Origin of the sequence: Lysinibacillus sphaericus OT4b.31 (genome assembly GCF_000392615.1) — a bacterium.
Lineage (GTDB): Bacteria > Bacillota > Bacilli > Bacillales_A > Planococcaceae > Lysinibacillus > Lysinibacillus sphaericus_B.
The window spans coordinates 1-57671 of sequence record NZ_KB933411.1; the positions used below are offsets into that span (position 1 = coordinate 1).

General features: G+C 36.6%; 60 protein-coding genes and 5 pseudogenes (1 of these 65 running past the window's edge). 15 read left to right on the forward strand and 50 right to left on the reverse strand.

The genetic code is table 11. From position 1 onward, the window contains the following. Positions 1-209 (reverse strand): annotated as a pseudogene (locus H131_RS21320) (CsxC family protein); the annotation flags it as partial. Positions 210-491: 282 nt separating this feature from the next. Then, positions 492-788, reverse strand: coding sequence for a hypothetical protein (locus H131_RS21325; protein ID WP_010861210.1), 297 nt, complete (start codon positions 786-788; stop codon positions 492-494). A gap of 787 nt (positions 789-1575) precedes the next feature. Here H131_RS21325 and H131_RS21330 point away from each other — a divergent pair. Next, a complete protein-coding gene (locus H131_RS21330; protein WP_010861211.1) occupies positions 1576-1917 on the forward strand; it encodes a hypothetical protein in 342 nt (113 codons plus the stop codon). A gap of 824 nt (positions 1918-2741) precedes the next feature. Here H131_RS21330 and H131_RS21335 read toward each other — a convergent pair. The 9 genes from H131_RS21335 to H131_RS21375 form a co-directional block, all read right to left on the reverse strand. Continuing rightward, positions 2742-3479, reverse strand: a complete 738-nt coding sequence (locus H131_RS21335; RefSeq protein WP_010861212.1) for a 16S rRNA (uracil(1498)-N(3))-methyltransferase — start codon at positions 3477-3479, stop codon at positions 2742-2744. 76 nt (positions 3480-3555) lie between these two features. After that, the gene (gene prmA, locus H131_RS21340) at positions 3556-4497 is read right to left on the reverse strand and encodes a 50S ribosomal protein L11 methyltransferase (RefSeq protein WP_010861213.1); all 942 of its coding nucleotides are present in this window, start codon (positions 4495-4497) and stop codon (positions 3556-3558) included. Between the two features lie 21 nt (positions 4498-4518). Continuing rightward, positions 4519-5631: a molecular chaperone DnaJ gene (gene dnaJ, locus H131_RS21345; protein WP_010861214.1), complete on the reverse strand. Its 1113-nt coding sequence runs from the start codon at positions 5629-5631 to the stop codon at positions 4519-4521. Positions 5632-5882: 251 nt separating this feature from the next. Beyond that, positions 5883-7724: a molecular chaperone DnaK gene (dnaK, locus tag H131_RS21350; protein WP_010861215.1), complete on the reverse strand. Its 1842-nt coding sequence runs from the start codon at positions 7722-7724 to the stop codon at positions 5883-5885. A 76-nt stretch (positions 7725-7800) separates the two neighbouring features. Next, complete coding sequence (gene grpE / locus H131_RS21355) at positions 7801-8370, reverse strand: nucleotide exchange factor GrpE (protein ID WP_010861216.1); 570 nt, start codon at positions 8368-8370, stop codon at positions 7801-7803. An 11-nt stretch (positions 8371-8381) separates the two neighbouring features. Then, complete coding sequence (gene hrcA, locus H131_RS21360) at positions 8382-9413, reverse strand: heat-inducible transcriptional repressor HrcA (protein WP_010861217.1); 1032 nt, start codon at positions 9411-9413, stop codon at positions 8382-8384. An 89-nt stretch (positions 9414-9502) separates the two neighbouring features. Then, on the reverse strand, positions 9503-10648 hold the full coding sequence (hemW, locus tag H131_RS21365; RefSeq protein WP_010861218.1) for a radical SAM family heme chaperone HemW: 1146 nt from the start codon (positions 10646-10648) through the stop codon (positions 9503-9505). 288 nt (positions 10649-10936) lie between these two features. Beyond that, positions 10937-12097: a chromate efflux transporter gene (gene chrA, locus H131_RS21370; RefSeq protein ID WP_051112227.1), complete on the reverse strand. Its 1161-nt coding sequence runs from the start codon at positions 12095-12097 to the stop codon at positions 10937-10939. A 126-nt stretch (positions 12098-12223) separates the two neighbouring features. Then, complete coding sequence (locus tag H131_RS21375) at positions 12224-13087, reverse strand: DUF4179 domain-containing protein (protein WP_010861220.1); 864 nt, start codon at positions 13085-13087, stop codon at positions 12224-12226. 390 nt (positions 13088-13477) lie between these two features. On the opposite strand from H131_RS21375, the gene H131_RS21380 reads away from it, so the two are divergent. The 3 genes from H131_RS21380 to H131_RS21390 all read left to right on the forward strand — a co-directional run bounded on the left by H131_RS21380 (position 13478) and on the right by H131_RS21390 (position 17920). Then, a complete protein-coding gene (locus tag H131_RS21380) occupies positions 13478-14191 on the forward strand; it encodes a polysaccharide deacetylase family protein (RefSeq protein ID WP_010861221.1) in 714 nt (237 codons plus the stop codon). Between the two features lie 404 nt (positions 14192-14595). Further along, positions 14596-16239, forward strand: a complete 1644-nt coding sequence (locus H131_RS21385; protein WP_010861222.1) for a pyridoxal phosphate-dependent decarboxylase family protein — start codon at positions 14596-14598, stop codon at positions 16237-16239. Beyond that, positions 16223-17920, forward strand: coding sequence for a methyl-accepting chemotaxis protein (locus H131_RS21390; protein WP_010861223.1), 1698 nt, complete (start codon positions 16223-16225; stop codon positions 17918-17920). The genes H131_RS21385 and H131_RS21390 overlap by 17 nt, the downstream gene beginning before the upstream one ends. A 75-nt stretch (positions 17921-17995) precedes the next feature. Here H131_RS21390 and H131_RS21395 read toward each other — a convergent pair whose 3' ends face one another. The 8 genes from H131_RS21395 to H131_RS24790 form a co-directional block, all read right to left on the reverse strand. Next, complete coding sequence (locus H131_RS21395) at positions 17996-18949, reverse strand: SDR family NAD(P)-dependent oxidoreductase (protein WP_010861224.1); 954 nt, start codon at positions 18947-18949, stop codon at positions 17996-17998. Between the two features lie 81 nt (positions 18950-19030). After that, positions 19031-19603 carry a TetR/AcrR family transcriptional regulator gene (locus H131_RS21400; RefSeq protein WP_010861225.1) on the reverse strand — a complete coding sequence of 191 codons (573 nt, stop codon included), beginning with the start codon at positions 19601-19603 and terminating at the stop codon, positions 19031-19033. Between the two features lie 211 nt (positions 19604-19814). Beyond that, positions 19815-20240, reverse strand: coding sequence for a GatB/YqeY domain-containing protein (locus tag H131_RS21405; RefSeq protein ID WP_010861226.1), 426 nt, complete (start codon positions 20238-20240; stop codon positions 19815-19817). Between the two features lie 51 nt (positions 20241-20291). Further along, on the reverse strand, positions 20292-21746 hold the full coding sequence (locus H131_RS21410; RefSeq protein ID WP_010861227.1) for an Msr family ABC-F type ribosomal protection protein: 1455 nt from the start codon (positions 21744-21746) through the stop codon (positions 20292-20294). Positions 21747-21983: 237 nt separating this feature from the next. Beyond that, positions 21984-22331 carry a hypothetical protein gene (locus H131_RS21415; RefSeq protein ID WP_010861228.1) on the reverse strand — a complete coding sequence of 116 codons (348 nt, stop codon included), beginning with the start codon at positions 22329-22331 and terminating at the stop codon, positions 21984-21986. A 178-nt stretch (positions 22332-22509) separates the two neighbouring features. Next, a complete protein-coding gene (locus tag H131_RS21420) occupies positions 22510-23520 on the reverse strand; it encodes a DUF1835 domain-containing protein (protein ID WP_230491920.1) in 1011 nt (336 codons plus the stop codon). 287 nt (positions 23521-23807) lie between these two features. Continuing rightward, complete coding sequence (locus H131_RS26205; RefSeq protein ID WP_419185171.1) at positions 23808-24032, reverse strand: formate/nitrite transporter family protein; 225 nt, start codon at positions 24030-24032, stop codon at positions 23808-23810. Beyond that, entirely contained in the window at positions 23971-24462 is a 492-nt protein-coding gene (locus H131_RS24790; RefSeq protein ID WP_010861230.1) for a formate/nitrite transporter family protein, read from the reverse strand. The genes H131_RS26205 and H131_RS24790 overlap by 62 nt, the downstream gene beginning before the upstream one ends. Before the next feature lie 336 nt (positions 24463-24798). Here H131_RS24790 and H131_RS21430 point away from each other — a divergent pair, with 336 nt between their 5' ends. Beyond that, positions 24799-25794: a PLP-dependent cysteine synthase family protein gene (locus H131_RS21430; RefSeq protein WP_010861231.1), complete on the forward strand. Its 996-nt coding sequence runs from the start codon at positions 24799-24801 to the stop codon at positions 25792-25794. A gap of 48 nt (positions 25795-25842) precedes the next feature. Here the strand turns inward: H131_RS21430 and H131_RS24795 are convergent, their stop codons facing one another. The 3 genes and pseudogenes from H131_RS24795 to H131_RS25640 all read right to left on the reverse strand — a co-directional run. Beyond that, positions 25843-26019, reverse strand: a complete 177-nt coding sequence (locus H131_RS24795) for a hypothetical protein (RefSeq protein WP_010861232.1) — start codon at positions 26017-26019, stop codon at positions 25843-25845. Positions 26020-26272: 253 nt separating this feature from the next. Next, a complete protein-coding gene (locus tag H131_RS21435) occupies positions 26273-26956 on the reverse strand; it encodes a hypothetical protein (RefSeq protein WP_010861233.1) in 684 nt (227 codons plus the stop codon). A 122-nt stretch (positions 26957-27078) separates the two neighbouring features. Beyond that, positions 27079-27201, reverse strand: a pseudogene (locus H131_RS25640) (cupin domain-containing protein); the annotation flags it as partial. 529 nt (positions 27202-27730) lie between these two features. Here H131_RS25640 and H131_RS21440 point away from each other — a divergent pair. The 3 genes from H131_RS21440 to H131_RS21450 all read left to right on the forward strand — a co-directional run bounded on the left by H131_RS21440 (position 27731) and on the right by H131_RS21450 (position 29782). Continuing rightward, positions 27731-27904, forward strand: a complete 174-nt coding sequence (locus H131_RS21440) for a hypothetical protein (RefSeq protein ID WP_010861235.1) — start codon at positions 27731-27733, stop codon at positions 27902-27904. A 154-nt stretch (positions 27905-28058) separates the two neighbouring features. Further along, positions 28059-28325, forward strand: a complete 267-nt coding sequence (locus H131_RS21445; protein WP_010861236.1) for a hypothetical protein — start codon at positions 28059-28061, stop codon at positions 28323-28325. 590 nt (positions 28326-28915) lie between these two features. Continuing rightward, positions 28916-29782, forward strand: a complete 867-nt coding sequence (locus H131_RS21450) for a cation diffusion facilitator family transporter (protein ID WP_010861237.1) — start codon at positions 28916-28918, stop codon at positions 29780-29782. 134 nt (positions 29783-29916) lie between these two features. Here H131_RS21450 and H131_RS21455 read toward each other — a convergent pair whose 3' ends face one another. Further along, positions 29917-30774: an SMI1/KNR4 family protein gene (locus H131_RS21455; RefSeq protein WP_010861238.1), complete on the reverse strand. Its 858-nt coding sequence runs from the start codon at positions 30772-30774 to the stop codon at positions 29917-29919. A 433-nt stretch (positions 30775-31207) separates the two neighbouring features. Here H131_RS21455 and H131_RS21460 point away from each other — a divergent pair, with 433 nt between their 5' ends. Then, entirely contained in the window at positions 31208-32323 is a 1116-nt protein-coding gene (locus tag H131_RS21460; RefSeq protein WP_010861239.1) for a hypothetical protein, read from the forward strand. 598 nt (positions 32324-32921) lie between these two features. Continuing rightward, entirely contained in the window at positions 32922-33248 is a 327-nt protein-coding gene (locus H131_RS21465) for a hypothetical protein (protein ID WP_010861240.1), read from the forward strand. 96 nt (positions 33249-33344) lie between these two features. Here H131_RS21465 and H131_RS26260 read toward each other — a convergent pair whose 3' ends face one another. Together H131_RS26260 and H131_RS26265 are read right to left on the reverse strand one after the other, a co-directional pair. Next, complete coding sequence (locus tag H131_RS26260; RefSeq protein ID WP_473222653.1) at positions 33345-33632, reverse strand: DDE-type integrase/transposase/recombinase; 288 nt, start codon at positions 33630-33632, stop codon at positions 33345-33347. Continuing rightward, positions 33580-33782: pseudogene (locus tag H131_RS26265) on the reverse strand (hypothetical protein); the annotation flags it as partial. The pseudogene H131_RS26265 and the gene H131_RS26260, both read right to left, overlap by 53 nt. Before the next feature lie 222 nt (positions 33783-34004). Between H131_RS26265 and H131_RS21475 the strand changes: the two are divergent. Further along, positions 34005-35162 (forward strand): Ger(x)C family spore germination protein, encoded by a 1158-nt coding sequence (locus H131_RS21475; protein WP_010861242.1) that lies wholly within the window; start codon positions 34005-34007, stop codon positions 35160-35162. Between the two features lie 264 nt (positions 35163-35426). Here the strand turns inward: H131_RS21475 and H131_RS21480 are convergent, their stop codons facing one another. The 4 genes and pseudogenes from H131_RS21480 to H131_RS21495 all read right to left on the reverse strand — a co-directional run bounded on the left by H131_RS21480 (position 35427) and on the right by H131_RS21495 (position 38045). Further along, on the reverse strand, positions 35427-36281 hold the full coding sequence (locus H131_RS21480; protein ID WP_010861243.1) for a P-loop NTPase family protein: 855 nt from the start codon (positions 36279-36281) through the stop codon (positions 35427-35429). A gap of 220 nt (positions 36282-36501) precedes the next feature. After that, positions 36502-36939, reverse strand: coding sequence for a GNAT family N-acetyltransferase (locus tag H131_RS21485; protein WP_010861244.1), 438 nt, complete (start codon positions 36937-36939; stop codon positions 36502-36504). A 448-nt stretch (positions 36940-37387) separates the two neighbouring features. Continuing rightward, positions 37388-37501, reverse strand: a pseudogene (locus tag H131_RS26000) (M15 family metallopeptidase); the annotation flags it as partial. A gap of 208 nt (positions 37502-37709) precedes the next feature. After that, complete coding sequence (locus tag H131_RS21495) at positions 37710-38045, reverse strand: phage holin family protein (protein ID WP_010861246.1); 336 nt, start codon at positions 38043-38045, stop codon at positions 37710-37712. A gap of 204 nt (positions 38046-38249) precedes the next feature. Between H131_RS21495 and H131_RS24035 the strand changes: the two are divergent. From H131_RS24035 to H131_RS21505, 3 genes and pseudogenes are all read left to right on the forward strand, one after another. After that, positions 38250-38417 (forward strand): annotated as a pseudogene (locus H131_RS24035) (tyrosine-type recombinase/integrase); the annotation flags it as partial. A 747-nt stretch (positions 38418-39164) separates the two neighbouring features. Then, positions 39165-40316, forward strand: a complete 1152-nt coding sequence (locus tag H131_RS21500) for a GerAB/ArcD/ProY family transporter (protein ID WP_010861247.1) — start codon at positions 39165-39167, stop codon at positions 40314-40316. A gap of 216 nt (positions 40317-40532) precedes the next feature. Then, positions 40533-41693, forward strand: coding sequence for a Ger(x)C family spore germination protein (locus H131_RS21505; RefSeq protein WP_010861248.1), 1161 nt, complete (start codon positions 40533-40535; stop codon positions 41691-41693). Between the two features lie 53 nt (positions 41694-41746). Here the strand turns inward: H131_RS21505 and H131_RS21510 are convergent, their stop codons facing one another. After that, the gene (locus tag H131_RS21510) at positions 41747-42226 is read right to left on the reverse strand and encodes a hypothetical protein (protein WP_010861249.1); all 480 of its coding nucleotides are present in this window, start codon (positions 42224-42226) and stop codon (positions 41747-41749) included. Between the two features lie 719 nt (positions 42227-42945). On the opposite strand from H131_RS21510, the gene H131_RS25655 reads away from it, so the two are divergent. Next, positions 42946-43677 (forward strand): hypothetical protein, encoded by a 732-nt coding sequence (locus H131_RS25655; RefSeq protein WP_010861250.1) that lies wholly within the window; start codon positions 42946-42948, stop codon positions 43675-43677. 95 nt (positions 43678-43772) lie between these two features. Here the strand turns inward: H131_RS25655 and H131_RS21525 are convergent, their stop codons facing one another. The 20 genes from H131_RS21525 to H131_RS21615 all read right to left on the reverse strand — a co-directional run. Next, positions 43773-44444, reverse strand: coding sequence for a M15 family metallopeptidase (locus H131_RS21525; RefSeq protein WP_010861251.1), 672 nt, complete (start codon positions 44442-44444; stop codon positions 43773-43775). Beyond that, a complete protein-coding gene (locus H131_RS21530; RefSeq protein ID WP_196228954.1) occupies positions 44441-44845 on the reverse strand; it encodes a phage holin family protein in 405 nt (134 codons plus the stop codon). The genes H131_RS21525 and H131_RS21530 overlap by 4 nt, the downstream gene beginning before the upstream one ends. Before the next feature lie 74 nt (positions 44846-44919). Beyond that, the gene (locus H131_RS21535; protein WP_010861253.1) at positions 44920-45285 is read right to left on the reverse strand and encodes a hypothetical protein; all 366 of its coding nucleotides are present in this window, start codon (positions 45283-45285) and stop codon (positions 44920-44922) included. Positions 45286-45362: 77 nt separating this feature from the next. After that, the gene (locus tag H131_RS21540; protein WP_419185172.1) at positions 45363-45521 is read right to left on the reverse strand and encodes an XkdX family protein; all 159 of its coding nucleotides are present in this window, start codon (positions 45519-45521) and stop codon (positions 45363-45365) included. Beyond that, positions 45518-45739, reverse strand: coding sequence for an XkdW family protein (locus H131_RS23275; protein WP_010861255.1), 222 nt, complete (start codon positions 45737-45739; stop codon positions 45518-45520). The genes H131_RS21540 and H131_RS23275 overlap by 4 nt, the downstream gene beginning before the upstream one ends. Further along, positions 45739-48150 carry a hypothetical protein gene (locus H131_RS21550; protein ID WP_010861256.1) on the reverse strand — a complete coding sequence of 804 codons (2412 nt, stop codon included), beginning with the start codon at positions 48148-48150 and terminating at the stop codon, positions 45739-45741. The genes H131_RS23275 and H131_RS21550 overlap by 1 nt, the downstream gene beginning before the upstream one ends. A 1-nt stretch (position 48151) precedes the next feature. Beyond that, positions 48152-48796: a hypothetical protein gene (locus H131_RS21555; protein ID WP_010861257.1), complete on the reverse strand. Its 645-nt coding sequence runs from the start codon at positions 48794-48796 to the stop codon at positions 48152-48154. Beyond that, a complete protein-coding gene (locus H131_RS21560) occupies positions 48793-49095 on the reverse strand; it encodes a hypothetical protein (protein ID WP_010861258.1) in 303 nt (100 codons plus the stop codon). Before H131_RS21560 ends, H131_RS21555 begins: the two co-directional genes overlap by 4 nt. Beyond that, positions 49089-49769, reverse strand: a complete 681-nt coding sequence (locus tag H131_RS23280; RefSeq protein ID WP_010861259.1) for a phage tail protein I — start codon at positions 49767-49769, stop codon at positions 49089-49091. Before H131_RS23280 ends, H131_RS21560 begins: the two co-directional genes overlap by 7 nt. Beyond that, positions 49762-50877, reverse strand: coding sequence for a baseplate assembly protein (locus H131_RS21570; RefSeq protein WP_010861260.1), 1116 nt, complete (start codon positions 50875-50877; stop codon positions 49762-49764). The genes H131_RS23280 and H131_RS21570 overlap by 8 nt, the downstream gene beginning before the upstream one ends. Beyond that, complete coding sequence (locus H131_RS21575) at positions 50864-51172, reverse strand: GPW/gp25 family protein (protein ID WP_010861261.1); 309 nt, start codon at positions 51170-51172, stop codon at positions 50864-50866. Before H131_RS21575 ends, H131_RS21570 begins: the two co-directional genes overlap by 14 nt. Before the next feature lie 4 nt (positions 51173-51176). Continuing rightward, the gene (locus tag H131_RS23285; RefSeq protein ID WP_010861262.1) at positions 51177-51836 is read right to left on the reverse strand and encodes a phage tail protein; all 660 of its coding nucleotides are present in this window, start codon (positions 51834-51836) and stop codon (positions 51177-51179) included. A 15-nt stretch (positions 51837-51851) separates the two neighbouring features. Then, complete coding sequence (locus tag H131_RS21585; protein ID WP_010861263.1) at positions 51852-52268, reverse strand: phage baseplate assembly protein V; 417 nt, start codon at positions 52266-52268, stop codon at positions 51852-51854. Further along, entirely contained in the window at positions 52268-53287 is a 1020-nt protein-coding gene (locus H131_RS21590; protein ID WP_010861264.1) for a phage late control D family protein, read from the reverse strand. The genes H131_RS21585 and H131_RS21590 overlap by 1 nt, the downstream gene beginning before the upstream one ends. Then, on the reverse strand, positions 53284-53499 hold the full coding sequence (locus H131_RS21595; protein WP_010861265.1) for a tail protein X: 216 nt from the start codon (positions 53497-53499) through the stop codon (positions 53284-53286). The genes H131_RS21590 and H131_RS21595 overlap by 4 nt, the downstream gene beginning before the upstream one ends. Beyond that, positions 53492-56224 carry a phage tail tape measure protein gene (locus H131_RS23290; protein WP_010861266.1) on the reverse strand — a complete coding sequence of 911 codons (2733 nt, stop codon included), beginning with the start codon at positions 56222-56224 and terminating at the stop codon, positions 53492-53494. Before H131_RS23290 ends, H131_RS21595 begins: the two co-directional genes overlap by 8 nt. Beyond that, positions 56217-56351: a hypothetical protein gene (locus tag H131_RS25910; protein WP_268891060.1), complete on the reverse strand. Its 135-nt coding sequence runs from the start codon at positions 56349-56351 to the stop codon at positions 56217-56219. The genes H131_RS23290 and H131_RS25910 overlap by 8 nt, the downstream gene beginning before the upstream one ends. A 26-nt stretch (positions 56352-56377) precedes the next feature. Continuing rightward, positions 56378-56710 (reverse strand): phage tail assembly protein, encoded by a 333-nt coding sequence (locus H131_RS21605; protein WP_010861267.1) that lies wholly within the window; start codon positions 56708-56710, stop codon positions 56378-56380. A 21-nt stretch (positions 56711-56731) separates the two neighbouring features. Continuing rightward, a complete protein-coding gene (locus tag H131_RS21610) occupies positions 56732-57253 on the reverse strand; it encodes a phage major tail tube protein (protein WP_010861268.1) in 522 nt (173 codons plus the stop codon). Between the two features lie 12 nt (positions 57254-57265). Further along, positions 57266-57671: the 3' end of a phage tail sheath family protein gene (locus tag H131_RS21615; protein ID WP_010861269.1), read on the reverse strand. 1034 nt of this gene lie beyond the right edge of the window; only the last 406 of its 1440 coding nucleotides appear in the window; its start codon lies beyond the right edge, outside the window; the stop codon is at positions 57266-57268.

A 57671-nucleotide genomic window follows, 5' to 3' on the forward strand; every position in this document is an offset into this window, starting at 1 on the left:
ACTCTTTTGATTTCAGTTGCAGCAGGACTAAGCGTAATATCCGACTCCACAACTATTTGAAGTGTTGGTTCTGAAAGTACAACCGGTATTTTAATAATTGGAGTGGAAAGCGGTGTAGCGACTACTGGAGTATTCGCACTGGATAATGGTGTTTGTTCAGTTGATGATACAGGACAAGGTTGGTTCTGATTACCTAATTGATCACTCAAAAAAATTCCCTCTTTTCATTTTAAAGTATTAGAGAGCTCTCTATATGGCTAGAATATGCAGCAATCAAATCTATACATGGACGTTCTACTAGTTCTTTTATCCATTTTAATAAAAGGGATTTTTTGAGCTGAGAGATAGGTTTTTCATTATCCTCTAGTCCCTTAGCTATCATAACTGGCTCGAATTTGCTGTACTGGTAGTAATACAATAAGTCACTAAAAAATAAAGATACTATTCTTCAAAAAAAATCTGTTAAAAAGAATGGATTAATCCCAACTTCTCTAAATAGTTATTTCATCGAATGGTTTACCTTCTATATATCGCCCGTACAATATTTTGTGTTCAATTAGAGCAAACCTCCCTACCATCCGTTTGATGTCAATCAAATCATTCATTTTTTGAGCAAGTTCATACTCTAATGTAAAAATACGTTCTTCAAGTATTGCGCTATCAGATTCAGTAGCAAGTTTTACACCCATTAAATCTCCATCTGTCCAACGTCCTGACTCTCGTTTAGAAGGAGTAATGACCGTTTCTAACCTCATGATTTCGTTTTCGATATTTCGATAATCCTTCAACTATTCCGTACATAATGTAGCACCTACCATTTTGTTCTTTATTGATTTAACCAATTTTGATATTTTTATTTTCACTGTGGACAACAGGAAACAAAACCCATCAACCGTTGTAAAGGTTGTGTTTGTAATCAATTAAGACGTTTGCAAACTCAGACTGAAGTTGATCTCTTCTTACGCGGAGGTCAGATTATAGAAGATGTTGTTTTTATAAACTTCGACCCAAAAGATTGTTGTGCATTCTTTAATGATCCAACTACAGAACCAGGCTCAACTATCATTGTAGACTGTCAAGATATTCAAGCTATTCGAATAGAAGCAGACTAATATATAGGGGACTCTTCATTTAAATAAAGGGCTCCTTTACAATATCAGTTGTCACATCATATTTTAATAATATAGTATTACTAATTTAGCCTTACACACACTTGTTTTGACATTGAGGGTCACTTTCGTCCGAGTGACCCGTTTTTTATGGTCATCAAAATACGTAACATGGTTAGTCGCTCCCGGCCTGGTGACCCTTTTATTAATTCTTTCCTCATATTTTCAGTTACCTGATATAGCTCTCGCCGTATTAGGTGTTTCTATTACGGTATTATGTCTTGGTATATAGCTCTACCTTTGTTTACAGATTTTCTTTTGATACATTTTCTACTAAACAATCCACACATTTCTTTAATTTATAGAAACATAATTAATAAGTCTAGAGAATGTAACAGAGTACTGCATACTATAAAAATATAATCTGCAGATTATTAATCTTTTGTTTTGAGGAGGTGAATATTACATGCCTTTAACTACTGGTCCAATTGAAAATACAGGAAATCTACCAGCTAATGCCTCTAGCGTTCGTATCAAAGTTCTCAATCTCACTGGCGGTGTACTTTCCGGAGTAGTCCGAGTTTTTAGACTTAACGGTACAAGACAATTACTATCAACAACTGCTTTTTCCGCAAATGCTAATGCTTCTACTTTTGTAACTGCAAGTGTAGGAGGTGCGTTTCAATATGAAGTTGAAATTGCTCCAAACCAAACTGGCGGATTATATAGCGTTTACGGGCGAACAGCATCAGGTGTTATCATTGATGCCCAACGGTTGGTGAACTCAGAATTAACACAGATTCTTTAGTTTTAAAAACAGATTTTAACGGTTAAAATCGTAAAAGCCTTATACTCAGTTATAAGGCTTTTCATATTCAGTCATTTACCTCCAACTTGTCCCCCCTACTGGACGATGTCTCTCTATTACACATTCCTAACAGCAATTCTTCATCTTGTGCATAATCAATGCTTAAGTTTTTTAATGTTTTCTCAGCTTCTTTGGTACAGCCGTAATATAGATCGTTTCCTGAAAACCGTTTATCCTTTGCGATTGTCTGATTACAACCCTCGTGCAAATAAAATGTTATATGAAACTATGAAGGTTTTGGAGTTGCACGACGAGCGAATATCCACACATGTTTTTTCTAAAATGCCCTATTGCGGAAAATGCGGTATGCTACTCACTTCTGGATTAGATCCTGCAAAAAAAGACGGTTATCGCCATTCTCGTTACACTTGCTCAACAAACTCACAGAGAACACGAATAACTGCAATAACTTTGTGAGTGATATTACAATAATTCCTTATGTTTTAAACTATGTATCGAATCTTATCAGACTCCAAGAGCTCTGCAAATCGAGCTGAGATTGAGAATTTAACCAACATGAAAAGAAGTAGTACACTATCCCTCTTACATGAGTTGATGGAAAAAAACATGATTGTGAAACGTGGCAATTCTGTTGCTATAAGATATTATTCAAGTGAAAAAACCACTTAAAAACGTTCATTTTAAGTGGTTTTTGTCCAAGTCTTCAAGCCTTGTCGCTATTGAGTTTGTATCCAATCATCATGTCATGTATTCATGCACAGCCAAGTGTGTGAAAAGCCACTTTCGACAAGGCTAAACATCTCTCATTCAAATTCATAAGATATCGCAGACAGTGCATAAAGTGGCGCTGTTTCTGCTCGTAAAATCCTTGGCCCAAGAGACATTGTTTGAGCGCCTGCTTCGAGCAGTGCATTTGCTTCTTTACGTGCAATGCCACCCTCTGGACCGAAGATAATAAGGATTGATTTCGACTTCTTATCATAAACGTTTTTCAGCTTCTCGGCAAACCTTGTGCGCTTTTCAACCTTTGCATCCTCTTCATCTGCAATAAAAATAGCGTCAAATTTGCCTAATTGCGCAACTAGTTGCTTAAAACTTATTGGCTCGAAAATGACAGGTATATGTGTTCGATGGGACTGCTCTGCAGCCTCTTTTGCAATTTTTTGCAGACGCTCCTGCTTTTTCGCTCCCTTTTTGGTGTCCCATTTTACAACGGAACGCTCGGCTTCAAAAGGTAGTAGTGCATACATGCCAAGCTCTGTTGCTTTTTGTGTAATAAGTTCTAGCTTATCTCCCTTCGGTAGGCCGCACGCCACTGTTACATGGACAGGCAACTCTGGTGAAGAGATTGTACGGCCGGTTGATTGAACAAGCACTTCATCATCTTCGAATGCAGAAATTGTACAAATATACGCTTTCTTTTCAGCAACAACGGCGATTTCCTCGCCTTCCTTCATACGCATCACGCGTGCAATATGGCGTGCATCTTCTCCAGTAATGCGCGCATCTTCAATACTAGTGTCAATGAAATAACGTTGCATATTACGCCCTCCTTCACATGAAGAAAACGCCAAAGCGCAAGCACTCGGCTCACGATTTGGCGCTTCCTCAGTCAATTTATTGTGGACGACGGGCGATAATGGCTACCCAATCTTCCATTAGTAATACTTCTTCAATCACAAAGCCAGAGGCTTCGAGTGCCGCTTTCACATCATCACGTTTTGCACCAATGATGCCTGAAGTAACATATAATCCACCCGGTTTGACTATTGTGAATGCATCGTCTGTAAAGGACATAATAATTTCCGCTAAAATATTAGCCACGACGACATCTGCGGGTTCTTTCACCGTATCAAGTAAGTTACCATGGAAGACAGTCACTTTATCGTCTACCTTGTTTAAAGCGACATTTTCTTTTGCTGACCGTACAGCTACCTCGTCTAAATCAAGCGCATGAACGCTTTTAGCACCAAGCATTGCTGCACCAATTGACAGGACGCCAGAACCTGTACCGATATCGACAACCTTATCACCCTCTTTTACGACCTTTTCAAGTCCTTGTAAACACATGACTGTCGTTGGGTGTGTGCCTGTACCAAATGCCATACCAGGGTCTAATTCAATGATTAGTTCATCCGTTGAAACAGGTGTATAGTCTTCCCATGTTGGTACAATTGTAAAGCGTTCAGAAATTTTCACAGGGTGATAATATTGTTTCCACGCAGTCGCCCAATCTTCCTCGTTCACTTCGACAATGGATACAACATTTTGACCAATATCGATATTGAAATTTGTTAAATTTGTAATAGCCGCTTTAATTTCTTCGACTGTTTCATTTAAAAAACTAGACTCTGATAAGTAAGCTTTAATGATGACACCATCTTTTGGAAAATCATCCTCGTTTAGCGCATAAATTTCACCAAACTGATCTTCGCGTGGCTTCGCATATTCAGCAGAATCCTCAATTACAACACCACTAGCCCCTGCTTCATGCAAAATATTTGAAATTGCTTCCACTGCATCATTTTTCGTATGAATGGATAATTCTGACCACTTCACGTAGCTCTTCAGCTCCTCTAATTATTCACCTTGGAATTTTTTCTTGATTTTATCAAACAGCGAGCTTCCTTGTTCTTCTGGAATGTCACCACTAATTTCAGCAAATTCACGTAGTAATTGCTTTTGTTTTTCCGTTAATTTTTCTGGCGTTACAACTTTGACTGTAACGAATTGGTTTCCTGTACCATAGCCATGTACATTTTTCACGCCTTTGTCTTTTAGACGGAATTGTGCACCTGATTGTGTCCCTGCTGGAATACGTAATTTCACTTTACCGTGTACAGTTGGTACCTCAATTTCATCTCCAAGCGCTGCTTGTGGGAATGTTAATTTTAAATCGTAATAAATATCATCGCCATCACGTTCAAATTCATTGTGCCCTTGTACGCGGAACATAATGTACAAGTCACCTGCTGGACCACCGTTGACACCCGGTTCACCTTGACCAGAAACACGAATTTGTTGCCCATCATCAACACCTGCGGGGATGGAAACTTTAATTTTTTTACGTTTTTGGACTTTACCTTCCCCACGACAAGTTGAACATTTTTCTTTAATGATTTTACCCGTACCATGACATGTCGAACAAGCACGACGATTCATCATACGACCAAAAGGCGTGTCTACAGCTTGATTCACTTGACCTGCTCCATTACATGTTGAACATGTGTCAGGTGTTGTACCAGGTTTTGCTCCAGAGCCGTGACACGTATCGCAAGTTTCATCTTTTGGGATTTCAATTTCTGTTTCCTTACCAAAAATTGCTTCCTCAAATTTAATATTCATACGATATTGCAGGTCATCGCCCTTGCGTGGTGCATTTGGATCTTGACGACGGCCACCACCGCCGAAGAATGAGCTGAAAATATCCTCGAAGCCGCCAAAGCCGCCGCCGCCTCCAAAACCACCTGCATTTGGATCTTCGTGGCCAAATTGGTCATAGCGTGCTTTCTTTTGTTCATCACTTAGGACTTCATAAGCTTCAGCGATTTCTTTGAATTTTTCATCTGCACCTGGTTCTTTGTTAAGATCAGGATGGTATTGCTTTGATAGTTTACGGTATGCTTTTTTAATGTCATCTTTAGAAGCCGATTTTGTTAAACCAAGCACCTCGTAATAATCGCGTTTCTCCATGATTCACACTCCGCTCTTTTTGCATAAAATCTATTGTAACATGCAGTTGAAAAAACTGCTTCTATTTTTTCATCATATGAAAAGCTTATTGGCGCCGCTCCGCACTCTTCAAATATATAAGTGACTGCAGCAACCGAAACGAGTGACTTGATTGCCTTGGCACTCATTTTAAATTTTTTCTTACCTTGTAAAGAGAAAAGCCAAAGCCGCAAGCGGTCTTTGGCTTTTTCACTTTACAGTATTACTTGAAATTATTTATCGTCTTTTACTTCTTCAAAGTCAGCATCTACGATATCTTCGTCTTTTTTATCTGCGCCAGCATCTGGACCTGCTTCGCCACCTTGAGAAGCTTGTGCAGCTGCAGCAGCTTGTTCGTATACTTTCATTACTAATGGTTGTAATACGCCTTCTAATTTTTCTTTAGACGTTTTAATACCTTCTAATTCACCAGCCTCAAGCGCCTTTTTCAATTCATCACGAGCATCTTCGACAGATTTTTTCTCGTCTTCTGTGATTTGTTCACCTAAGTCTGCGATTGTTTTATCTACTTGGAACACTAATTGATCTGCTTCGTTACGAAGGTCAGCTTCTTCTTTACGCTTTGTATCTGCCTCAGCATTTGCTTCAGCATCTTTTACCATGCGTTCAATTTCATCCTCTGATAAACCTGAATCAGATTGGATGACAATTGTTTGCTCTTTGTTTGTACCAAGATCTTTCGCTTTAACAGAAACGATACCGTTTTTGTCAATATCGAATGTTACTTCAATTTGTGGAATGCCACGTGGTGCTGGTGGAATATCCGCTAATTGGAAGCGACCTAATGTTTTGTTATCCGCTGCCATTGAGCGTTCACCTTGTAATACGTGAATATCTACAGCTGGTTGATTATCAGCCGCTGTTGAGAACACTTGTGATTTAGACGTTGGAATCGTTGTGTTACGGTCGATTAATTTTGTGAACACGCCGCCCATTGTTTCAATTCCAAGTGACAGTGGTGTAACGTCTAAAAGTACTACATCTTTTACATCACCAGTTAATACGCCACCTTGTACCGCAGCACCCATTGCTACTACTTCATCAGGGTTTACACCACGGTGAGGCTCTTTACCAGTTTCTTTACGTACAGCTTCTTGTACTGCAGGAATACGAGTAGAACCACCAACAAGGATTACTTGATCAAGTTCTGAAGCAGAAAGACCAGCATCAGATAAAGCTTGACGTACTGGACCAACTGTACGGTTTACTAAGCTTAAAGTAATTTCATCGAATTTTGCACGTGTTAGAGATACTTCTAAGTGCAGTGGACCTTCAGCACCAGCAGTGATGAATGGTAATGAAATTTGTGTAGAAGTTACACCAGATAAATCTTTTTTCGCTTTTTCAGCTGCATCTTTCAGACGTTGCATTGCCATTTTGTCTTTAGACAGGTCAATACCGTTATCTTTTTTGAATTCAGCTACTAAGTACTCGATAACTGCGTCATCGAAATCGTCCCCACCAAGTTTGTTATCACCAGCAGTTGCTAGTACTTCAAAGACACCATCACCTAATTCAAGGATTGATACGTCAAATGTACCGCCACCAAGGTCAAATACTAATACTTTTTGGTCTTGGTCTTGTTTATCTAAACCATATGCCAGTGCAGCAGCTGTTGGTTCGTTGATAATACGTTCTACTTCAAGACCTGCGATTTTACCAGCGTCTTTTGTTGCTTGACGTTGTGCATCGTTAAAGTATGCAGGAACAGTAATAACCGCTTTTGTAACTTTTTCACCTAAGTAATCTTCAGCATAGCCTTTTAAGTATTGAAGAATCATTGCCGATACTTCTTGTGGTGTATACTCTGTATCTTCCACTTTTACTTTTTCAGCAGTACCCATTTTAGATTTAATAGAAATAATTGTGTTAGGGTTTGTTACTGATTGACGTTTTGCTACTTCACCAACTTGGCGTTCTCCATTTTTAAATGCAACGACAGATGGTGTTGTACGGTTACCTTCTGGATTTGGAATTACTTTTGGTTCTCCACCTTCAAGTACAGATACACAAGAGTTCGTTGTTCCTAAGTCAATACCGATAATTTTGCTCATAGTAAAATTTCCTCCTAATATTTAAACGCATTGGTGCGTTTGTTAACTAAATTTAATTTATTAAATAGTGCTATGACTATTCGTTAACAGATACCATTGTTGGGCGTAATACACGATCTTTCAAGATATAGCCTTTTTGCAGTTCACGTACGACAACACCCGTCTCTTTTTCACTATCTTGTTCTTGCATAACTGCTTGGTGAATGTTCGGGTCAAACTGCTCACCCTCTGCTTTAATGACCTGTAAGCCTTCTTTTTCAGTTGCCTCGATCAGCGAACGGTACACCATGTCAATGCCTTTCACTATTGAAGCAGCCTCATCAGAAGTAGCTTCAATTTGTAGAGCACGCTCAAAATTATCTAATACCGGCAATAAATCTGTTAATAAATTTTGTGCACGGTACTTTTCAGCTGCCTCACGTTCAACTTGCTGACGACGACGTATATTGTCGAAGTCTGCACGTAAGCGTAAATGACGATTTTCTTCATCATCTAGCTTTGCTTGCAATTCTGCTAGCTTCGCTTCATATTGCTCTTCAATCGTTAGTTCTACCTGCTCTTCTACTACTGCTTGAGTTTCTGTTGATTCGTTTTCAATTTGTACATCTTCCTGTACAAGATCTTTGTTTTCAGTTTTTTCAGTCACTTGAATCCTCCTTAATAATCACTACGATTCTTCGTAAAGGCCTGTGATAAATCCATGCGCATTACGTCTAGTAAAGCAACAACACGCTTATAATCCATACGCGTCGGACCTATAATAGCGATGGCGCCCTGCTGTTCTTCGCCAATTGAATAAGTGGTCGTAATGACACTACAGTTCTCCATCTCTAATTGCTTATTTTCTGAGCCTATACGTATATGAATACCTGATTCATTTGGATGGAAGAGCGACTGCACTTGGCTAGTCGTTTCCATTAAGTCCAGAATCATCCGGACTTTATTTAAATCGTGGAATTCCGGTTGGTTGAACATATTTGTTTTACCACCATAAAAAATTTTACTTTCTGAATTATGCATCGTCGCTGATACAAGAGAATGAATAAAATCATCTGCTGATTGTGTATGTTGCTGTAGTACAGCAAATACTTCAACTTCAAGTTTTTTATGGATTTTATCTAATGACACGCCAACTAAGCGCTCATTTAAGATGTTAACCATCTTCTCAAGTTCAGAGGCGGTTACATTAGGCGGTAAACTAAACATGCGGTTTTCAACATGCCCGTTATTCGTGACGATAATCGCTACTGCTGTATCACTAGAAAGTGGTACAATGGAAAAGCGTTTCACTCGGTGCCTTTGTACATCAGGTCCTAATAGGATCGACGTATACGATGTCAGCTCGGATAATATATTGGCAGACTTTCGGATAATATGCTCGACTTCTACTAGACGCTCATTGAAAATTGATTCAATTTGTTGAATGTCCTTCGAGTTTATACCTTGAGGATTCAACAAATGATCTACATAAAATCTATACCCCTTTTCCGAAGGCACTCGACCAGAAGAAGTGTGAGTTTTTTCTAAAAAACCTAATTCCTCTAAATCCGCCATTTCGTTTCGAATTGTGGCAGGACTAAATGTAATCTCATGTTTTTTCGAGATTTGGCGAGAACCTACCGGCTGTGCAGACGTAATAAAGTCGTCTACGATGACTTGTAATATCTGTAATTGCCGATTTGTAAGCATGATTATCACCTCTGTTAGCACTCGACTAAGAGGAGTGCTAATACTATTATTAAGTTAACAAATCCCACATTTTCTGTCAATGAAATCGCTCAATCTTCTAGTAAAAATTGTTGAAAAACTTCATTTCCAACAAAACGACCTTTACGCGTAAGACGAATTCCGACATTATCATGTTCCACTAGACCATCTACAACTAATTTGTCAATGATATTTCCATACTGTATTTGCATAGATTCTTTAAATTTCTCTTCATATATACTGTGAGAAATACCCTCTGTTTTTCGTAACCCTAAAAACATTTGTTCTTCACGTTTTTCAGCCTTCGTTACTGCATGCTCGTGTACAATTGGTAATTCTTCAGCATCTACCGCTTCTATATATTTTTTCAACGGTCCGTGATTTGAATAACGATTTCCACCTAAATATCCATGCGCCCCAGCACCGAAACCAGCATATTCATCGTTTTCCCAATAAATTTTATTATGTGTAGACGCAAATCCAGGTTTCGCAAAATTACTAATTTCATATTGCTGAAGGCCATGTGCGTCCATCTCTTGCATCAGCACGTCGTACATATCCGCTTCTAAATCTTCTGTCGGTAAGCTCAACTTACCTTTTGCATACTGGTTATAAAAAATTGTTTTGGGTTCCACTATCAGTGAATATGCTGAAAAATGAGGTAAGTCAAGCGCAAATGCTTTTTCTAATGAGTCCGTCCATTGCGCCATCGTTTGGCCAGGCAAACCATACATTAAATCGATGCTAATGTTTTGAAAGCCAACCTCTTTAGCTAATGCAATCGTTTCATATACGTGTAAATTACTATGTGTACGGCCAATTTTCTTGAGCAAGCCTTGATCAAATGATTGCACACCCATACTCAATCGATTAACACCGCCATCAAACAGTGCTCGCATTTTTGCCTCAGACAGTTCATCGGGATTGGCCTCTGATGTAAATTCTGTCACACTGTGCATCGGAATATACGTGCGAATGAGTTCGAGTAATCTCTCCAACTGTTCGGGTGACAATGCAGTAGGTGTTCCACCGCCAAGAAATATTGTTTCAATTTGTTTGAAGCTATTAGGATGCTTTGCACTCGCTAGTGCCATCTCCTTACCAAGTGCTTCTATATATTCATCTACCGGTTGATTTTTAAAGTAAAATTTATTGAAATCGCAATAATTGCAGATTTGATGACAGAAAGGAATATGAATGTAAACACCCCGTGCCATAGCTATCCCTTCTTTCTTGTTGAGTCTTTTTCCATTTCCTCATTATAAACAATCGGTAGGAAGAACGCTATGAATCCATCTAGATAGAATAACGAGCAATACATCTCAAATTACAACATCTTCATTATATTTTAATATTGCTTGCTTTGTACGCAAAAAAATCAAAGCCATTTGAAATGTAATGGCTTTGATTTTTTTAAAAAGATATCTAATGTAATCTCCCCCTACCCCCGTGGGTTTTCTTCATCCCCACGGATTGGACTGACCGTTGATACGGGATAAAAATCCTTAATAAAAAATAACGCCTACGCCGAACCCTAATAGTACAAGTAAATACGGCGGAATTTTCCATTGAATCAAGAGCACTAAAAATACGAATGCAATAAGTACATCCAAGCCACCTTGAATGGTTTGCGTTACGATTGGATGAATAAAAGCAGCTGCTAAAATGCCAACTACCGCCGCATTGGCACCAGCCATGAAACCTTTCAACCCTGTAGTACGACTAATGGTAAACCAAAACGGTAGAACGCCAATTATAAGTAAAAATGCCGGAAGAAAAATGGCAATTGTAGCGACAATGGCGCCAGGAACTCCATTAATAACCATGCCTATATAAGAGGCAAATGTAAATAACGGTCCGGGTACAGCCTGTGCAACCCCATAGCCTGTTATAAAATCAGATGTACTTAATAAGCCACTTTGAACAAATTGTGTCTCCAGTAGTGGTAATACTACATGACCCCCACCAAAAACTAATGCTCCCGAGACATAAAATTTTTCTATTAGCGTGAGCCATTCAAGTTGAAAAAGTGAACTGGCTACAGGTAATCCGATGAGTAAAATACTAAATAGCAATAATAAAATTACCCCTGTGGTTTTCGAAATAGGCAGTATAATACCCTCAGTGTCTCGTTCTGTAGTGCTTTCTTTAAAAAATGTAAAGCCCACTAAAGCTGCAGCAATAATCACAACCATCTGAGCAAATGGATGAATCCACAACAGCAATACTATAAGAGCTGATAAAGCGATTAAAAAATGTCGTAAGCTGGGGATTAGCTTTTTTGACATATCCCAAATTGCTTGCGCAACAATTGCCACAGCCACTAATTTTAAGCCATGGATCCAGTCCATCTCCATGTTTGTATGTCCATAAAAATATGCAAATCCCATTAATAGCAGTACAGAAGGCAATGTAAAACCAATAAATGCAGCAACGCTTCCTAACAATCCACCCCGTATTAGACCTATTCCCATCCCTACCTGACTCGATGCAGGTCCAGGTAGAAATTGACTCAACGCAACTAAATTACTATATTCTTTATCCGTTAACCATTGTCGAATTTGAACATATTCATTTTGAAAATAACCCAAATGGGCAGTAGGACCACCAAAGGAAGTACAACCTAATTTAAAGGAAACGAGAAAAATCTCCAATATTTTTCGCATGCGCTTCAACTACTTTCCATGTCATATATAGTAATATTACATGGAATAGCCATTATTTCGGATTAAGATATTGTTAAAATTCTATCCAGTAGATCACGACTACAGTTAAACGGAAATCCTCATAGTTCATTTCCCACCGACTTGAATGGCTGGACCAAGTTCTCTATCGCCTGCATCAATAGGAATTAACTCAAACTTATTATCCTTTAAATACAGCGCATCGAAGCGAATTCCCCACATTGTATGCTCCTCATTTAAAGAATAAGAAGAATCAAAACGCCAAGTTTTTCCGGACTTATTTTTAATTTTAAATGCAATAGAATCGTTTAAATTTTGTGTTGATTGAAAGTATATCGTGGTAGAAATCGGTGTAGAAACCACGTTTTCCACCTTGATTTCTTGCCCATCATTAAGCGTAATTGCTTTATCTACAGAGAAATTTTTTTTATCTTCTAGTAGTTGCTTTTGTGAAGCCTCTATCTTAAATCCCCACGGTTTATCAATCGATTTTTCCCAGTTCCAATCGTTATAACGAATATCAAGCTTTAGCTTTTCATTTTGTGGTAGGTCACTCATCTTCACGCTGTTATAGATCGTATAGGTTGATGCTGTTTGTGCAATGGTCTGACCGCCGTTTCTAACGGTATAATCTTGACCATTCACTAATACTTGAGGAAAGAAAAAAATTTGATAGTCAAAATCTAAGTCCTCTACTGGCTCGAAGGTTGCATTAAGTAAAATTTGATTATCATCCACCATGACTTCATTTAAAGTCAAACGCCCGAAGTTATTTTCAATCGTCTGACCAACAATCGTTTTGTATGTACTAAATTCAGTCTCCTTAGATTTGTCTAAAATAGATGCTGTGAAAGGCAAATTAGCAATTATTACACAGCCCACTGCCAGCAGACACAAAGCTACAATAAACCATTTTTTACGGACTCGACTTTTTTTGGGTTGTTCTTCAGACATGCATTGTTCATCGGACAACATAAACACCCCCATTGTTCACAAATTACAATATATTCTTATGATTCATTGTAGTATCGAATGAGGCATTATATAACCAATCATCCGCAGCAACTAAATAAACATGCATTAAAAAAAGAAAAAGCCTGCAAAATGCCGATTTCTACACCATTGCACAATCCTACATTCCAAATAGAGAGGAAAAAACTGCGACATACCTGTGGAAGAACGGGCCAGCTTGCCCCACACGAGGCGGCGAAGGAGACGACTAGATGGTTCGTCCACTGAAAACGAGTAGCTTTTTGCAGACCTCGTGTAAATGAACAAATCCTGTAGGCAAATAGTCTATCGTAATAAAACATGTTGTACTCTACATAAGAAATAACAATACCGTCAGAAAGGTTGATGCTAATGAAAAAAAAATTCTTCTATACCAGTATTGGATTGCTATTGACTGTCATTTTAACATTTGGCACATACAAGCTAATGAATGCCAGAACGTATCAACTGTTTGGTGAAATAACTACGCATGTGGAGACAAATGAAAAAGTTGTCGCTTTAACATTTGATGATGGCCCTACCAAAAACGTCAATGAACTTCTGCCCCTATTAGACCAATATCATGTCAAGGCAACATTCTTTCTTATCGGTAGAGAGATAGAGGAAAATCCAGAAGAGGCTCAGAAAATTGTCAAGGCAGGTCATCAAATCGGCAATCACACTTACTCACATCAGCCGATGGTGTTCAAAAGCCAGTCCTTTATCAAAGAAGAAATTGAAAAAACCGATCAATTTATTCAAAGCATCGGCTATACAGATGCGATTACTGTTCGACCACCCTATAGTAAAAAATTACTTGGATTTCCTTATTACTTACATAAAAACAAGCGGGACACCATCACGTGGAATTTGGAGCCAGATACGTACTACTCGACAGCTAAAGACAAAATCAACTATGTAATGGATAATATCCAACCAGGCTCTATTATTTTAATGCATCCCATGTATGATGACACTGGTAATGAGCTACAAGCCATTAAGGGTATTTTGCAAGAACTGACTAATGATGGCTATAGATTTGTTATAGTGAATGAGTTAAAGAATGATGAAAACATAGCAGATTAATACGTCCCATCGCATTATTTTTTTTGTAATATTTCAAAGGCGGCCCTATAATAATTTGACACTGGGACTGCCTTTTTCTTACCTTCAATCCGTTGCCCATAGGTTAATAATTAGATAATAAAATTCTCCTCAAAAATTATTGTAAATAACGAATCAGAATAAAGGTGTCTCACGTAATAGCGAGACACCTTCTTCCCTTTTCTCTTATGATAAAAAGCGAAAACACCTTCATATAACGCCTAATTTTTCCACTTGAATTAGTAAGAGTATTATGAAATGTCAAAAATTAATACCACAGGCAAATTTTAATATATTTTCTATAATAGTATGTTATTATTATTTTAGCAAAATGTCCTATTATCCAAGACACAATAGCGAAATATGAACTACAAAGGATGATGAAAATGAAGCAAATTCAACAACTTTTCCAAAGTGAAGATGGAAATATTGAACAAAGAGAGAATTTTCTTTTACTATTAGAGAAAATTGTATCCTCATTAGATAAGTTAAAGAATCCTCAAAAAACAACTCTTGGACCGATGAAAGAGCGTTCTGCTAATTTTTATCAAGAGCTGATGCAAGATAACCAAGTACCAACATCAGGTGTAGGTCTTGATCAGGTAGTCGATGATTTGACACAACTGATGCAAGGTCATCCATACCATACACGTAACTTTGTAACGAATGTTTTACCAATGGCCAGCATTCCCGGCGTATTGGGTCAATTTACAAATGCCCTACTTAACGGCAACAATCTGTGGGATGTATACGGACCAGCTGCCGCAGAATGTGAGGTAAAGGTTGTAGCGATGATGTCTAAGTTAGTAGGCTATGACTTCACACAAAGCTTTGGCTACACAACTTGGGGCGGTCAAGGTGCCGTATTCAGCGGGTTACGACTTGCTATTGCCAAACAATTCCCTCATGCAAAAGAAGAGGGTGTGCCTAATAATTTATATTGCTTTGCTTCAGAAAATGCTCACTATAGCTTATTAAAATCAATTGAAGCAGTTGGTATTGGGAGCAAGCATTTAGTTCGTGTGAAGGCTGGGAAAGATCATTCCATGGATGTGCAAGATCTGCAAGCTCGCATGACAGAGGTTATCGAAAACGGTGGCATCCCTGTTTATGTAGTAGCTACAACCGGTGCTACTGACCAATTTGGCATTGATGATGTACAAGCAATCAAAGAAGTTACGACAAGTCTTGAGAAAAAGTACGACTTAAAATCAATCCATATTCATGCTGATTCAGCTTTAGGTGGTTTTTATGCCTTTTTCAATGATTACGATTTCAAAGAAAACCCTTCACATTTTGAAGAGGATGTCTTACAAGGTTTACTACATATTCATGAGCGTATGCAGCATTTAGCGATTGCAGATAGCCTGTGCTTTGACTTCCAAAAGCTCGGTCAAACGCCTTATTTAACAAGCTTATTCTTAATAAAAGAAGGTAAACATTTACAATTACTAGACATCGATGACTTTGACACACCTTATGTAGGGAATCGTGGCTATGGTTCATATCATACGGGTTATACATTAGAGTGTTCTCGAATGGGAAGTTCGATTGCAATCTACGCTGCTTTGCAAGCATTCGGAAAAGAAGGCTACCAACAAATATTAGCCAATTATGTACGTGTAAATTTAGCGTTCCGTACGCAATTAGCTGAAAAAGTTCCTATGCTACAGGTAGTCAATGAGGCAAATATCGGGCCAGTAACAGCCTATCGTTTGTACCCTAAAGACTTTAATTGGGCTTCTGAACAAGCCGGTAGTTATACACAAGATCAGATTGAATATATAAATGCTATTAACGCTTCTTTCTTTGAAATTTTAGGAGAAGGTCGCGATGAAGTATTTTTCGGTGATACAACGCGTGTTTGCACAGTTAGCGCTAGTGATACAAAACAACAAATTCCGGTTGCTGCGGCAAAATTCTTTTCTATTTCTCCTTATACTGAGACAGAACACATTAATGATATCGTTCTTTTCTTACATAAAAAGGTAAAAGTATTGGAGGCTTCACAAATTGAGTATAGTCACTAAATTAAAGAGTTCTTTACTCTACAAATATATTGCAAGTTTTACTATTCCAATCGCTATAATATCCGTAATATTTAGCGTAGTATTATTTGCAGTTTCCTATAGAATAATTGATGATTTTGTTATTACGCAATTTGAGTCATCCTTAGAGGTTGTATCTGGCACGATTTTTGATGATATAGAAAAAACTGATGTAATGGCTGCGGATAACGGCAGTCAAGAAAAATATCAAAAAGTATTAGATAACTTAAATAGAACAATTAAAAAGTATGATATTGAAAATGCCTATGTGCTTTCCCGTGCAGATGGCAAGGAACATATTGTAGCTTTAAGTAATGAAGATAGTTACAAAGCAGATTATGTTTTCGATGATAAAATGAATGATGCTTTAGACAATGGGAACATTCAAATTAGTGATATTTATGAAGATGAATTTGGTATCCATAAATCGATCTTTATTCCATTTAAAGATACTAATATTCTTTTTGGTTTAGATATGGATGCCTCATTCATTTCTAAACTTCAAACTCAGACTCTTTGGATATGTATTATTATGACTGTTATTTTTGTGATATTTGGTATAATTGTGGCTTATTTCATTAGTATTGGCATCACAAAACCAATCAAAAAAATGACTGGTTATGTTGGTAAAGTGGCACAAGGAGACCTATCTGTGCAGCCTCTGCAAATCAGTGGTGCAAATGAAATTGCACAGCTTTCAAATGGTATTCAAAATATGACAGAGGATCTACGTTCTCTTATCCATCAGATTGCTGAAAATGCAGAGCAGGTAGCGGCAATGTCAGAAGAATTAACTGCTAGCTCGGAGCAAACAAGCGCGTCAATTCAACAAATTACATCTTCTATGCAAGAGGTCGCTTCTGGCTCAGAAAAGCAAACTACTTCTATTGAAGAAGTTGAAAATCATATTACAGCCATCTCTACAAAGATGTCAGAGGTTGTATCCAGCGTCAATGATGTAACGACTAAGGCATTTAGTGCATCCTCTATTGCAGAAAAAGGCAATACAACGATTCAAAGTGCGACACAGAAGATGGACGTTACATCTGATGCAATTCATGCCACTTCAGATGTTGTAGAGCGTTTAAGCTCATACACAAATGAGATTGGTGATATCGTTTCATTAATTACTCAAATTACAGACCAAACGAATTTACTTGCATTGAATGCATCGATTGAGGCAGCACGTGCTGGTGAACACGGTAAGGGATTTGCTGTTGTCGCTGAAGAAGTACGTAAACTAGCTGACCAATCTCTAGAAGCTGCTAATAGTATTCGCTCACGCATTGATACCATTAAAGAGGAGTCTGCTCAAGCGGTAAAATCGATGGCAATAAGTAGTAGTAACCTTGAAGAAAGTTCTACTGCCTTTAATGCTTCTGGGGAAGCCTTTGGAGAAATCTTTTCTCATATTACAGCGCTTACCCAAGATATGGATCATGTTAACAACATCATCTCCAATATAAATAACGGGGTTAGCAGCATTGCTGGTTCTGTAGAGCAGGTTGGTGTTGTAGCCGTTCAAGCATCTGGAAATATTCAAAATGTTGCTGCCGCTTCAGAGGAGCAGTCAGCTAGCATCGAGGAGATTACTGCCTCTTCGAATAATTTAGCTGAGATGGCACAAGATTTACGCAATATTATACAAAAATTTAAGCTATAACAAATAAAAATGACTTTGAGCGCAACTGCCAAAGTCATTTTTATTTTGTTTTCATTTCTTTATAGCTTGCAATTTCTAAGCCATTGCGTGTTGTTGTTCCCTCTTCTTCAACCACAACAATGTCTCTTGCAGACCTTCCTTATACGAAGTCTGAGGTAACGGCCCAATGGCTTTTTCATATTTTTCTCCACTCAATATTACGGGTTCTTCTGTTAAGTACATCATTTCCTTCATTTCCTTCATAAACGGAGAAAAGATTGCTAACATACTAATCATTGCTTTCGAGACTGTACGAACATCCCTTTTATAGCCTGTAATATCTCGTAAAATCGTCACTAGTTGTGCTCCAGTAATCGTGTGAACAGCTGACACATGCCAATGTTGATGATATGTGTCAGAACGTAGAGCAAGCTCAACCATAGCTTTCGCTCCATCAAATGTATAAAGGAATTCCCTCGCCACTTGCATATTCCCAACATAGTTTGCCTTTTTATCTCTTATCACGCTTTTTAATGTTTCATGTAGAATTGTATTTTCAGCATTTGGGCCATATAAATCAGGCATATGAACAATTAATGAGGGTATACTGCTCTCCTTTAACATGTTTTCCATGGCTAAGCGAATTTTTCCTTTTTTCGTATGTGGGTTCTTCCTAGCATTCTCTGTTACAATGTTGGTCGATTGCCTTCCATAGGCATATATATTGTCTACAAGTGCAATTTTCGCCTGTTGCGCCTGCGCTGCCCTAATGATGATAGTTAAACAGCGTATATGCTTAGCTTCCCATTCTTGATATGGAAAGCTAATGGCATGAAAGATAACATCTACTCCGTGTGAAGCCTTGCGTAACTGTTCTTCATTAAATACATCGCCTGTATAAATTGTCACATTCGGTTGATGTTGAAATAGAGCTACTAACTTTTCTTTAGTCCTAGCTAAAGCTACAACCTGTATATCTCTCGCAGCTAACTCATTAACAAGTGCATAGCCCATTCCACCAGAAGCCCCTACTACTAATGCCTTCTTCACAGTACATTCCCCCCTTTAATTAACCACTGGTCAAACAATGCTAAAAGCAAACTCCAGATTCATAATCTAGAGCTCTATTACTTATGATAGTGCTTTAACGAGAAATTTAGCATGTAGATTTACTGCTTCTCTCGCTTCCTCATAGTTCTTCACATAATGACGATAATGTGAAACAAAACCGTGTAAAGCAATAAATGCACAATGAATATCTGAAGCCAGTAATTGATTTGTAGATAATGTTTGAACTGACAGCGCAAATTTTTCATAACTAAGGTTAGCAGCTTCTTGTGATAAGCCATCGATTTCGTCGTCTCTCACCATAAACATCAATTCATATTGGCTTTGATGGTTTAAACCAAACTCCATAAAGCCTACAAATACATGATAAAGTTTTGTCTGTGGTTCCTCAGTTCCATTATTTACAGTTTCATCTAAGATTGTATTTAATTCCGCAAAATACCCACCTATAATGACATAAAATAATTCTGCTTTATTTTTAAAATGATAGTAAATAGCCCCATGACTACAACCAAGTTCTTTTGCGATACTACGCATAGACACCTGATGAAAATCCTTGTCGATAAACTGTTTATGTGCCTCGTCTACAATCATCTCTTGCGTCAATTCATGTGCTGATGGCTTTCGTGGTGACATGATTTCCTCCTTTAACTGACCAGTGGTTAATTAATAGTTTATTATTTTCTCATTTATTTGGCAATTACAAACTTATAAATTAAATGTATCATAACTAATAATTAGCAATGCAATGAATCGAAGAAGGGATAGCCCGCTAGTGTAGCGTTGGCTATCCCTTGTGTTTTAATGTAAAACTTTATCTTTTCCTGAAGGTGAAGCTATATCGTTGTTAGATTAAACTTTTTACAACTTTTGAAATAACAGCACCTTCTGCTTGACCAGTTAACAGTGGTTTAGCTATTTTCATCGCTTCTCCCATATTCATGCCCGCGATAACTCCAGCTGCTGTTAGTTTTTCGGCAATTTCTGCTTCAGTTAATTGTTTTGGCAGAAATGATTTTAATAATACGAGTTTCGCTTGCTCTTTTTCAATTAAGTCTGCTCGACCAGCATTTTGAGCGCCTTCCAAAGCCTGATTTGTTTGCTTCACTTCACGATTGATGATGGCAATTTCCTCATCATGTGTCAAAGGTTCGCCCTTTTCCTTCTCAGCTAAATCCAGTGCAGATTTTACAAGTGTAAGGACACCTTTTGCCAATACATCCTTTTCTTTCATCGCCTTTTTAAGCTGTTCGAAAACTTCAGTTTTTAACATCATTCTCACTCCTCTTTCCCGTGGACTCACTTTTTATTGTAACACTAATGGTTACACTCGTTGTAGCTTTTGAGCGGTTAGCTGAAACTGCATATCCACAACATTTTTAATGAAAGCTTGATCATGCGATGCAATAATAATCGTACCCTCATACGACATGATGAATTGTTCCAAAGCTTCGATGGCATGAATATCAAGAAAATTTGTAGGTTCATCTAATAATAATAAATTATAATTGCCCAAAAACAACTGACAAAGTTGCAAACGAATCGCTTCTCCACCACTTAATGCATGAACACTTTTTTGTACATCGGATCCTACAAATTGCATTGAGTGAAGAACACTACGGAGCATCCCTTCATCATAGTCTGAACGTTTCTTCAAAAATTGCAGGACTGTTTCTTGTTGTTCTAATCGATAACTCATTTGATGAAAAATTCCGATTTTAACCTTCGGTGAAATAATTAGACCCTCTCCATGATTCGCAATATGTTCAAGTAATGTACTTTTCCCACTGCCGTTAGGACCCGAGATGGCAATTGTTTGACCAAGAGGTAATTGGAAGTTGACATCGTATAGCAACATCTTGTTCGCTACTTGCAGTGTTAAGTGCTGTGCCATAATTGGAAACTTGTTGTGTAATTCTAGAGCAGGTACTTGTCTAAAAACAATTTTCTTCGGCTCTTTGACAGTTTCAACCTTTTGTAACTTGTCTACGCGCTTTTCAATAGCCTTTGCTGCTTTATAGCCGGCCTTCTGACTTGTACTTTTCGATTTTGTTTCAAACATACGATTGGCCTTCGCCTTCGATTCCTTATTCGACAACTTACCAGCCTGCGCTATTTTCTCAGCCTTTTTCATTTTCTCTTGAGCCGCTTTTTCTAGTCGAGTCTTTTCCTTGATAAATTGCTCATGTGCCTGTTTTTGTTGCTCACGTTCCAGTTGTTTTTGTCGTTTATACTCACTATAGTTGCCCTTGTAAACCCGCACTTTTCCTGATTCAACTTCCCAAATCGTTGTCACGATCTTATCTAGAAATGTTCGATTATGGCTAATACATACCAGTGCCCCGTAATAATAGCTAAGTTCGTCTAGTAAAAAGGCAATACCTTCTTGATCTAGATGTGTAGTTGGCTCATCTAATAGCAATGCCTCATAGTAATGTGTGAATAGCTGTGCTAATTTTAGCCTTGTTTGCTCTCCACCACTTAATTGGTTAGTTTGTGTTGGAACAGCTAATTTGCTAAGCAACGTCCCATCCACCTCTGTAATTGTAGGTACTTCGATTTGTTCGAAATACCCTGAGTCGGCATATTGTCTTACTTGTCCACGAGTGGGTTGAAGCTTCCCTGCTAGTAGTTTCATTAAGGTACTTTTCCCGACCCCATTATCGCCCACAATACCGATGCGATCAAATTGATGTACTGCTAAACGATCTATTCCTAAGATTTCTTTCTCGAAAAATGTCACTTCAATATTTTCTAATTCCAAGCATAGTTGTTCCATATTCGCTACCTCCGAAATGTAGTATTTCGTATCGATAGCTAGGATCGATACGAGCTTATCCTGCTAAGCTCGTATTAATAAAACAAAAGCATCATCATAAGTTACCACTCCTTATCTTTATTATCTCTATAAAAAAAGTACACAGTTCGTCTGTGTACAAAATTTACTATATTTCTAAGTATGTTCTCTGGAAAGTCAATGTACACTACATCCGAAAATTGTACCCAACGACACTGTTTATTTTACTTGCTTCAGCATTAATACATCAGCCTTTGTTTCTAGTAATTCATGTGAAAGTACTCGAACTTTGGCATCTACACCATCAATTTTCGCACCGAGATGTTTTTCAACTGATTCGATTTTTTCTTCAAGCCTTTTTTCGACCGATTCGATTTTTTCTTCGAGTCTTTTTTCGACTGCTTCTATTTTTACCTCTAGTCTTTTTTCAACTGATTCGAGTTTTCCCTCAAGCTTATTTTCGACTGTTTCGAGTTGTTGTTGAATTTCTGTTTTCATGCCCTGTACTTGTTTAGAAAGCTCCAAAATTGCTTGAAGTATAGCATTCTGATTGACTTCTTGTGTCATAGTCGACCATCCTTTCTTTGAAAATTTATCAGATACTCTATTTATACTGTCTTTAAATTCATTGATTGATTGATTGTTCCTTCTTTGCAAACTTTCTTGAGTCATTAAATAAGAGACTCTACTCCCCCATTCTATCTATGATTTTTAGGGAAGTCAAAACTTAAAAAAAATGAATCTGTCAAGTAGCATCCTGTAATTTTACTTCATAGTATCGCATGGCCTTTAAATCCCCCTTATACATAAAAACACCTTGCTCGATTAAACAGCGTAATCGATATTCAATCCACTCGTCCCCTCTATATTGTTCCATATGACCGATTACCTCCCCAATTAAACGGGCCGATTTTCGAAATTTCTTGTTGCCATCTTCCTTATCCAATCGTTTGGCACATGCAATAATAAAGGCATCATCACGATCCTCATTTATGTTTTGCCATAGCTCATGATGCTCCCATGACCGAATTAAATAGTCATCATCCGCAAGCATTCGCAAGCCTTCCGTACATAATATCTGTCGTTTCTCCTGCTGTAATGGCCGTAATTCATACTGCTCGTAAAAGCATAGCAAATTCTCTGAAGAAACTTCACCAGATGATCTTGGATAGTTATCTTCCACTAAATGTGGCAACGTATAGATTTCATGAAATGCTAAAAACGTATCAATAACAAATACGCGATTTAGCTTATTTTCCAACATAGCCAAAACTAGCCGTAAACCCGTTTGCTCATGGGCATTTTGACAAGTCCATATAATGATATCTTGATGCGGCGGAATATCTTTTATTTTTTCCACAGCTTCGAACATTGAATTTTTATAAAGTTGTAGGCAGTCATCTTCAGGGTTATAGCGCTCTTGAAACCATTCAAAACGGGCCTCAATACCCGATACTTTATGTAAATCCTTCAGTGGACCAATCGAAAAGTTAGTTGGCAACATAATAATATCTTCCGTTTTGTCATAGTCTGAATCACGAAAAGCAGCTTTTAGACTCCCAGCTGGCGATTCACCAAATACGAAGTGCATCGTTTGCACATTCTTCGTTTTAGGCTTAAACCCTAACTTTAAAATAGATTGTCTCATATCTTGTAACTTTTCTTCATTCAAACTACTATTTACCAACAATAAAAAGAGCATCGATTTTGCATCCGCTTCATTCAATTCTTTTATAGCTTGTTTTAACTGATTCATTTTTTCCAAATCATTCACTCCCTCTCTAAAATACATACAATTCTTAGGTTGAATTTAATAGGCTTGGATTTATCTTTGCTTATAATTTACAACTAAGAACATGAGACTTTTTACAAGTTTACCTCTGTACATACTGTGTCAGCAGTTTCATACCCCCTCCCCATTAGCTATTCAACGATTTTTCCCTTGTGTTTAGCCAATACACAAAGCCAATAATGGCACCACCAAAGATATTGCCAATCGTTACCGGGATTAAATTAGCTACGGCGCCACATATAGATACATGGTCACCATGTGGCATCATAAGCGCAAGGCCAGAGTGTCATGTTGGTGACGCTGTGTTCAAATCCCGACGTAATAAAGGGGAAAATACAGCTAAAAATCATTGCTAATTTTGCGATTTCTGTTTTTAATTTATAGTTGCACCATACTGCCAAACATACAAGCAGATTACATAAAATACCGCGGCATAAAAGCGCCACAAATCCTGCAGTCATCTTGGCTGTTGCCATCTTCTCGATATAAGCAGCCGTATCTCCAATGGCAAGTCCTGCATAAAAGAACAAAGCAGCGGCGAGCGGCGAACAGCGAACCGAAAAAATTACCTAGATAACTAAAAATCCAAATACTTATCATTTCTAACGGCGTTGACTTTTTTTCTAACGTACTAATCGTCAATACTAAATTGTCACCCGTAAACAAATTTGCACCAGCCATCATGACCATACTAAGTGCCACACCAAATGCGAGCCCCTGCACAACTTTCATGCTTGGCACACCCAATGGATCGAATATGCCTCCGATTGTTACGATAAGTAAAATACCAAAGCCGATAATGTGCCCACCGAACATGGCTTGCATTAAATAATTGATGGGTCTTTGCTTCATCATTTTACTTTTGGCATCTGCTATGGTAGTTATTGCAGCAATTGTCTCCTTCATTTGTTTCATCCTCCACAAACACTTCAACTACTCCCATCATAACTCATCTGAAGGCTTTCATAAAATTACCAGTAAAGATAATTATGATGAATTGACTAATTATTTTTGTGTTTGACTAATACTCATTCTCTCCGTCCTCTAGTGCACAAAGCATAACAAAAACTTTACAACTGGTGACAGTCAAAAGTGCTCATTGTTATCGATAATTTTTTTCTATCAGGCTTATCATTCTTTCTATCATGGATTCCCTTGCTCAGACAAATTTGTAATGATAAGATACCTTTAAATCTTACTATGTAGGTATGATAAGTAGGTTAATTGAAAGGGGATGGTTGGATGAGTCAAATTGTTGCCAATAAAATTAAGCAATCCATTACAGAATTAGTGGGACATACGCCACTATTAGCGCTTAATCAATACAATAAAGAACAACAGCTAGAGGCAGAAATCATCGTAAAACTGGAGTACTTTAATCCTGCAAATAGTGTGAAGGATCGTATTGCAAAAGCGATGATTGAGGATGCAGAAGCACGTGGTCTGTTAACGAAAGACACAACAATTATTGAGACGACAAGTGGCAATACAGGAATTGGGTTAGCAGCATTTGCAGCTGCAAAGGGCTATAAATTGCGCATTTATATGCAGGATGGTGTAAGCGAAGAACGCACTAAAGTTGTAAAAGCATATGGCACGGAGGTTGTACCATTTTCGGACGTACCAGAAATGGTAGCAGCATTTGAAGAAACTGAAGGTGATTTTGTTGAAACCATTAAAGTATTTAGGGAAACCGTTGTGGAGCAGGAAGAAAATGTTGTTTTTCTCAATCAACTGGACAATGATGTCAATCCAAACATTCACAAACTAACAACTGGACCAGAAATTTGGGAAGATACAGCTGGGCAAATTGATATTTTTGTTGCTTCTATCGGTACAGGCGGCACGATTAGTGGTGCAGGTGCTTTCTTAAAATCCAAAAATCCAGCCATTCAAATTATTGGTGTAGAGCCGGCTGTTAATTCTATCGCTACAGTTGATAATCCTGATATCGCGGAAATCACAGGTGTCCATCGCTTTTCTGATGCTGATGCAGCACGCGTTCCTTCAAATGTTCATCTGGAAATTATCGATGAAGTGCTTGAAATAGAAACTGCACAAGCTTACGAGGCAGCAAGATTTGTTGCGAAAACAGATGGTATTTTAGTTGGCACGTCCTCTGGTGCTGCTTTATATGCTGCTACATTACTTGCTAAACGCCCTGAAAACAAAGGGAAACGTATTGTTGCTATCCTCCCCGATACAGGACTACGCTATTTATCGACCGATTTATTTTAAATTTAAAAGTGAGGGGAGATTGTTACTCCCTTCGTTTTTCTACAGTACTTAATAGCTCGTCAAAAATATTTTTCCCTTGGTTGTTTTAGCAGATTCAAGTACACCTATAGCCTTTTGAATGTTTAGTAAATCATATTGAGCATCCATCTTCAGCATCCTTAATTTCTGTTCTTTTACAAGTGTTATAAGCTGTTGAAAAGTTTCTTGCCATTTTACTGCCTTCAAAACGCTTTAACCCCTTTTTTATAAACTATCTATATTTAAGTCATGTTTGTATTTTAATCATAAAAACCATCCTCCCTAGTGCATCTGGATCACGCTTTGCCAAACCAAGCTGTTGATAAAATGGTTGTTTGCCTTTCGCACAAAATAAGTGGACCCCTTTTATGTTCCCTTGCTTGCAATGCGCCAATACCGATTATAGGGAAATTTGCTGAAATAACTAAGACTAGACGATGAAAGAGACGACATTGTTTAATTATAATTTTACTATCATAAATTCCCCATCTTTTTTCATGTTTAGTTGCAATGTGTGATTCAATTCAATAGAAATTGGACTGACGATTGCATCTTTATTTGAAAAATACCAATTCCGTTTACTGGGACCTAACAAAATATTGGTGCCATCCTCATAATTCCCCATAAAGGTAAGTGCATCTATATGAACTTCTTCTCCATAGCAAGGAAGGATGCCATGTTCTATTAAATAAGTTGCAACTTCATGTATAGAATCCGTTGTTAAATTTATTTCACCTATATTGAGTAAATGTGCTGGCAAAAATGCATCTGTATCAGAATGAGGGTTTACTTCACTTCTTGCAATAAGCTCTACCACATTTTCCTCTGGATCATAAAAATAAAAGGAATGTGCTTTTATTCTTTCAAAGTATACTTCATCCTGTTGATCTAATTGCAATATGTCAACTCGTCCCTTTACCCAATTCTTTGCTTGCACAAATAAATTGCTAGGAATATTAAATGCAAAATGATATTGCTTGTTGACGGAAGTAGATATCCTTTCAAAAGTAATCATGCTTTCGCCGACTGCTATTTCAAAAAAACTATCATTGCTCGTTAGCAATGCCAAACCTAATTTTTCACAATAAAATTCTTTTAGTTTGGGTAAATCATATGCGTATAACTTCACCTTGGTAATTTTCATCAACTAATCTCCTTTGCCGTATATATCTACTACTATACTGAGCAATTCCCATTAGTGCCTCATGCGAAAGAATGAAGAAAAAATTAATTTGTATGAACGTATAGGCGTGCGAATATTTCACTCTATAGTGGCACACAATCACCTTTACTATTGGGTTGAGAAATTACCAAAAATTCTACATCTTGATTTGAATCATTTCGCATTTGATGAGGCTGTAATGGTAGCACTTCTATACCTTCATTTGCATGTGAAATACGTTGCAGACGCATAAATTGCTTGTATTTTCCAATTCTTTTGAACTATACTATTATTCAAAAGTGTTGATTTCTATTGCATCAAAGCATTTTGCTAGGAACTCTCAAAATTGAACTGAACGCAAATTTAAAAGGATGCATAAAAAATGGAGTGACGAAATGGACATAAAAATATATTTATTGAGTTTTTCTTTAGGCTATGTGTTAACACTTCTTATTGTATACTTCCTGTTTGATTCTTTTTCATGGTCATTTGCTGCTGGCTCTTTACTGGGAATAGGTATATTTGGCTTGCAAAAGAAGAAATCCTTAAATTATGTACCCAGCTACACTTAAGATGTATTTTTATCAAACTACTCTCACTTTGCTTGTCATATTTAGAAATGTCTTATAAAGTTTTTTCAAGTTCCTATACGGTATGAATTTCACATTTTCACAGCATTGTATATTTTTTATTTGTCAGGCCAAATTAAGTTTGGTGATATTTCACCACATACTAAACTACGATGGAGGGATTTTTATGAATATTCGTGAAGGTTTAATCCCAACTGTACTAGGTTCAGCTGTTACTGCCACTGGGTATATTTTGAAACAGAAGCATGGTTCTAACAAAATGTTTGCCAACACCATTTTCGGATTTGGCTTGGCCCACATAGTATTAGGTGCAATTGATCTTGTGGAGCATCGTCGTTAGTATAAGAGAGCGCAAACTTTTGCGCTCTTTTTAATGCAGCATTAAAGCATCCCGTTCTTATTGATCAACGTTAAATAACGAATCTTTTTATTCTCCATTTCAACAGTAAACGCATATGATGCAATTAAGATCATTTATGCTGGAGGAGATGACCATGAATAACAATCGAAACAATGTAAACCAATCTACTGATTCACTAGAAATTTACGCTGCTAAACTCGCTTATATCGGAGCATCCATCTCAACACTAGGAGATGGTTTACAAGCAATTGCTGCAGGTCTTGCCTTAGAGGCGTTACAAAAAGCAAACAATCAGAACTCTGATGGCTCAGATAACCAAACTAAACAGTCAGAAAGCATGCAAAAGCAAATAGACTATTTAATATCTGAATTAAAACAAATAAAAAAAACGTTACGATGATTAATGCAAGGCACGCAAATCGCACTGCCTTTATAGGTCATTCTACTGTGAATTGTTTTAGACTTGCACCAATGTTACCTAAGGTAAACATTTTACATACAATTTAAAGCCCTACTCAAGTTATGATATGCAGGGTTAACTATGTTCGCATTAAATTTTTATGCATTATTGTAAATTAACTTCAAAATTAGTTTTTTGTAGTTTGAGGCACATGTTGTCCAATAAGTGGGCAATACAAATTTATGCAAAGTTCTACCCTTCCTACGTTATATGTCCATAGTTTTTTTCAGCAATTCTGCGTATGGCTCAATCCCTAATACCCAAAGAACTTCGGTTGTATAATTGGCTTTTTCATTCATTAATTCTCTCTCGCCTTTCTATCCAATCATTTCATTAGAATATCTAACTATAATACAAACAAATAATAGTAATCTAAGCTAGAAACCACTCTCCAAGTGGTTTTTGTTTTTGCTTAGTGCAACTCTTTTTCTCGTCCCTAATTTACTAGCGAGCAGGCAAAAACGTTGCCATAGACCTACACGATATTGACCTGTTATCATAAGTTTAGATTTTTTAGGGAGTGAATTATTATGAATTCTTCAAAGGTTGCTTTTTTATCAGTTGTAAGCAATTCACTTGTAGTGATACTTAAAATTATTGTTGGACTTATTACAGGTTCGGTTGCTATTTTGTCTGAAGCTATTCATTCATTTTTGGATCTTATGGCCTCGTTAATCACATTTTTCTCCGTTCGAATTTCTAATAAACCGGCGGATAGAGAACACCCATATGGACATGGGAAAGTTGAAAATATTTCAGGAACAATCGAAACACTTTTAATTTTTGTGGCTGGCATTTGGATTATTTATGAATGCATTCATAAGATTATTGCCCCCTCTCCAATAAAACTCCCGCTCTTAGGAATTCTTGTCATGTTATTTGGTGCCATCGTAAATATTTTTGTTTCAAGAATTGTCTACAGAACTGCTAAAAGAACCAATTCAGTAGCCATGAAATCCAATGCGCTTCACTTACTAACAGATGTCTATACTTCGCTGGGAGTCGCTTTTAGTTTATTAATCGTTAATTTAACAGGATGGTATATCTTAGATCCAATCATCGGCATTGTTTTAGCATGTTTTATAATGGTTGAAGCTTTTAAATTAATGAAAGAAGCATTCCCCCCATTATTGGACGCAAGGTTGTCTGCTGATGAGGAGAAAAAAATCATACAAATTATTGAATTATATAAAGAAGAGTATATTGAATATCACGATTTTCGCACACGACGCTCAGGTGCTGAGGAGTATATTGATTTTCACTTAGTTGTAGCCTCAAATAAGGATATAAAGACTGTTCATGAACTCTGTGACCGTATAGAGAATAAGATTCAACATCATTTTAATAAATCCCATATTCTAATTCACATGGAACCAGAGAACGAAAAATTAAATTAGGTAGTTCTTAATGAGTTAAGGCAACATTAAAAGGCATGTCCTCGGTTCAATACCGGTTACATGCCCAACTGATTGCTAGATAAGTCACATCATTGGAGTAGCCTATCTACAGTGTATTATGCTAACTCCAATATTTATCCATTACTGAAATCGACCAATTTGGTTGTAGTACTTTTCCTTTCGGTAAGAGCTCCTTCATTACTGGTTTCTATGATAGGAGTTCCATCTATCAAAAATTCATCCATACCAATTTTAAGTATTTCATATTCTGCACTGATACATTTCAGTTGAGTCTCGATTTTCACAGCACCCAGGTCAATCCCCTTATACACTAGTAATGGCACCTTCTCCAAATAGGATTTTGCTTGCGAATAATCACAGGACAACGTTTTTTTGATGAACATGAGTGTTTTTATTTTATCGCGGCCTTCACCTGTAATAAATACTTTATAGTAATCGTACTGTACATCTTCGCCTACCTCCCAATCCTCGGCACCACATGGTAATAAAACACTCTGAAGAAACTCAACCAGATTGTCATAGGCAATGGAAAAATCCCAAGTGCCCATTCCGTGCTCCGCGGTATAAATTACCGTGTCCCCTCTGGTCAAATCAATGCAATAAGGGTCGCCTTCATCCGTAGCAATGACCAGATAGTTGTTCGGCCAATCCAAAATGTCTTCATTCGTAACCGGATTATAGTTGTATCCCCATTGACCTTGAGATACGTCTTTGGCACCATAAATGTTAAGATTAATATATTCATCCGTACTCCAAGTCACCGATTCAGGTACATAGTGCTTCAGAAAGTGCAAGTATTCACCAGGCAATCGCCATTTTTCAGAAACGTTACGTAAAGCTCGCTCTCCTGCATCGGTCATAAGATGCATCGGATACTTGGCGTAAAATTGTGGATCTTGTACCCGCATCTTCTCCACAGCCGCTTGCATCTTTTCTATAACAGCATCTATTTTTTGATGCGTATTCTTCAAGGTTTTCAACCACCCTTATAGTCTTTTAATTACCTAAAATTATACTTCTATTCTATCGTAGAAATCGATAATTGTAATATAAGTGGCTAAAAAATAAACGGTGTTTTAATCGAGGATTTAATTAAAAACCTTAGAAACAAACGCTTAATGAAGTGTACAAAAAAACTAAATATCTGTTAAGTTAGGCAACTCTGAAGGATTGAGTTCGGTATTGTACAGGGGTTTAATCCTTTTCATTTTGCCTGCATTTGTTTTTCAGATGTGATGGCAGTAAATACTTCAACTACAATCGAAGTTTCATTATAATTGGCCACCCATAACCCCCCTCACTCCTCTTTCATTTTCAAAAAAGTTTTTTCTAAATTCGTGAACTTTTATAAATGGAAGAACGTCTAATTATTGGTAACATTTTAAAACAAAAGGAGAAATAGATATGAAAAAACCGATTAAAAAAACTTGGATGATTGCTTCAGTACTAACATTAGGCATGGCTGTCTACACGCCACTTCAAGCTGGGGCGACATCAGCAGTAACAACAAATGATGTGACTATTCAAATTGAACAACAAATTAAAGGAACGATTAAATACATTGAAGGAGATTCAATAACAATCAAGGGAAATGACGGTAAAAATTATTATATCGGTTTCCATAAATTTTCAGACGAACAATTAGAAAAAATGAACTTTATTGAAGGACAGGAAATTACTGTAGAAGGTAGCGTAGTTGAAGATTATTCAGAATTCTTCACATTTGAAGTATATAAAAAAGACTTACCGAAAGAGATAACTAAAGAGGAACTAACAAAATTAGAAGCTCTGTTTAATGAGATGAAGAAGTTAGACAAAGAAGAGAAATACGACGAAGTAGAAAAAATCTATCTTGAAATGGAGAAAATTACAAAACCTTATGTATTAGCTAATTGGCAACCTGAATCCTTTGAAGTGTATTTAGAAGAGTTCGGATTTAGTGAAAATAATATAGTGATTAAAGAAAAAGATAAAGAACAGTTAAAAGTGATTTATGAAGAATGGGTAAAACTTGAAAAAGATGGGCAAGAAGAAAAAGCGCTAGAAAAACTTGATGCATTTTATGAAATCATTCAACCATATATGGATGAGCTCTACCCACCACAAACCTTTGAAGAATATATGACAGGTATGGAATTAGATATCACAAAAGAAGACTTAGCAAAACTAAAAACAATCTATGAAGAGGCTCAAAAAGCAGATAAAGATAGCAATGATGAGTTGTCTGAAAAACTATGGAATGATTTCCATGAAATGATTAGCTCATACTATGTACCCCTATCTTTTGAAGAATACATGTCTGACTTAGAATTCAAAATCAGTGAAGCAGATAGCAAACAGTTAAAACAGCTTTATGAAGAAGCTCTAGCCCTTGAGAAAAAAGGTGAAGATGAAAAAGCCGTAGAAAAATGGGAAGCATATTACAATATTTTAGATCCATATTTTGAAGCAAATAAAGAAATTCTCATCTCTGCTTCTAAACTAACAATAAACGGCCACGATTATCTTCCACAACATTAATTAGTAAAGAATTTTGGGGTTATCCTAACAGTCATTGAATAATGATTATGGGATTAGCCCCTTTCTTTTGCTTTTCTCCGTACAAGAGCACCCTTTCTACTTGTTGCATATGACGAAGAAAAAGCTAAAACAACGAAGGAAGCCCAGCTGGACAAATGATGAATTGCTGGAAATCGAACGATTTAAAGAGTTTGTTCGAATGAAGCGAAACAAGCAGGAGTGAATAGCTTGTAATCGAGGTTTATCGAAATAACATAGAGCTTTAAGAGAAGTGCATGAGTCAACGATTGAAAAGGTTATATTCTGACGCGGTAATAAAAATATCCATGTAAATAAGGTTAACCCTGGCATAAAAACATTTTCTGAAACAATAGAATTGCTCCAGCTTAATCCAATATTTTTCGATTGTCTGTATATCACTAGGCGATAACGTAGGCCTGTGCAGCACCTAACTTGTTTGTTAATTTCCATTTATTATTTTTCATAAAAATTGTTATTGTAACCATCACAAAATTATAAAATATACAAATTTATTCTTTGATGACAACAATAGGTATTATTGATATATTTATTATATACATAGAAAGGAGAATTTATATTGAAAGGTCTCTCAATTACATCACTCGTACTTAGTATTATTTTTTTCTGTATTGGCTTTTATAGATTGGTTTTCTACTCGAACCCTGAATCTTTTGACCGTGACTCTAGTAATGCATGGGTCGGTGGAGATGCTTATAATTACATAATAAATGGCACCCAAGCAACTGCTTATTTTGTATTATTTGCTGCTTTTTTCATAGCATTTGTACTACTTAAAATCGCATTAGAAATGCAAGAAACTATAGAGTCGTCACTTAGAGAATCTCTTAGAGAGAGTAACAGAAAATTAATAGCTGAATACAAATCTATTAACGATAAAGAATAATAGATAACATCTAATAGACCAGGATCATATTATGATTTGCTCCCATTAGGTATACAGATTAAAAAACAAAAATCTGTTATCTAATGGGAGTTTTTTTTATGGTTCGAAGTAAGCATCCAGTTGAGTTGAAATTAATGTTTCTAGGGCTTTTGAAAGGAGCTTATTATCAAACTCTTTTCCTCGGTCTGTATGAAACATTTGAATGTCGTTCAAGTTACCTCTAAAACTTACTAGCGCTTGATAAACCAGCTCTGCTGTCTTATTTGCACCAGCACTACGGCAAATAATTTCACGATTGAAAAGGTCGACAAATAAGCATACATTACGTAATTTTCGGAATATCAAGGACGACACACATTGTGACTGTCGCTTCGCTTTCGTCACAGAAAATATTTGCTGATACTGAATATTTGTGAGCGTTATTTCGAATCACATCTGTTATCGTCCCATGTTCAGCGCTGCTTGCTTTAAAATATCATTCTCCATCAGTAAACGTTGGTTTTCTTTGCGTAATCGAGCTAGTTCGTTATCTTCTTCGAGCGATTATATTTTAGTGTGAATGGAGAAATGAAGTAATTTTAGTCACTCACGAGTGGCTTTTTTCATGCATAAAAACGCTCCCTCTATATGCATAAGATTATTTACTTTTAATCTTCCCTATTTAAATAACTCTTTTCTTATAACCATCTCCTTTTTTGTCTAAACTAAAAGGAGTCTCAAGAGTAAACTCGAACTTCTAAAAGAAGGAGTAAAAAAATGAAGAAAAAAATTATCTTCTTAGCAAGTCTAACATTAATACTGTTACTTTCTGGATGTTGGGATGTCTCTGAACCCCAAAGAATGTATTATGTCCATGGAGTCGGTATAGATATTAAAGATAATCAGTACGAAGTATATTTGCAATTAATTAATTACGCTAATGTTGCAAAATCTGAAACAGCTAGTCCCCCAGGACCAAAAGCAGAAATTGGACATGCTAAAGGAAAGACCATGGAAGAAGCCATTTATAAATTATATGACTCCATTGATTTAGAAGTATTTTGGGGGCACATGTCTTACTTAATACTTTCAGAAGAAGCTTTGAAAAGTGAACATGTAATATCCATTTTCGATAGTTTTATACGTTTTAGAGAAACAAGATATCAGATCTATGTACAATGTACACAAGAACCGCTAGAAGAGATTCTTTTAGTAACTCCAATATTAGATAAATCAATAACGAGCTCAAAACTAAGTAGTCCATTAACCACCAGTTCGTTTGAAGCGTCTGTTGAACCTGTTAATTTTCGTAATTTAATTCTTGATTTAAATGAACCAAGTCATGAAGTTAAGTTACCTCTAATTTCAATAAACAAAAATTGGAGAGATTCAGAAGAAGAATCCTCACCGGAAACTCACTTAGAAGGTATTGGTATACTTTCAAAAGATGGATTTAAGGGAATAATAAAGGGTGATGCAACAAGAGGTACTCAATGGATGCAACAACAAACAAGTCGCGGAGATCTAACTATTACATTAGACAGTAGTGAAAAAGATTATTTAACCGTAGATCTAGAAAAACATAAACTTGAGGTTAAACCAATTGTTAAAGATAATGAAGTACAATTTGAAATAGATGTTATAGTTGACGCTACTATTAATGGTTTCAAAGGTAAAGTCACATCAGATGAAATAAGGAAAGGAATCATTAAGAAAGTTAAAGAAGAAATAAAAAAAACCTATGAAGAGGGGTTGAAAATAGATACTGATATTTACCGTTTATCTGAATACCTATATCGATACAATATAAAAAAATGGAAAAAGTTAGAGAAGGATGGTAAAGTGCCTTTAACTAAAGATTCGATTAGTAACATAAATGTTCACGTAAATAAAATAAATCCAGGTCGAAAAACATTCCAAGAAACAATTAAATAATAAGCAAAAAGGCAAGTGAATCACCTTAGATAACAGATTTTTATTCTTTAATCTGTCTACCTAATAGGAAGGATATCAATATGATTTTGAGCCCTTTTTAGATGCTACTCATGAATGAAAAAAGCCCAAAATTGTCTTATTATATACATTCAATTTTAGGCTTTCATATGCTGTTTTAGATGAATAATTAAGTTGTTTAATTTTTATCGAGCAAAAACACACTATAATATAAGCAGAGCATTTCACTAAATAAAATGACAATCCTTAATCTAGAACTTCAAATAGATTCAATTTTTCAATTATCATTGACTTATATTTGGTGGTTTCATAATGTGAATTGTTGATTTTTACCTTTTTTATTTTTAACATATCATATATTTCTCTTTCAATTGCTCTTCTTGCTTCTAACACTTTAATTGTTCCTTCTACACCATTATACTCTTTCATTTTCCCATACCCTTGATTTGTATAATACTCAATAAATCCAGTAGACCATTCTTTTGACCTTTCTTTATATGCCCTTTTGAATGAGAATTCCAAATTGTCTTGTTCTATATAAAACAAAACTGGATTTAATTTTTCTATGATTTTCGCTAAAGTAATAACATAATTTATAACTTTCTCTTTTTGCTCACCATATTTAACCATTCCGATTGTTACTGGATTCTGTATGAAACAACATTCAAAAATATATATTTTATTTTCATTAATAGCTTTTTCTGCGAATTCCGCCCATTTTTGGGTGATTAATTCAATGTTTTTATCTAGTGACAAATTATAAATATCTTTTTCGAAAATGGTATTTAATAAGTTGTCAGATAACCCTAATTCAGATTCATTTTTGATTAATTTTAGATATGGTAATAAGTAATTTTCACCTCTTTTCGTAACTCTATTGTTAATAACATCTTTAAAATCTCCACTATTTGCTAACAAACTTTCGAACTCATTTTTATTAAAACATGATACCCCTTCATAATCAGCAGGGTGATCTAAATCCCCTTCTAGAAATAATTCAACGTTTTTATTTTTTTCAATCAGTATATCATAGAGTAAATTTGCCGCAGTGGACTTTCCAAAACCTGGAAGACCTTCTACTATTAATAACTTTGTATTCAAAAATTGTGCCCCTTTCTAAGACAAAATTAAAAGTTTTTATTAAAAAATAACAACTATTAAATATTATCAATCTTTATTAATAATTATCAATCTTTATTATAAGTCGACAACGTTTGTATTTTAGCAAGTGAAAATTAATGGAAATAAAAAAAACCAGGCTCAAAATTAATTGAGTACCTGGTCATTTGTCATTTTTAGTTTTAAATAAGTAAAACTACTTTTATAACTGTAATTTCATAGTTACTGTTCTTAAACTAAATCCCATTTTTTCATAGAGCTTAATAGCGTTATTCCCTACGTAAGCACTAAGCCTGGCTTCAGAATACCCTTCCTGTCTCAATTGTTCAATGGCAACGTTCATTAATTTCTTCGAAATACCTTTACCTCTAAATTCCTCTTTTACAAATAGCTCATAAATAAACCCGTTTAATTGGTCCGTAAACTGGTCTTTATTCGCCCCAACCAGGATCCATCCTATTAACTCATTATTCTCTGTTGCTATCAAATAATAGCACCCTTTTTTTAGAAGAGGTTCTATAAGGTTTAGAACCTTTTCATTTGTTGCTCTTACTCCGCCCAGTGTACCATCAAATAAAGCCTGTGGTGAAAGAGCTATAATTTCTTCTAGTTCAGAGTAGTTCGGCTTTCTAATTTCCATTTATAATACCTCCTTTCTCGATTTCATATTTAACTTTACTAACAATTTACCAATCTATCATTATAATACCATTTTTAAGATGTCTTTATTTAAGCAAACCACTGCGATCAATAACGGTTGCTACTAAACCTAGCACTCGATCTGTAGAAAGTTCTTTGTTTTACAGTGCTGTTAAATGCTGTGCTTGTATATGTTTCTTATCAACACCCCATTTAATAATATTCTCTACTCCTTCCTGTAATGCTGGCGAACCTGGATTCCATGTTTGAGTCACTTTAAATTCCTCCTTTTTGTCTCCCTCAATTAATTGAACTTTATATTTACTGTTGCTTGGTACAATTACTTGTCCTTCTAACTTATAACCCTTTGGTATAATCCAATTAGTTTTAACTTCAAAATGAGGTAGGTCAATACTGCCAACCCAAGCGCCGCCCCAAGTAATACCTGGCTTCCGTGCAATAGCCCCTAATGTAGTCACATCATATAAAGATTGTGGAGGTCCAACAGCAATATCCCATGCTAGACGTGACTTATGATTGCTATTTAATGTCCAAGTAACTATTTGCCCTGGTCGAGTGCGCCCCTGTGCATAAAGGTAATTTTACCTTGCTTGGCTACGGTATGTTTCAGTAATAAAGATGTGCTTAATACCTGTTGTAGCACTCTTGGATTAGCAACCGACAGGCTAATTGTGCAACTGGTAATAGTTCGATTAAGTCTCAGCATGTTGTTACGCTTGTCATTTAGCTCTCCCTCCCCTGTTTTATCCTTTACAATTGATAAAATATTTTAATGAGGCTCGGTGTAGGCAAGCCCATCTTTGTACCGTTTTCTGTGATAGAAATAAAATCGAGTACACAAAAAGCGATGGCTGCACCATCACCTGCGTACTCGATACCTGGAATCACTAATGCCAGTAAATACACTGAACCGACTAGCATTACGTAATAAATTTTACGAATGATAGCGTTGAATCCGACACGACTGTTTAAGTTTCGATTCACGATACCGCCCATAACTCCTGTAAAGTAGTCAATCGCCATAAATCCGATTAAAACCGTTACGGCCATTCCTAAGCCGTCCACAGAATAAGACGATTGTGCCAATTAATCCACTTACTGCTGCAATCCATTTTTCCATTACAACACTTCCTTTTTTGCATAATAAAAGCCCGCCACAAGTTATCTGTGGAAGGCATAAAAAATAATTTAGTATTTTGACAGCTTATGCTAATTAATAATCCAGTCAAATATAATACTAGAAAAATTAGTGAAAAATTAAACATTAGTTTTAACTAGCATTCCTTACGTCACACACATGCAACAACATTAATAGAGAATGGTACACATATTAAAACAGTCCAAAAAAGATTAGGACACAGCAGATCAGCAATTACTGAAGACCGCTATGTCCACCTCACTGAGAAAATGGCCAGAGATGCTGCGAACATCTTTGATTCATTCGCTCAAGATATATAAGAATTACTAACGTATTTTTTTATGGTGGGGAATTGGTGGGGAGCCCCACCATTTAACCCTTATTTCAAATAACTTAATACGCCACAAACCCTTATCATTACTGAATTACTTCGTATCATCCATTTTCAGAACAGCCATGAATGCTTCTTAATTCATAAACGTATTTTGTTGATGTTTATTGCATCTTTTTAACTTCTAAAAACCCTCTTAAACCATGATTTTATAAGGTTCCTTAAACTCGTTTTTCATTAAATCAAATCTTTTCAAAACATAAAGATTTTTTAACCTTCCGTAAGCAAAATGTAGGCAACAATCACTTCATTGACTTGTTATCATAATCATATTTTATAAATTTTTGTTTTTTATTTAATATACAATTTCGCTCTCGCTTCTATAAACTACTATTAACATACTTCGAAAATATACGTTTATAACTAATCATAGTTGTCTGTTTTTTATTTGTACTCCTACTTTTATTTTAAATTCAGTTGAATAAACTTTATTTTTTATTTACATAGAAAAATCCCCTCCAGACCATGTAATTGACTATAGTTATAGTCTTTTTTTACATCGTCTACTTGACAGGGGGTTAGACCGTTCCTGAGTAGTCTTATTTGTTAGTTTGATTATTTTTTCATCAATATGTCTATCCTTTTAATTGAACTATATATGGAAGACATTATCTTCTCTAAGGTCTTCAGGATAATGAAGTAGATATTATTTTTTAAAAGGTGAGAGGTGAAAAATTTGAATGCGGAAATTATTGGTGCTCGTCAGTTTACTATACTTGTCTTTCTCTATTCAATAGGAACAGCTGTATTAGTTATTCCCGCTGTTATGGTGGGCGAGGTTAAACAAGATGCTTGGATTTCATCTACAGTAGGCGTGGTATTAAGTTTCTTAGTGATAAAACTTTTCATCTCTTTAGCAAATAGGACTCCTAATTTATCCTTTGTGGAGGCAAATAAAAAGATATTAGGAAAATTTATTGGTAAATTAACAGCTGTAGGATTTATCATTATGACCTTTATTTCTGCAAGTCAATTACTATATTATATAGGGAGTTTTTTGCAAACAGAAGTTATGCCGGAGACTCCGCCAGTTACGTTTGCTATTTTAGTTAATTTGGCTCTTATATATGCTACTTATTTAGGTATAGAAGTCTTTGCACGATCTGCCGAAATACTATTACCTGTGTTTTCGCTTTTATTTCTAATTTTTGTAATTTGTATATCTCCCGAAATAGATGTTAAGAATGTACAACCTATACTTGAAACAACAGCAAGTCCATTTATATCAGGTACTATTATTTTTATGAGCATTCATTCTCTTCCTTTAATTGTGTTATTGATGATTTTTCCTTCTGCAATAAATGAACATAAGTCCGCTCAAAAGGGGTTTTATATAGGCACAATAGCAGGAGGTGCCGTATTAACTATAATTATTGTTTTATGTATTTTAGTACTTGGAGTTACAAGTACATCCTCACGAACTTTCCCTAGCTATGCACTTGCTCAAAGGATATCTATAGGGAATTTTCTACAACGCATTGAGGTCGTAATGGCCTTTATATGGTTTATCTCAATTTTTATTAGATTGTATTTATATTTCTACGCAACAGTAAAGGGATTAGGACAAATACTCAATATTAAAGATCATCGACAGCTAATATTACCACTTGCGATGATTTCAACCGCAATTTCTCAAATAATACATCCTAACATTATTCACTCAACTGAATATAATAAGGTAACTTGGCCACTATTTATATCTTCCTTCGCCATTCTTTTGCCTTTGTTATTACTTATTGTTGCAAAATTACGGAAAATTAATCCTGCTGAAAAAGATAGTAACACAATAAACGAACGTGTAGATAATGAAGAAAATAATATTAACTAACTTACTCAATAATTATTGATTGTCTGTATTAAGCGCTCCCTCGCTTCGCGCAACAGATTTTTTATATGCTCCTAAAAAACCACACCACTCTTAATGTACTAGCAATTTTTATTTACTTTTAATCTCCCTATTTAAATAACTCTTTTCTTATAACCATCTCCTTTTTTGTCTAAACTAAAAGTATTCACTCAAACTTCTAAAAGAAGGAGTAAAAAAATGAAGAAAAAAATTATCTTATTAGCTAGCCTAACAGTAATATTGTTACTTTCTGGGTGTTGGGATGTCTCTGAACCCCAAAGAATGTATTATGTCCATGGAGTCGGTATAGATATTAAAGATAATCAGTACGAAGTATATTTGCAATTAATTAATTACGCTGATGTTGCAAAATCTGAAACAGCTAATCCCGGAGCACCAAAAGCAGAAGTGGGCCATGCTAAAGGAAAGACCATGGAAGAAGCTATTTATAAACTATATAACTCCATTGATTTAGAAGTATTCTGGGGGCATATGTCTTACCTAATACTTTCAGAAGAAGCTTTGAAAAGTGATCATGTTATATCCATTTTCGATAGTTTTATACGTTTTAGAGAAACAAGATATCAGATATATGTACATTGTACACAAGAACCGCTAGAAGAGATTCTTTTAGTAACACCAACATTAGATAAATCAATAACGAGCTCAAAACTAAGTAATCCATTAAACACTGGTTCGCAGGAAGTGTCTATTGAACCTGTTAATTTTCGTAATTTAATACTTGCTTTAAATGAACCAAGTCATGAAGTGAAGTTACCTCTAATTTCAATAAACAAAAATTGGAGAGATTCAGAAGAAGAATCCTTACCGGAAACTCACTTAGAAGGTATTGGTATACTTTCAAATGATGGATTTAAGGGAATAATGAAGGGTGATGCAACAAGAGGTACTCAATGGATGCAAAAACAAACAAGTCGCGGAGATTTAACTTTTATACTAGACAGTAGTAAGAAAGATTATTTAACCGTGGATCTAGAAAAACATAAACTTGAGGTTAAACCAATTGTTAAAAAAAATGAAGTACAATTTGAAATAAATATTCACGTTGACGCTACTATTAATGGTTTCAAAGGTGATATCACATCAGATCAAATAAGAAAAGGAATCAGTAAGAAAGTTAAAGAAGAAATAAAGACAACATATGAAGAGGGGTTGAAAATAGATAGTGATATTTACCGCTTATCTGAATACGTATATCGATATAATGTAAAAGCGTGGAAGAAGGTAGAAGAAGGTGGTAAAGTTCCTTTGACTAAAGATTCGATTAGTAACATAAATGTTCACGTAAATAAAATAAATCCAGGTAGAAAAACATTTGAAGAAACAATTAAAAAATAAGCAAAAAGACCATGTACTCAAAAGGTCCATGGTCACTTCTTATATTATGTTTTCTATTTAATCTTGTTTAAGGCATGACCCATTTCATTTAGCCAGTGTTTCCCACCATAAACGACAAATGTTGTATTATTTTCTTCTCTATCATAAATATGAATTCTTTGTGTAATAAGAAGATTTAAACCGAGTTCAGTTCGATCTACTCTGCCTAAACTTAATTCCCAGTATAAATTAGGATTTATATTAAGAGCATGGGCACAAAAAATTATTCGTTGATTTGTTAATAATAGCCGACCACCATCAGAACGAGTTGCACTGTAATACATGTTTGCAAAACCTGAGCGTAAAGGGAATTCATTTTCATTCATTTCAATTTCATGGAAGAAGATTTTTTTATATGTAGGGTTGAAAACGTCTAAATCATACGTGATTTGTTTTGCTTCAGACGTAATAATATAACTGCCACAGTATTCACAAATATTTTCTTTTGGATTGAATGCTGCAGCACAGTTGGGACAATTTAAAGCTTTGACCATCGCTTCATCGCTCCTAATATGCGTTTTTATACAGTATACTTTGAATTACTAAATATACCAATAAAGATAAACTAAAAAAGCCCAGGCTCAAAATTAATTGAGTGCCTGGACTTTGGTGTGTAGTTAAGGAATGGTGCATCTTAACCCTTTGTGCAGAAGGGGAAAGTTGCACCTGAATTATTATATTAATACAAGTATATAGGTAGTATCCAACAAATGGTTTAAAAAGAAATATAAACACAAATACTTGGATAATATACATTTTTAACTAATAATATCCAATTAATAAAAAATCTTTAATTACAATTGTATAGGACAAATAAAGTTGGAAACAAAAAAAAGATAGTGCCACATAATGAACGTTACCAACTTCGAGTTTTCTGAATTCTTTATTTCTGTTATAGGAGTATCAAAATTAACTAGAAAAATAGATTTAATCGGAGTTTATATGGAAATAAAATTCATATAATGTTAACATTTACTAATAATGGTTATATAACCTATTTTAAACCATTAAAAAATTAGAAAAGAATGGGGGTCTTGTATGAAAATACCAATAATCATCAGGGTGTTGGCTTTTATAGCTTTAATACTAATCCTTTTTTCAAATGGGATACAATCCTATGATTTTCTTATTCTTTTGTTTGCCGTTTTCTTTATTGGAGTTCCATGGTACAAATTTTTCAAAAAATAAATTATTGATTTAGGAGGATTTGCAAATGAAGAAAAAATTGTTATTTTTACTAATGGTTATGTTTTTAGCATTCCAACCCCTATCTGTAAATTTAGATAGAGCTTTTGCTAAGGAAAAAGGTGAGAACAATGATTGTAATAGCTGTTCACAAAAATTACCTTTACCAATGGAAAAAGCAGGTTTATTAAAAAATAATATAGTAATACACGATGTAAAAGAAGATTTAGATATAGCAGAAAAGTTTAGTCATAGTGAGTACAATAAAGATGATTTTGATTGGGAAAATACTGAGTTCTTAGATTTCGGCAAGGATAAAGATGGTTTAATGATTCCTTATAAACAGAACAACGAAAACTTTGATATTCGTTTATTGACTGCTTATGATAAAACAAATGGTGAAGTTAGTAATGATTTTATTATCATGAAATCAATTCTTGATATCGAAAATAATGAAATTGAAATTACATATTCAACATTAAATGACGAAAAAATAGTTGGTATGACTCTTGAAGTAGGCACAAACGAAATTATTGAAAGAAAAATATACAACGAAGTATCTCCAACTGATAGTGGTACAGCAGGTTATTGGAGCGATACCTGGGATTGTTTAAAAAATGCTTGGAAAAATGCTCCTGAACTTACGAAACAATTATGTTCTGCTGCATGTCTCTCTGTAATATTTGGCGGAAATATTGTAGGTGCGGTAACTTGTGCTAGTTGTTTAGGCGCTCAAGCTATGGTATGCCTTATCCACTAATAAAGTTTAGGATGAATTATTTTACACATAAGCCTTGTAATATATATATATTACAAGGCTTATGTTATGAGGAGTTCTTAATTTAACACTAAAACTTAGCTTTTACTACGTCGTTGCTGAATCGTAATATACAATCCTATTAAACGGTCCGTAGTCATCGTACGATTTTTCAAATCATTTAAATGAACTTGCTGAATCACACCATCTTTAACAGCCTGTGTTAAAAATGCTTCTGCCTCTGTCATCATAGCTGGCGAACCTGGATTCCATGTTGTACTTGTCACTTTAATTTCCCCCTTTTTGTCTTCCACAATTAATTGAACTTTCATTTTGCTGTTACTTGGCACGATTACTTGTCCTTCTAACTTGTATCCTTTTGGCAGTAACCAATTTGCTTTTACTTCAAAGTGGGGACGGTCAATAGCGTTTGTCCAAGTACCTCCCCACTCGATGCCTAACTTCTTAGCAATAGCTCCCACTCGGTTTAGAGTAGTCACATCATATAAAGATTGTGGAGGGCCTACCGCAATGTCCCACGCTAAACGTGATTTATGATTGCTATTTAATGTCCAGGTAACAATTTGCCCTGGTCGAGTGCGTCCTTGTGCGTATAGATACTTTTGTCGTTCTTGGCTGCGATATGTTTCAGTAATGAAGATGTTCTTAATACCTGCCTTGAAGCACTCTTGAAATAGTAATCTACAGGCTGTTTGTGCAGCTGGCAAAAGCTCAGCCAAGTCTCGGCATGTAGTTGTTACGCTTGTCATTTTGTTTCTCCCTCTCCTGTTTTATCCTTTACAATTGATAAGATATTCTTAATGAACTCCGGTGTTGGTAAGCCCATCTTCGTGCCGTTTTCTGTGATAGAAATAAATTCGAGTACACAGAATGCAATGGCTGCCCCATCACCTGCGTACTCGATACCTGGTATCACTAATGCTAGTAAATACACTGAACTGACTAACATTAAGTAATAAATCTTTCGTATGATGCCGTTAAAGCCAACACGACTGTTTAAATTTCGATTTACGATACCGCCCATAATTCCTGTAAAGTAGTCAATAGCCATAAAGCCGATTAATACAGTTACAGCCATACCTAGACCGTCAACCGAATAAGAAACCAATGTGCCAATTAATCCACTTACTGCTGCTATCCATTTTTCCATTGGAACACTTCCTTTTGTCATAATAAAAAAAGCCCTCCACATAATGTGTAGAAGACTTTTTCGAGTGTTACTCCCTATTTTTTTTCGTAGTGCCTTAAATATTTAGTTAATGCTGCGCCTATAGATATTCCATTTAATGATAAATATAAAGTTGAAAGAATTTCTGCACCTAATAAACCTAAAAAATATGAAATCACTCCAATAGCTATTTGTAATAAAGCTAAATACATCATGTTATCCTTTTGCGGTGAATTTTCAACCCCAATTGTTGCCGCAATTAAACCTATAGCTATTGAAATATTTATTATCGCGAATTCTTTTAGAATAGAAGATACACTATGATCATGCGATTCAAGAATGAGCCATGGAACAGTAAGACTCAAAATCATTAAAAAGAATATAAATACAACTACTAAATTATAATAAGAGTTTTTTTTCAATTTCCATCCTACCTTTCATCATACACATTCGACAAAAGGAAAGGATTTCCTCTTAATTTTGACATTAAAAAATAACGCTAGGCTTCTGCCAGCGTCTTAAACTCTTGACCTGTAATTTCTTTGTATTCTGTAGATGAAATTTCTCCGAAAGGATTAGCTTCTGTTTTTACAGCTAAACGTAATTGAGCTGCAGTTACCCATTTATACATAAAAGCGATTTGCCAGAATTGCATCATGCATCACCCCCTTTTAATGCCATTACTTCAAGCTTTAATTGTGTAACAGTTGTGCCAAGACTATTGATAAGTAAATCCTTTTGAATACCCTTAATTTTCTCTTGTGCTAACTGTTCTCCCAGGGATGCTACTTGTTCATCAAGTTTGAGCCCTGTGCCGACTTTTACAGGTTCGCTAAGCGTGCCATCTTCAACACGTTTTTTATACTCCATAGCCATTACTCAACAGCCCCCGATATTAAATGAATTTTGTGATTTACAGTCGCATCTGGACGTGTACTAAATAACTTCAAAATGATATTATCTTTTGGCTCTGTAGACTCATAGAAATACGTATCTTCCACAATGCCCACCATATTAGGCATTGGCGCTGTGTTGTCAGGTGTGAGCGTTTCGTATTGCTCTTGTTCACCAGCTAAAGTCATCGATAATTCAACTTTTAAATCAAGTGGTTCATCACGTTCTATGAACAATAAAACGCCCTTTGCTGTTCCGGATGGAGGTGTTATCTTATACCTCGCTACCGATTGCAAAATAGGCGTTTTCACTTCATTTTTATTTAATGTTATGGTCTTGCTCGCTTTCGCACCGTAGTTATCAACTACCTCAACAACAATCGTATTTAGACCAACGATTAGTTGAGCGAGTGATACATCAAACTCCCATGCTCCACCAGGACCGTTATAAACCTCTGTACTATTACCATTATTGATTCGCCTTTTTACTGTGACGCTTGAATTAGCGTCTGGATCTGATACTGTACCACTAATTTTAAATTTATCGTTATCAACTACACCAGACGGTACAACAGCATCTACCGATAGCAAAGGTGCTCTGTTAGGTACAACATAAAATGATCTTTCGTCAATTGCTGAAGATGCCTTCTCACTATCCTCGGCCCAAACCTTTAATTTATGGGCTATCCCATCAGCTAGGCTTCCTGTAATTGGCGTTTCACCATCATAAAGTTTTCCACTTTTGAATATAAGCTGCTTAGATAATGCAATCTGCATTTGGCTTAGATTTGTAGCTAATACTTTTCGAAGCTCACTATCTATTTGGTAATAAGTTGTAACTGCTTGATCAGGATCTGCATCAAAAGCTGTCCCTACAATATTGAATGTGTCGTTTTCATACAACGTTTGATTTTCAGATGGGCCAGTTAATGACACAGTAGGAGCAACGTTGTGCTCAATGTCGAAAGGCTCTGAATGTACATAATCGGAATACACATTACTCGTATTTTTAGCACGTACACGTAATTCAAGCGTCTTTAATGTTTTATCTGTTGTAATTGTCAAACTACGAGTAAGCGTGTTGTTGTATGTTAGTTGCGTCCATGTGCCAGTGCTGTTGTATCTGTAATCTACTTCATAGAGTGATAGATTAGCAGCGCTAGAAGCTCCAAAAGCAATGTTAGCTACTTCGTTAGGTTTAAATTTCTTACCTTGCGTTGGTGCTGTAAATGGTGCTGGTGGTGCAATAGATTGACTAACACGTGAGCCACGGACATACCAAAAACCGTCTGTATGGCGTCCGTTCGCCGGATATGTGCCATCCACGGCGGAAATGTTACTTTCTACTAGGGCGCCTTGCGAGTAGGACGTACTTGTTTGTACTTGTTTAGAAGTACCATCTGTTTGTCGAAACCATTCAGAACCTGGGACAGCTGTTACCCTCTTAATTGCCTTACTGCTATAGTCGGCGTATACAGTACCCGTAGGGCCACTAACCGAGTTAAGATCCATATATGTGCCGCTCAGTATAATGTCCCCGTCACCGTTTAAATAGTATGCTGTGTAGCCCGCAAACGTACCCACCTGGTTCTCGATTTCAGGTCCCCATACAACTTGCCAAGTATAATTGGGCGTGCTTACCGTCATATACTTAGCATAATAATACTTTGGCTTTGTAACTGTATAAACGCTACTCGTACGATAACTTGATTCTAGCCCTCCAGAATCTTGGGCTTTGACTCGAAATTGAATACTCGTAGCTGTTGGAATTGTGTAAGGGTAACTATTAGTTGTTGGTGTACCAATTTGCGTCCACGATCCATTATTAATTGCTACTTCTAAAATGTACTTTGATAAATTATTGTTTGCGTCTGTAGAAGCACCCCATGAAATGACCTTAGAATCGCCAATTTCTAACGAGCCTGAGGGTTGGGTAAATGCTCCAGGTTGCGTTGGTGCAGTGTTTACCATCGAACCTCTTACATACCAGAAGCCGTCAGTATGGCGTCCATCTAATGGGTACGTATTGTTTTCAGCTACAACATTTGATTGAACTAAAGTGCCTCTTGTGTAAATATCTTTAGACGTATTCTTTCTATAATCTTTTTTTCTTACAGAGACTTGCACCGCATAGTCGGATGTTCCTCGTTCTAGCGAAGTGTACTCATTCCAAATACCCTCGTAACGATAGTAAGATATGTCTCCTATATAAACTTCTGTATACCCGATATAGCCACCTACAGGGTCATAGTTGCCAGTTAATTTATTGAACTTAATCTCTCGGTAGTTAGATTGGAATTCCGACCTAACGTCACTCGAAGGTTCCCAAGGTGCTACATCGTTGTATTCTTTAGTTGTTATGGTGTTGTATTTATCGTAATAATATTTAACCATCCTACACCACCTCCACTAATTCAACGTTGTAAGTCTGCCAATCACCGACACCCATTTCAGCATTGACCGTATCAATTTGAACATTACTACGAGCTACTTTAGCACCTTTTTTGTACGCATTTTTAAGAGCCTGTACTTTAATTGTGCCGGTGCCAATCTCAGTAATTACTACATCCTCGCTGTGTTCATCATCAAAAATAGTGACTTGTGTAAATGGTATGAAACCATCAACACTAGCCACTTTCAAAGTAGTTGTACCTATAACAACTGCCTCTATAATATCTGTCATTGCTTTATCTAACATGATTTTGTTTGTGCTGCCATCCAAAGTGTCAGCAAATGTTCCGCTGTTACCTGGTACACGTCCATCTAACTCCATTTGAATTTGCATCCGGCGTATTGTAGCTGTTAACTGGACAATGATGTCATGGGCCATATAAATACCTTTATCCATGTGATTTAACCGTGCAGCATTGACCCTTGTACCATCTTCTAAATATTCATATTCAGGTTGGCCAGTAAGTGGATTCTTTACAATGTCGCCATTTTCATTTGTTAGGGGAATCAATTTACCATCGGGACCAATTTTCCAAATACGATCCTTCCAGTATATTAGTTCATAATTATTAGAGACTGTTAAACTCACCCTTGTACAGCTCCTTTCAGCGTGACAGATAGCGTAAAGACAATCATTAAACCATCCTCACTTGGTTCGATTGACGTTGTGTACTGATCTAATTCGATGCCTTGTGCATCAACTAGCTTCACTGTTGATACATGACCATGCCCATCATCTAAATACACATAAGTCTTTACCATATCCCCGACAATCTCCTGAGAGTGAAAAGACTTTGTGATTTCTTGACCATCTATTGTGACAACAGCTTTTTTGGGCATGTCTCTTAAAAATTGTAGTGTGCGATCAATTACAATGCTCGTTACCATATATCCATCACCTCATTTGCATGAATTTCGCCACATATCGGCAAATATACTGGATATGTGTAATTTTTTATTTCAATTTCAATTGTTTTATCTGTTCCAACACCAGGCATACCCTCACAGACAAATTCGCCACAGATTGGCAAGTATACTGGATAGTGGTACTGTGTTGAATCAAGTTCGATATACTGTGTCTGTGGCAGCTTCACAGCCACATATTCTAGCCATGAGCGTTTATTTTTTGTTGCATCAACCATCTTTCTTAAACGCTTCATGTCCTCATTTGCTATGAATGGCTCATCTACTTCAATTTTAAAGCGATATTCTTCGCCTCCATATTCGAACCATTCAAAGACTTGTGCATTTTTATAGATAATAGACACAACATCTTCTACAGCGCCTCTGGTGCCTTTCTTTCGATGCCATTTTATCGATGCTTTCACAAGCTCTCTTTTTTGTTCAACAGGTAAATCAACTTCGTAAAAATCAACATGCTTTTCAAATGCTAAAAGATCTAAAAGTTGCTCTGGCATTTTATCGATGTTGATTAGATTATAAATTGCCTCTGCTTCCTGATAGGCTTGTTTCAGTTGAATTTCAGCAGCTTCAGCAATAGCTACTAGTACAGGATCTTGACGCAAACTGTGGGGCAACAATTTTAAAAGATCGCTAGTCATTTGTTAATCCTTTAAAAATTATTTCAGCTGAAGTTTCAATAGCTACCTCAATATTTGCTATTTCGATAAACATTGGTGAGCTCACAGATACACGCGATGCCCCTTCTTTTTTCAAGCGTGCAATAAGCTCTGAAAAATCTACATCACGCCCCATTTTGGAACGCTGCCATACAAGGTAATCTTGAAATGCCTGATTTACTTGTTTTTCAATAATCGGTGACACTGTAGCACTTTTGTTTCCAATCCAATACTCTACTTCTACTGTGTAGTTAATAACTGAAGGTGCATCTGTACGAACCTTATCTGTAAGTGGTCTGACTGATTTGTTCATTAAAATTTTTTCAACCATTTCAAGTTCTTCATTACTTGGTAAACGGCCATTGGCCATCAAAATAAACAAATGTACTTCCCCTGGCACTGGTGAGTCTACTTTGACATCAACAATATCTTGACTAGCTGCCTTTGCCCAATAGATATATGCACCTTCAGGACCAGCAACAGAAAAACTTTCAGGTGCGAGTAGAATCCTTTCAGCATAAGCATCGTCGCTTTCCTCATTTGCACCACCACTAGTTATTGTGGTATTTTGAATAGATTTTACATAAGGCAATGGCTCTACTAATGTTGAAATCTCGCCAACTAAAAAGTCGTTTCCTATTTCCCCTGGTTGCATACAAGTCGCTTCCACTGCATACAAGTGTGTACCAGGCGGTATGACATGGGTTTCTGTTGTAACAAAATAAATCTCGCCTACAAGGTATCTAGTTCCTTCAGGAATTGTTAGTGCATCTACACGATCCTCTTCCAACACAAAAGCCATTGTAGTACTTGCATATTTTGCAGGTAAACGCTCTGTAGAAAATTCGCTACCCATGTGATCGAGTATGTCATCCTCAGCATAAGATAAGCGATTCTGACGCAAGCCATGTTCTAATTTGTTGCGTTCTATGGATGCAAATGCAGCCAAAGCCTGAATAAATTTTAGTCTTGGATCTGCTCGTTGTAATGTTAGTCCTGTTTTTCCTCTGACATGAAACAACATTTCGCTTTCAATTTGTTCCGGTGCCTTCTCTAAAAAATAAAGATCCGGTAAATTAAACCGACTCATTGATTTTCACCTTCACTTTCGGCTTTAAGCTCCCAACCAATCCATCTCCTGTTACTTCGATAGACTCAATAAGTGCACGTGGTTCAAACTTGTTGATTGCTTCGATTAATTTTGCTGTTATTCTCGCTTTCGCAATATTAATGGGTGCATCAATAACGGTCATATCCCATCCAAACACACGATCTAATGGGCAACTCATCATAGCTGTGGCCATAATAAAAGCGACATTCTGTAGTATTTCATCTACTCCTGTCGCTCCAAAATCTATATTTTGCATAGGCTCTACAACATACATGCTATCACCCTTTCTTTAACGTTGAGTACGATTTATTCGATGTAATGTATTTGCCACCGCCAAGCGAGTACCATCCATTCTTTTCTTCATAAACCGTCAATTTATCATTTTTCATGGCATAACCAAGCACTTTATAATTCACACCTGGTCCATTTCGTATATGGACCGATTTTACAGTAATAGTCATGGCACCAAGTGATTTTTTCGAATTACCTGCAGCGTTTGTTTGTTTGCTATTTGTCGTTGTTTTTTTTACAGGCGTCCTGCTCTCAACATACTCTTTTAAAGACACCGATACTTCGATAGTGAACACATTGCCATTTTGATCAATGTTTCGCAACTTTTCTGTAATATCTGCTATGACAAATTTATTTGTCATAATTGGCTTTTGTCCCAAAATATAATGATGAGCTTCCCCTCTATCATTCATTTTGTTTAACTTGGCCATTTCTTTCATGGGATTAATACCAAATTCAGCACGCAATAAAATATTATAAGATAAATCTGTTAGTCCAGGTCCGTCAAATTCTAATTTTGCCTTATTCCCAGCAATACTATGTTCATTCCACTTAGCGCTACTTTTCTTTTCTAAATCGTTGAATGTCAGTATTTTATCTGTAGACACTTCAAAAATGACATCACCAAAACTACCGATTGTGGCCATTTTACATCACTTCCTTTATTCCGATGTCGAGCTGTTGCCACCAGGTGAAAGTAATTGCCCATTTACTGTTACGGGACCTTTTGTTTCAATGTTTATTTCACCATCTATATTTAGATGTAATTTATGCGTTTTAGTGTCATATTCGATGAAGCTACCATCTTCAAATTCAATACAACGCTTTTCTGGATCGGTTCGTGGTGGTGGAGTCCCATCCGAATAATATGAACCTAAAATAAAACCTTCACTTTGTTTTGTGAAAAGGCAAAGTACTCGCTCTCCAACCTTCGGCATCCAGTAGTCTTTATTTTTTAATGTACCTCGGTACAAAACATGTAATGGAGCCGACACTTTGTCGTCTTGTTCTTCAATTTTGACACGAGCTGTTCCTTGTGTGGGATCAGCAGTAGTTACTTCGCCAACTTGTACACGCATTAATACCCCTCCAAACATCTACGTAAATCCAGGGAAATTTCACTTCTGTTGTGTGTTACTCTCGTAACGATATATTTACCGTTTAGACGGCCAAAACCTATTAAATTAAAAGTCATTCCAGCATCGATATGCATTTCACTAATCACTTTCAATTGAATTGTTGTGGCGTTCTTATTAGCCTCTCTCAGCCTTTTTTTGGCTAGTTTTTGAGCTTCTGCTACTGATTTAACTTCTTCCTTCACTACGAGTGTACGTCCTACCTTCGGGGACTTTTTAGGCGAAAATGTTGCTTTTATGGTTTTCTTTTTACCAGCATTATGTGACTGTACACGACAATCTTTATAAACACCTGTGAGGGCTGTATTAAAGCGCCAATCAAGGACCTGTATTTTACACGTTTCTTTACTTACACGGATAATTGTGTCAACTGCCAGCTTAGATTCATAATCTTCCTCATCTAAAACAACAATGGAACTATTAGATAGTTTGAGACATAAGCCTTCATCTTTACATAGTCGATGCAAGAAAGCTAAATCAGTTTCAGATTCTTGCTCATAGCGATCTTTCTTAGGATTTTCGTTTGTCTCCCAAAACACTTTTAAATGATTGGCTTTAGCAATATCATTTACAACTTGTTTCAGCGCTGCTTTTTCCCATGCTTTAGATTTGTATTGACCTCGTATGGAATTTGACTCTGGAACAGCTAATGCCTTGATTGTCATTTTTGTTGGTGGACCACCCCCACTAAGCTCATCTACTTCGAATTTTCCTAACTTAGTTTTTACAACATTCTCAGTCCAATGACTTCGTGCTATTTCAACCTCTAGAAGTGACCCTTTAGACGGGAACCAATCATTTATCCAATAGACAGTTGCATCTTGTAGAACAAGCTGTAAATCATCTATTTCGCCACTTAAATTGTCTGTGTATGTCCAGTCAATTAAATTGTCCCCTAATTCGTCTGTCAATCGAGTATTGTTATAGGTTACATTTAACACTGTTCTTCTTGCTAAAGTCATAATTCCTCCTTCTCCCCAAGCCAACTAGGGCGTTCCGTATAAATAGCTGTATCAATTACAGGTACATTTAAAACAACATCACCTGTAAAAAAGATAGTATTACGATACTTAGAATTAGCTTCAAGTAAAAGGGGAAGCAAATATTCGCTCCCCCACAACCTGTATGCAATTAAATCCCATGTATCACCCTGGATAGTTGTATAACTATTCATATTGCGTCCTCCTTGGTGTAGCGCCACCAGCACTTGGAAGTTGTATATTATCGATACGTGTCTTGAGACCATTTAGAGCTGCTATTACATTTTGAGCAGCTGGTTGAATACCTTGGATTGATGTAATCCATCCAGTTGCCTGTCCAATGGCAGATGCTAAAGTGGCCATATTTGTGTTTGAAAGGTCTGTTGCCGTTTTTAATGAATAAAACGATGTAACAAGATCTGTACTTACTTGGCCTGAATACATAGTCAGGTTATCCATGTTAACTGCAGTTGTACTAGCGCTTGTTTGTAACGTTGTAAATGAGCTAGCTATTGCTGTAAGAGATGTATTAGTACCCTCTAAAGCAGTTGCTAATGCTGTTGCAGAAGTGTTTAATTTTGTTACGTCCAACTGCTGTGTTGGTGCAGCACCTGCATTATTTGTTGGTGTTGGAGCTGGTGCGCTTGTTGCAGTAGCACTACTGCCCCCGCGTACTGTATCAACAGCCTTACCACCTAACCATTTACCGCCAAAATAACCTACCGCACCTCCTAGTACACCACCGATTGCCGTGCCAATTCCTGGCGCAATGAAAGACCCTATAGTAGCACCTAGTTTAGCTCCACCTAGTCCTCCAGCGACTCCACTTGCTGCTTCTGTTGTTGCTTTTACTTTGTCTTCTGATTTATAGACGTTGTAACCTTCCATTGCTATGCCAAGTGGTAGCATAGCCTTTCCTGCTACATTTCCTGCTACCTTGCCTACTTTCCCCACTTGCCCCATTATTCTAGCTCCACGTGAAGGGGTTGGATTTGGAGCTGGTGGTGGCGCTGGAGGAGGGGTTGGTCCACCTCCATATCGAGTAATTGTACCTGTTCTGTTTGGTCCTACGAAGCCACCATTATTTCCTGGTGTTGGTGGCGTAGGGGGTGGATTTGGTGAGATTGGTGGGGGTGAAGTTGTTGCTCGTCTGGAATTGAACTTTTCCATACCCCATCTACCAGCACCAACAGCTCCTTTAACAAGTGTTCCACCACCCATCATCCATGCTGCTGCACCTAAACCCAAGGCTCCACTCATATTACCTTCTAAGGCGCTTGATACAGCTCCACTAGCAGCGCCAGTTAATCCGGCAATCCATGCCTTCCCTGCAATAGTTCCTAATTGCGTAAAAATACGCCCCATTGCTTCTCCACCTGAACCGCCTAGCCATGCTTCTGCTTTTTGGATAGCCGTGTCTAACATATATTCAACTTTTTCGCCAAAACCCATATCGTTGAACATTTCGTATTTTTGTAGTTCTTTGTTGTATTGATTGATCATTCTTTGTGCATCAGCTGGATCCATGTTAGGTTCAATTTTTGGTTTAATTGGCTTTTCGGTGCTGAATGGTGCAGTAATATCACTAAGGATTTTTGCTGTAGCTTCACCAGCTTTTTCAATACTTCCCATGTTTTTATCAAGGGTTCCTGTTATACCACCAAAAAATTTTTGAAATACTGGTAAGACAGGTGTCATAAACTTGATTTGTGCCCCCTCGATACTACTCTTTAAAAGTTGAAGGGAACCAGCATAGTTATCTACCATCGTTGCTGACATTTTCGATGCTGTTCCGTCTGAATTCTCCATTGCAGTTGTCATTCGTTGCAGCTCATCTGAACCAGTCGAAAGTAAAATAGCCCAATGTTTAAATGCTTCTGCACCAAATAGTGTTTGTAGCGTATTAACTCGCTGCTTATCACTCATTCCTGCTGTACCTTTTTCTATCTCTTTTATCAGGCCAGGTAGAGACTTCATTTTTCCTTGAGCATTAAAAAACTCCATGCCTAAATTTTTTGCTTTTTCCGCTATTTTACCTTTGTCCGCAGCTAATCGACCCATTGAGCTTGCAAATGCTTGACCGGCAATCGAACCCTTCAAACCTTGGTTAGCAAGTGCCATCATCGCTGCAGATGTTTCTTCGAGTGACCATTTAAATTGATTTGCGGTAGGAGCTGCATATTTCATAGCTTCACCAATCATCTCAACGTTTGTATTAGCGTTAGCTTGAGCATATGCAAATACGTCTGCAGCATGTCCGGCTTTATCTGCGCTCATACTAAATGCTTGCATCGTATCACTCGTTATATCTGCTGCTCGACCTAAATCCATAGAACCTGCTGCCGCAAGATTTAGCATGCCAGGCATTGCCGAAATGATTGCATCTGTTTTCCAACCAGCTAATGCAAGGTATTCCATACCCTCTGCTGCTTGAGTAGCAGAAAATACTGTCGACTTACCAAGATTTTGTGCCTCGGCGTTCAGTTTTTCAAAATCTGCTCCAGTTGCACCAGATATAGCAGAAACTTTAGACATTTGCTGTTGGAAGTTTGCTGCTGTTTTAAGTGACGACATTGCTACACCTGTAGCAGTTGCAGCAACGCCAACAGCTCCGACACTTGCTACTGTTTTAGCTGTATTCATGCCACTTGAAAAAGTAGATTTTAACGCGCTTACACGTCGCTGGCTACCTTCCAATTGCCTTAATTCACGAGATAACCTGGCCGTACTTTCTGCATACTGTGACTGATGAATATTACCTTGTCTATATTCACGACCTAATCGATCCATTTCACGTTGTACTTCTCTAGCGCGATTTCTTAAACCGTTTAAATTTGTATTAGCCCTTTGAAAAGTATTGCTGAAGGATCTACCAACGGCACCAGCGATTTCAAAAGTCAGTTCAAAAGCTCTAGCCACCGTTTTCAGCTCCTTTTTCGTCCATTGCGTCCTTCCAATCTTTCAGCACTATAAACGTCTTTTTTTCCCAATATTCAATGGAGGTACCGCCGGAATTTGAAGCTAAAAAAAGAAGTAACTTTCTCACTTCTTTAGCTCCACCTTCTGCACCTACTATTGGAAGAAAAAATTTCGTGCTGAAAATGTTACTTCTGCAAAATCCAATATTGATAATTTCTCTAAATCATCTGACAGAATCCCTGATGCTCTAGAAGCAATTCTCACTAAGACTTGCTGATTATAAACGGAGTTAAACCCTTCTGTATGACCTTCTGCTTTTAATTCTTCATCAATTTTTAATACATCAGCGCCTGTCATTTTCCCAAAATCTAACTTTATTTCATCTAAAAAAGCCCCATCAATTTCGATAGGACTCTTTAACACTACGATTGTCACATTTGGATTTTCAGCAACTGCTTCTTTTTCATTCACTTGTTTTTCACTCATTTTCATCTGCTCCTTTTGGTTTTATAGTATTCCTAATAATTCTCGAAGTTTTTCACCATAATCTACATCATCCACTTTGTAAATGTAATTATGGCGATCATATTCATAAAGGACTTTTCCTTTATCTTCTATCTTTATATAATGGATTTCTACCTCTGAAGATCCTTCATAAGGAGAGCCCTTCTCAACTTTACCTAGGGAATTTTTTGTTACAGCACCATGAACCAAAACCCGAGATGGCGTAATTTCATGTTTGCGTGTTTTTGTATTAAAGTGTTGATTGACTAAACGACAATCAATTTTGATGCCGTCAGGCTTATAAAAGTCTGTTAATTCATCTGTAATAACACGCCAGCTAATTTTTAGCTGCATTGATTCTAGGTGCCCATAGTTTGGACTTTCATACTCACCGTAAATCCCGGCGCCATTAACAGTTTCAGTCATGGAATTCAATTCCGGTAATTCAATGTCAGATACGCCCAACAAATTAGGTTTATCATTAGCAAAGACCCGGAATTCATTTAACTTTTCAGGAAAAAGCATTTATTCTACCTCCTACTCACTAACGAATAGTGAATTATAATAAGTTGCATCGAACTCTAAGATATTTTCAATATCCTGTGCTGGCGTTGGTTCTGCCACTGAATAACGGAAACGCATTTTCCCACTAAGTAAATCCGTTTTTGGATTATCCTCTTGCCTAAATTCTATACGTCCTCCAATTAACACCCCTTCACTTTGTAAACCGTTCAACCACATCCCCATCGTATCTTTAACCCTATTGATTAAACGCGGACCAATTGGACCATCTACCATGTTCCAAGTTGTAAGAATGATTGTGTTTGCTAGCCAGTTGTGAGTAATACGAACGGGTATGAAAATATCTTTTACATCTGTATTGCCTGGATACGCTCCTGTGTAGTTGCCCCAAGCACGCCAGCCACCAATAAAGTTGATGGCA

Excerpts from the sequence above, each read along its gene's own strand:
- H131_RS21330 (WP_010861211.1), top strand. The coding sequence starts at position 1,576 with ATGCCTTTAACTACTGGTCCAATTGAAAATACAGGAAATCTACCAGCT.
- H131_RS21335 (WP_010861212.1), bottom strand. The coding sequence starts at position 3,479 with ATGCAACGTTATTTCATTGACACTAGTATTGAAGATGCGCGCATTACT.
- dnaJ (WP_010861214.1), bottom strand. The coding sequence starts at position 5,631 with ATGGAGAAACGCGATTATTACGAGGTGCTTGGTTTAACAAAATCGGCT.
- dnaK (WP_010861215.1), bottom strand. The coding sequence starts at position 7,724 with ATGAGCAAAATTATCGGTATTGACTTAGGAACAACGAACTCTTGTGTA.
- hrcA (WP_010861217.1), bottom strand. The coding sequence starts at position 9,413 with ATGCTTACAAATCGGCAATTACAGATATTACAAGTCATCGTAGACGAC.
- hemW (WP_010861218.1), bottom strand. The coding sequence starts at position 10,648 with ATGGCACGGGGTGTTTACATTCATATTCCTTTCTGTCATCAAATCTGC.
- chrA (WP_051112227.1), bottom strand. The coding sequence starts at position 12,097 with ATGCGAAAAATATTGGAGATTTTTCTCGTTTCCTTTAAATTAGGTTGT.
- H131_RS21380 (WP_010861221.1), top strand. The coding sequence starts at position 13,478 with ATGAAAAAAAAATTCTTCTATACCAGTATTGGATTGCTATTGACTGTC.
- H131_RS21385 (WP_010861222.1), top strand. The coding sequence starts at position 14,596 with ATGAAGCAAATTCAACAACTTTTCCAAAGTGAAGATGGAAATATTGAA.
- H131_RS21400 (WP_010861225.1), bottom strand. The coding sequence starts at position 19,603 with ATGTCACCACGAAAGCCATCAGCACATGAATTGACGCAAGAGATGATT.
- H131_RS21405 (WP_010861226.1), bottom strand. The coding sequence starts at position 20,240 with ATGTTAAAAACTGAAGTTTTCGAACAGCTTAAAAAGGCGATGAAAGAA.
- H131_RS21410 (WP_010861227.1), bottom strand. The coding sequence starts at position 21,746 with ATGGAACAACTATGCTTGGAATTAGAAAATATTGAAGTGACATTTTTC.
- H131_RS21415 (WP_010861228.1), bottom strand. The coding sequence starts at position 22,331 with ATGACACAAGAAGTCAATCAGAATGCTATACTTCAAGCAATTTTGGAG.
- H131_RS21420 (WP_230491920.1), bottom strand. The coding sequence starts at position 23,520 with ATGAATCAGTTAAAACAAGCTATAAAAGAATTGAATGAAGCGGATGCA.
- H131_RS26205 (WP_419185171.1), bottom strand. The coding sequence starts at position 24,032 with ATGGCAACAGCCAAGATGACTGCAGGATTTGTGGCGCTTTTATGCCGC.
- H131_RS24790 (WP_010861230.1), bottom strand. The coding sequence starts at position 24,462 with ATGAAGGAGACAATTGCTGCAATAACTACCATAGCAGATGCCAAAAGT.
- H131_RS21430 (WP_010861231.1), top strand. The coding sequence starts at position 24,799 with ATGAGTCAAATTGTTGCCAATAAAATTAAGCAATCCATTACAGAATTA.
- H131_RS21435 (WP_010861233.1), bottom strand. The coding sequence starts at position 26,956 with ATGAAAATTACCAAGGTGAAGTTATACGCATATGATTTACCCAAACTA.
- H131_RS21440 (WP_010861235.1), top strand. The coding sequence starts at position 27,731 with ATGAATATTCGTGAAGGTTTAATCCCAACTGTACTAGGTTCAGCTGTT.
- H131_RS21445 (WP_010861236.1), top strand. The coding sequence starts at position 28,059 with ATGAATAACAATCGAAACAATGTAAACCAATCTACTGATTCACTAGAA.
- H131_RS21450 (WP_010861237.1), top strand. The coding sequence starts at position 28,916 with ATGAATTCTTCAAAGGTTGCTTTTTTATCAGTTGTAAGCAATTCACTT.
- H131_RS21460 (WP_010861239.1), top strand. The coding sequence starts at position 31,208 with ATGAAAAAACCGATTAAAAAAACTTGGATGATTGCTTCAGTACTAACA.
- H131_RS21475 (WP_010861242.1), top strand. The coding sequence starts at position 34,005 with ATGAAGAAAAAAATTATCTTCTTAGCAAGTCTAACATTAATACTGTTA.
- H131_RS21485 (WP_010861244.1), bottom strand. The coding sequence starts at position 36,939 with ATGGAAATTAGAAAGCCGAACTACTCTGAACTAGAAGAAATTATAGCT.
- H131_RS21505 (WP_010861248.1), top strand. The coding sequence starts at position 40,533 with ATGAAGAAAAAAATTATCTTATTAGCTAGCCTAACAGTAATATTGTTA.
- H131_RS21510 (WP_010861249.1), bottom strand. The coding sequence starts at position 42,226 with ATGGTCAAAGCTTTAAATTGTCCCAACTGTGCTGCAGCATTCAATCCA.
- H131_RS25655 (WP_010861250.1), top strand. The coding sequence starts at position 42,946 with ATGAAGAAAAAATTGTTATTTTTACTAATGGTTATGTTTTTAGCATTC.
- H131_RS21525 (WP_010861251.1), bottom strand. The coding sequence starts at position 44,444 with ATGACAAGCGTAACAACTACATGCCGAGACTTGGCTGAGCTTTTGCCA.
- H131_RS21530 (WP_196228954.1), bottom strand. The coding sequence starts at position 44,845 with ATGGAAAAATGGATAGCAGCAGTAAGTGGATTAATTGGCACATTGGTT.
- H131_RS21540 (WP_419185172.1), bottom strand. The coding sequence starts at position 45,521 with ATGATGCAATTCTGGCAAATCGCTTTTATGTATAAATGGGTAACTGCA.
- H131_RS23275 (WP_010861255.1), bottom strand. The coding sequence starts at position 45,739 with ATGGCTATGGAGTATAAAAAACGTGTTGAAGATGGCACGCTTAGCGAA.
- H131_RS21550 (WP_010861256.1), bottom strand. The coding sequence starts at position 48,150 with ATGGTTAAATATTATTACGATAAATACAACACCATAACAACTAAAGAA.
- H131_RS21560 (WP_010861258.1), bottom strand. The coding sequence starts at position 49,095 with ATGGTAACGAGCATTGTAATTGATCGCACACTACAATTTTTAAGAGAC.
- H131_RS23280 (WP_010861259.1), bottom strand. The coding sequence starts at position 49,769 with ATGACTAGCGATCTTTTAAAATTGTTGCCCCACAGTTTGCGTCAAGAT.
- H131_RS21570 (WP_010861260.1), bottom strand. The coding sequence starts at position 50,877 with ATGAGTCGGTTTAATTTACCGGATCTTTATTTTTTAGAGAAGGCACCG.
- H131_RS21575 (WP_010861261.1), bottom strand. The coding sequence starts at position 51,172 with ATGTATGTTGTAGAGCCTATGCAAAATATAGATTTTGGAGCGACAGGA.
- H131_RS23285 (WP_010861262.1), bottom strand. The coding sequence starts at position 51,836 with ATGGCCACAATCGGTAGTTTTGGTGATGTCATTTTTGAAGTGTCTACA.
- H131_RS21585 (WP_010861263.1), bottom strand. The coding sequence starts at position 52,268 with ATGCGTGTACAAGTTGGCGAAGTAACTACTGCTGATCCCACACAAGGA.
- H131_RS21590 (WP_010861264.1), bottom strand. The coding sequence starts at position 53,287 with ATGACTTTAGCAAGAAGAACAGTGTTAAATGTAACCTATAACAATACT.
- H131_RS21595 (WP_010861265.1), bottom strand. The coding sequence starts at position 53,499 with ATGAATAGTTATACAACTATCCAGGGTGATACATGGGATTTAATTGCA.
- H131_RS21605 (WP_010861267.1), bottom strand. The coding sequence starts at position 56,710 with ATGAGTGAAAAACAAGTGAATGAAAAAGAAGCAGTTGCTGAAAATCCA.
- H131_RS21610 (WP_010861268.1), bottom strand. The coding sequence starts at position 57,253 with ATGCTTTTTCCTGAAAAGTTAAATGAATTCCGGGTCTTTGCTAATGAT.